The sequence below is a fragment of the Pseudomonas izuensis genome (assembly GCF_009861505.1).
In the GTDB taxonomy this organism is placed as follows: Bacteria; Pseudomonadota; Gammaproteobacteria; order Pseudomonadales; family Pseudomonadaceae; genus Aquipseudomonas; species Aquipseudomonas izuensis.
This window is the reverse complement of sequence record NZ_WTFT01000020.1, coordinates 1-55,426: the sequence shown is the minus strand read 5'-3', so window position 1 is coordinate 55,426 and position 55,426 is coordinate 1. Positions and strand designations below refer to the sequence as shown.

Genomic DNA, 55,426 nt, shown 5'->3' with positions numbered 1-55,426 from the left:
AACAGCAGCAGGACAAACACCACGTCGATCAATGATACGAGGTTGATGTCCACGTTCTCCCGTTGCTTGCGGCGGAATTTCACGCTTTGCCCTCAGCCAGATCAACGTCACGATCGCCCTGCACCACTTCAACCAGCTTGATGGCTTCCTGTTCCATGCCCACGACGAGTTCATCGATGCGTCGTTGCAGAAACCGGTGAAAGAACACCGACGGGATACCCACGATCAGGCCAGAAGCCGTGGTAATCAAGGCCTTGGAAATGCCGCCGGCCAATACGGCGGCGTTGGTCGTCATACCTGTGCCCATGAACGAACTGAAGATATCGATCATGCCCAACACGGTGCCCAGCAGACCCAGCAACGGCGCCATGGCGGCGATGGTGCCCAGCGCGTTGATATAGCGCTCCAGCTCGTGGATCACCCGGGCGGCGGCCTCTTCGATGCATTCCTTCATGATCTCGCGACCATGTCTGGAGTTGGCCAGGCCCGCCGCCAGGATCTCGCCCAGCGGGGAGTTGGCGCGCAGTTCCTTGAGTTTTTCCTTATTGAGTTTTTTGTCCTTGATCCACACCCAGACCTGACCCAGCAAGTGTTCCGGGGTCACGCGGCTGGCCCGCAGGGTCCAGAGACGCTCGGCAACGATCGCCATTGCCGCGATGGAACTCAGGATGATCGGCAGCATCATCCAGCCGCCGGATTTGACCAATTCCCACACAGTGACAGTCCCCTCGAAAAAGTGCGCCACTCTAACATAGGGGTTGGACGCACCGAAGACCGTGATGTCGCATCCGGTCGGGCTTTCATGACCTGCGGTCATTTCGCGGAGCGCCAGAAACGCGGTTCTTGACGCATTGACCACGGCGGTTTGAAGTGCCCCAGTTGCAGACGGATGGCGCCCTGTTCGGCGCTGTCATGGATCGCCATGCCCCGGGCCCGATAGCGTGCAATAACGGTGGGATGGGGATGGCCGAAGGAATTGCCCTGGCCACGGGAGATCAGCACTGCCTTGGGTTGCAACGTGGCGAGCAACGCCGCTGAAGACGAACTGCGGCTGCCGTGGTGCGGCGATTGCAACCAGTCGGTGGCCACGGCCAACGGACTGTCGAGCAGCGCTCGTTCGGCCGCCGTGTCGATGTCGCCGGTCAGCAGCAATCGCTCGCCATTGGCTTCAATCTGCAGCACACAGGATTTTGGATTGCTTTCCCGGGCATCCGCCCATCGCCAGAGTTCAAAGTTCACACCGTCCCACGTCCATTGCCGGCTGGACTCGCAGTCCCCGGCTTGCAGTTCCGTCGGCAGCTCCCCGGGTTCGCCACTGATGACACGCTTCACCGGCAGTCCCTTGGCGACCGCCCGCGCGCCGCCAGCATGATCGGCGTGGGCGTGACTGATCAGCATCAGGTCAAGACCATCCACGCCCAGTTTGCGCAACGTCGGCAGTACCACACGCTCACCGAGATCGTTATCACCAACACGCGGCCCGGCGTCATAGAGCAGCGCGTGATGGCGAGTGCGCACCAGGATGGCCAGCCCCTGCCCCACATCCAGCTGCCAGATTTCGGCCATGCCTTCAGGCAGGGTGGGTCGGGGCGAAAAAACCAGCACCAGCAGCAAAGGCCAACCCAAGGGCCGTAGCGGCACGCCTTGGGGCAGCAAAAGCAGGAACGCGCCAAGTGCCCCCATGCTCCATGCCCACCAGGGAACCGCCACGGGCACCCACGCGGGAATTTGCCCGGCCATCACTGTCAGCATCTTGAAAAGCCAGTCGAGCATTCCGCCGGCGAGCCACAGCAGCCCTTCCCCCACATAAGGCACGGGCAGCAGCAGGGTCCCGAGCAAGGCAGGTGGCAGCACCAGCAGGCTGATCCAGGGCACCGCCAGCAGATTGACCAGCGGCCCGCTGAGACTGATCGGCAACCCCAGCACCAGCAACAACGGACCCAGGCCCACAGCGATCAGCCATTGGGCACGGGTCCAGGTTTGCCACCATCGCCAGGGCCCCAGGCGACCGCCGAAGGTAAAGATCAGCACCGCCACCGCTCCGAAGGACAACCAGAATCCTGGTTGCAGACTGGCCAGCGGGTCCAGTAGCAAAACGCCGTTGAGCGCCAGCAACAGCGGCCACCAGGCACCGAGGTGGCGAAATCGCAGACGCCACAACAGCACCAGGCCGATCATCAGGCAGGCACGGCGCACCGGCACCTCGAAACCGGCCAACAGTCCATAACCCAAGGCCGCCATGAATGCCAGACCGCAGGCCCAGGGCAGCCATGGCAGGCGGTTTGGCCACAGGCCATAACGGGCAAGCCCGGCAATCAGCAAATACACCAGCCCCGCCAGCAACCCGATGTGTTGCCCGGAAATCACCAACAGGTGCACGGTTCCGGTGTCCTGCAACACTTGCCAGTCTTCGCGACTGAGCCCGGCACCATCCCCCAGCACCAATGCCGTCAACGCGCCCGTTCGCCCCTGGGCATCCACGGTCTGCAACTTCTGACGGATACCGTCACGCCAGGCCCATCGTGCCTCGGAAAGTCGCTCGCCGTCCTTGACAGTCCCGGTCGCGCCGATACGACGCGCCAGCAGCCAGGCCTCGTGATCGAAGGCATGCGGATTGAGTAACCCTGCGGGACGCTTCAACTTGACCGCCAGTCGCCAGCGTTCACCGCTGTTCACCGGCGGCCCATCGTACCAGGCCAGGCGCATGAGCCGTGGCACTGTCCCGTGTCGTGACCGGGCGTCAGCCAATTCGAATCGCACGACGGCCTCGCCGTGCTGGGGCAATCCCGTTACCCGCCCTTCAATCCAACGCGTTTCTCCATCCAGGCTCGATGGCAGTCGATCATCCAGCGCCCATTGCGCCTGCGCACAGGCCCAGCTCAAACCGAACAGGAAAAACGCCACCGGATACGTCCTGAACGGCAGCAACATCAAACCTGCCACCGGCATCAACAGCCACAAACCGACCGGCGGCAACGCCGGTAAAAAACGCAGGGCCAGCAAACCCAGCGCCAACGCCACCATCCCTGTGCGCATATGCCCGTCCTTGAGAGTCCCGTCCCTAGGAATAGCCAGTCGAGCGCACGACCGTCGTTATCAATTGTCACAAAGTCTGAATGGGCGGTTCATAGAATCCAGACATACTTGCCGCCTGAACCGACCGAGAAGCCTTATGCCCCGGCGCTTATTCAAACGTTACATGCCAGATCCGACCAGCATCAGGGAACACAAGTCCTTACGCTTTCTCGGCACGCTGCTGCATGACCCGAACCTCTGGCACCTCAACCGCCATTCCGTCGCCCGTGCCATGGCGGTCGGTCTGTTCGCGGCGTTCCTGCCGATTCCGTTGCAGATGCTGGTTGCCGCCATCCTCGCGATCGTCGTGCGCGGCAACATGCCGATTGCCGTCAGCCTGGTCTGGCTGACCAACCCGATCACCATGCCTGCCGTGTTCTACTGCACCTACCAGACCGGCGCCTGGCTGATGGACGTTCCCGCCCGACACCTGCCCGACGAATTGACCTGGGAATGGATCAGCGGTGAGCTCTCGACTTTGTGGCAGCCGTTTTTGCTAGGGTCCGTAGTGACGGGATTGGTGCTGGGGGCGTTGGCCTATTGCCTGGTGATGATGTATTGGCGCTGGTGGGTGGCGCGGCAGTGGAAGCGGCGCAAGCAAAGCAGGATGTGAGAATGCAAAACGGCCTCCGATTGGGAGGCCGTTTTCTATGGTGAATGCACACCTGTGGGAGCAAAGCTTGCTCGCGATTGCGGTGTCTCAGGCAACATCATTGCTGACTGGTCTGCCGTCATCGCGAGCAAGCTTTGCTCCCACAGGGGAATGCAGCAATTGACGTTACGTACGCATCCCGCGCCCGCTCACCAGCAACCGCGCACAACCGAAATACAGAATCACGGTCGCCACCAGCATGAACGTAATCGCAATGCTGATGCGGATATCCGACACGCCAAGGATGCCGTAGCGGAACGCGTTGACCATGTGCAGCACCGGGTTGGCCAGGGACACGGTCTGCCAGAACGGCGGCAGCAGCGAGATCGAGTAAAACACCCCGCCCAGGTACGTCAATGGCGTCAGCACGAAGGTCGGGATGATCGAGATGTCGTCGAAATTGCGCGCAAACACCGCGTTGATGAAACCCAACAGCGAGAAGATCGTCGCCGTCAGCACCACCACCAGAATGGTCACGCCCAGGTGATGCACCTGCAAATGGGTAAAGAACAGCGACAGCAGCGTCACGATGATCCCGACCATCAGCCCGCGCAGCACGCCACCCAGGGTGTAGCCGATCAGGATGGTGTGCGGCGAGACCGGCGACACCATCAGTTCTTCGATGGAACGCTGGAACTTGCTGCCGAAGAAACTCGACACCACGTTGCCGTAGGAGTTGGTGATCACCGACATCATGATCAGCCCCGGCACGATGTACTCCATATAGGTGAAACCACCCATATCACCGATCTGCCGACCGATCAGGTTACCGAAGATCACGAAATACAGGACCATGGTGATGGCCGGCGGCAGCAGTGTCTGCGGCCAGATCCGGGTAAAGCGCCGGACCTCTCGGTAAACGATGGTGTTGAGGGCTACAAGGTTGGGTTGCAGCTCGGAACTCATACCGCCACCTTCGACAGATTTTTCTCCACCAGGGACACGAACAACTCCTCAAGGCGATTGGTTTTGTTACGCAGGCTCAGCACTTCGATGTTCTGCTGGGCAAGCTGGGTGAACAGCGCGGTGATGCCCATGCTTTTGTCGACCTGCACTTCCAGGGTGTGACCATCGAGCAACCGTGATGGGTAGCCGATCAGTTGGGGTGGCGCACTCGGGCTGCTCTTCAAGTCCAGCAGGAAGGTCTCGACATGCAATTGGCTCAGGAGCTGCTTCATGCTGGTGTTTTCGACGATGGTGCCGTGGTCGATAATGCCGATGTTGCGGCACAACTGCTCAGCCTCCTCCAGATAATGGGTGGTGAGGATGATGGTGATGCCCTTCTTGTTCAGCTCGGTGAGGAAGGTCCACATCGAGCGACGCAGTTCGATGTCCACCCCGGCAGTCGGTTCGTCGAGGATCAACAGGCGCGGTTCGTGAACCAGCGCACGGGCGATCATCAACCGGCGCTTCATGCCGCCGGACAGCGAGCGCGACGGCACATCGCGCTTGTCCCACAAGCCGAGCTGGGTCAGATACTGCTCGGCGCGTTCCTTGGCGACTTTCGCGGGAATGCCGTAGTAACCGGCCTGGGTCACGACGATGTCGAAGGTCTTTTCGAACTGGTTGAAGTTGAATTCCTGGGGCACCACGCCGATGGAACGCTTGAGCGCCGCCGGGTTCTTGTCCAGGTCGTGACCGAAGATATTCACCGTGCCGCTGGTCTTGTTCACCAGGGTCGAGAGGATGCCGATGGTCGTGGATTTGCCGGCGCCGTTCGGGCCGAGCAAGGCGAAAAAGTCACCTTCGGCGACGTCCAGATCGATACCACTCAAGGCCTGGAAACCGTTGCCGTAGGTTTTGGTTAGCTGCCGGATGGACAGAGCGGAACTCATATCGGATTTACGCACCAAGAAGGAAAGAAAGGGATAAGTAACGGTGGGCGGCAATCAACGCAACCGCAACGCATTAGCACAATGGTGCTTGTCGCCGCCACACAAGTACAGTCAAGTGTGTCGATAGTGAGTATTAAGTCAACGCGGTCATGACCGCTTTGCGATAGGCCGGACGCTGTTTCAACCTTGCGTACCAGGCCTCCAGATGCGGCTGCGGTGCACGCTCGATCGGCATCTCGAACCAGGCATAAATAAAACTGCCCAGGGGAATGTCACCCATGCCGATCTGCTCACCGGACAGGTAGGGCTTGGCGGCCAGCGCCTGATCGGCCATTGCCAGCAGTGTGTCGCATTCCTTGATCGCCGCCTTGATGGCGGGCCAGTCCTGCTGATCTGCGGGGGTACGCAAGACGCCCCAGAACACGGTGCGGAAGGGACCGGCAAAACTGGAGGTGGCCCAGTCCATCCACTTGTCGGCAGTGGCCCGCGTCTGCAAATCCGCCGGGTACCACGGGGTATCCGCTGCATGCCTGGCCAACAGGTAACGAACGATGGCATTGGATTCCCACAACACGAAACCGTCGTCTTCGATCACCGGAACGCGGCCATTGGGGTTCATGGCGCGGTACTCGGGCGTATCGACGACACCAAAAGCGCCGCCCGCATCGATGGCTTCATAGGCCAGGCCAAGTTCTTCGGCGGCCCACAATGGTTTTCTGACATTCGACGAATTTTTCCGACCCCAGATCTTCAGCATGACCGCCTCTCGATTGATGAATTCGCAGGCAGCATACGCCGGATCAGGCGCGACTCAAATCGCTCTGCATGTCCCCCAGCAGTGGTTGCGTTTGCTCGCCGAACAGATGCGGATAGCACTTGCGCAGATGCTCGAAGAAGAACGCTTCCGGCACGTCGGTGAACTGGCCGTGGTCGATCAGGTACTCCATCAGCTTCTCGCCGTCGCGATTGAAGGGGTGGAAGACACTGTCGTTTATTCCGTCGAACTCCAGCGGTGCCACATTGAATAAATCGCATAACCCTTGATTGAACGCCGGCGTGGCCTTGACCCAGCGCCCGTTCAAATACAGCTCGGTATAACCGTGCATGGCGAACACGTCGCTCTTGAGCAACTCGAGCAGGCGCGGTGTCGATAAATGATTGCGCACATCCGCCAGACCAATACGCGCGGGAATCCCGCAATGCCGCGCTGCGCCTGCCAACAGCGTGGCCTTGGGCACGCAATAACTCTCCCCGGTCGCCAGCGCGTAACTGCCGCGCAGGGTCTGTGGATCGAGGCTGAAGGTGTACGGGTTGTAGCGCACCGCCTCGCGCACTGCGTAATAGAGATGGATCGCCTGCTCAATCGGGTCGCGACGGGCACCACGGTGTTTTTCGGCGAACTCCACCACCGAGGGATGGTCACTATCGATGAAACGGCCGGGGCTCAGGTACTCGTGCATGTGGGCAATCTCCTGGGGAAGCCCCGAGTCTAGCGAGAGGTTCAGCACAGAGATAACGACGTTTCGGCCAAATATGGACGCTTTGTCGCCCGTTCTGTGGACGATTTTTCACGGTTTGTCGCTCATCCGGGCCTACAAAATCATCCATGGTTTCCCACGTTTTCAATCGCCTCGCCCCGACCACCCTGTTTCACGGATGCCGTCTAAGCTCTGTGGGTTGGTTCGCCCTGGTTTCACGGAGGATTAAATATGCTGCTGTTGTGGATACTGGTTCTGGTTGTCGGGATAGCTTATTTAGCCCACCGTCGTGTCGCGCCGCTGCCTGCCTTGGGCATCGTGGCTGTCTACTTGCTGGCAATGGGCGCATTCAGTCGCGCACCGGGCTGGCTGCTGCTGATTTTCTGGGTGCTGATCGCCGCCGTGGCCGCACCGCTGTTATTGCCTGATCTGCGCCGCAAATTCTTCAGCGCGCCGATGTTCAACTGGTTCCAGAAAACCCTGCCGCCCATGTCGCAAACCGAACGCGACGCCATTGAAGCCGGCACCGTGTGGTGGGATGGAGAACTGTTCAGCGGGCGTCCGGACTGGAACAAGCTGCTGTCCTACCCGAAGGCGCAATTGAGCGAAGAAGAACAAGCGTTCATTGACGGCCCGACCGAAGCACTCTGCGCCATGGTCAGCGACTGGCAACTCGGTCAAACCATGGACCTGCCGGCCGAGGCCTGGACCTACATCAAGGACAATGGCTTCTTCGCCCTGATCATTCCCAAGGAGTTTGGCGGCAAGGGTTTCTCGGCCTATGCCCACTCGCAAGTGGCGATGAAACTGGCGAGCCACAGTGGTGATCTCGCCTCCACCGTGATGGTCCCCAACTCCCTCGGTCCGGCCGAACTGCTGCTCCACTACGGCACCGACGAACAGCGCAATCATTACCTGCCACGCCTGGCGCGCGGCGACGACATTCCGTGTTTTGCCCTGACCGGGCCACTGGCCGGTTCCGACGCTGGCGGCATGCCCGACACCGGGGTGATCTGCAAGGGTGAATGGGAAGGCCAGGAAACCCTGGGCCTGCGCCTGAACTGGGAAAAGCGCTACATCACCCTTGGCCCGGTGGCCACCCTGCTCGGCCTGGCGTTCAAGGCCTACGACCCCGATCATCTGTTGGGTGAGAAAGAAGACCTGGGCATCAGCCTGGCACTGGTTCCAACCGACACTGCCGGTGTGGAAATCGGTCGTCGGCACTTGCCTCTGGGTGCTGCCTTCATGAATGGCCCGAACTCCGGCAAGGACGTGTTCGTACCGCTGGAGTTCCTGATCGGCGGCCAGGAAATGCTCGGCAAGGGCTGGATGATGCTGATGAATTGCCTTTCGGTGGGGCGCTCGATCTCCCTGCCGGCGGTGGGCACCGGCATGGCCAAATTCACCAGCCTGGTGACGGGGCAGTACGCGCAGATTCGCGAGCAGTTCAATGTGCCGATTGCGGCGTTCGAAGGCATTCAGGAAGCCATGGCCCGCATCGGCGGCAACGCCTGGATGATGGACGCCGCGCGCATGCTGACCGCCAATGCGGTGGACCTGGGTGAGAAACCGTCGGTACTGTCGGCGATTCTCAAGTACCAACTCACCGAACGCGGTCGCGAGTGCATCAGCCATGCGATGGATGTGCATGGTGGCAAGGCGATCATCATGGGGCCGAAAAACTATCTCGGACGCATGTGGCAAGGCGCGCCCATCTGCATCACCGTAGAAGGCGCGAACATTCTCTCGCGTAATCTGATGATCTTCGGCCAAGGTGCCATTCGTTGCCATCCCTTCGTGCTCAAGGAAATGGCGCTGGCCACCCGAGAGGACAAGGATCAGGCACTGACCGAGTTCGACGACCTGCTGCTCAAGCACATCGGTTTTGCCGTGGGCAACGCCGCCAGCACGCTGGTGCTCAACCTCGGTGTCGGTCATCTGGAACACGTGCCGGGTGACAAGCTCAGCCAGGGTTACTTCCGCGCCCTCAACCGCCAGGCTGCCGCCTTCGCACTGCTGGCCGATCTCAGCATGATGTTGCTGGGTGGTGAACTGAAACGTCGCGAACGTCTCTCGGCGCGGCTCGGCGATGTATTGAGCAATCTGTACCTGGCCAGCGCCGCGCTCAAACGCTACAACGACCTCGATGCGCCGGAGCACATGCAGCCGCTGTTTTGCTGGGCCATGGAGGAAAGTCTCGGCCAGGCCGAACGGGCCATGGATGAACTGCTGAACAATTTCCCGAACAAAGTGCTGGCGTGCCTGTTGCGGGTAATCGTGTTCCCGTTCGGTCGCCGCCACAAAGGGCCGTCGGACAAACTCGGTGCCGCGGTCGCAGGGGTGATCGGTCGCGCCAAGGGTGATCCGACCCTCGAAGAAGTGCTTTGGGGTTGCTACCGCCCGCAATCGAACGAAGATCCGGTCGGCGCCCTGCAACACGCCTGCAATCTGTTGAACGCTGCACAACCCTTGCAAAAGAAACTGCACGTGGCGCTCAAGAGCGGTCAGGTCAAACCGGTCGCCGGCGAGCATGTCATCGATGCCGCCCTGGAAGCCGGGGTGCTGCAACCGGTGGAAGCACACACCCTGCGTGAGGCCGAAGCAGCGCGGCGCAAGGTGATCGATGTCGATGATTTCGATAAAGAGGAAATAGCGCTGACCGAGGAGAAGGTCCGCTGATCCAGCCAAACTTGTGTGGCATGTAAAAAAGGGCGCAGGAGCTTTATACTCCCGCGCCCGTTTTGCTCTTGAGGACTTATCTCGTGTCCAACATCGTTGCCGATCATCTCGTTTTGCTCGACCACCTGCGCAGCATCCTGGTCGCCGTGGGTGAGGCCGAGCAGGTTCCCGACGAAAGCCATGCCTTGTTCCTGGAGCGTTTTGACGAACTGCTTGCCCTGCTGCCGGTCGACCCGATCGAAAGCCAATACCTGGGCCAGGACATCCTGTGCCAGGTGATCACCCGCTACCCGCAAATCGCCCACCTGGTCCCGCGCGACCTGCTGTGGTACTTCGCCGGCGACTGCCTGCACTACATGCCCGATGATGAAATCGACCTGTACCAGGCACTGGAAGAACGTCGCTTCGAAGCCGAACAGAACGACGAACCGTTTGACTGGAATCAGGAAAAACAGCTGCTGGCTTTGTCGAATCAGGACAGCAAGCACTGATCCACGGTCAGAAACACAAAAGGCCCGCCTGGTGAACATGCGGGCCTTTTTTGTGGGTTGCCGACTTGCCCGCGAAGAGGCCGGTCAAAACAACCCATCACTTTCAGGCAATTCATACTCCGAAACCGCAATATTCGAAGGGCTCGACTTGCCTGGCCGCCCCAACGTTGGTTCCTTCTCCAGACACTCCACCAGGTAATCGATCAACACCCGTAACTTGGGTGGCAGGTATCGGGTTGGCGAATGCAGCAACCAGGCACCCCCGTGGTAGGACGCCAGAAAGGTCCAGTCCGGCAGCACTTGCACCATCAATCCCTTCTCCAGGGCACGCCGCGCCGTGAAATACGGCAGGCTGCCAATGCCGATGTGCTGCAATACGGCACCGAAACGCACGCCCGTATGATTGGCGGCATATCGCCCACGTACACCAACAGTCACTGATTTGTTGCCCTTCTTGAACTTCCAGCGCGCATCGCTCGGCGTTTCACCCAGGTAGATGCAACTGTGGTTGAGCAAGTCATGGGGATGAGTCGGCGTTCCGTGCTCAGCCAGATACTGTGGTGTCGCGCAAAGCAAATGGTCGATAGTCAGCAATTGCCGTCCCACCAGCCCCGCTGGCGGGCGATCGGTGATACGAATCGCCAGGTCGACGTGATCGTCGATCAGATCCACCTGACGATCCTCGAGCAACATCTCCACATCCACTTTGGGGTAACGGCGCAGAAACTCCGGCATATGCGGGTGAATCACGATTCGGCCAACCGCTTTCGGGACGCTGATACGCACCACGCCCTCGGGTTCCTCGGTGAACTGACCACTGATTTCCATCACCGACCGGGCTGCGCTGACCATGTCCTGACAACGCTTGAACACTTCCTCGCCACCATCGCTCAGGCGCAGTTTGCGTGTGGTTCGTTGCAGCAGACGTATCGCCAGCGCCTTCTCCAGCCGAGAAATGCTGCGACTGACCGCCGAAGGCGAAGAGCCCAGTTGACGGGCCGCTTCGGAAAAACTGCCGGTCTCGACGACTTTGACGAAAATCGCCATTTCACCCAGCAGCGGTAGCGGAAGATTTATGCTCACAACGCAACAGTCCTTTGATGTTTGACCGGATTATCACGCACTAGCACGCTCCATATAATAAAAATTAGAAACATTTATGTGAGCCTGCAATATGACGCTGCGCCTCTTTTTCCACAGCGATGACCTCAAGGCCAATGTGGAAATCCTCGAATGCACGCCCCACGAGCACGAATTCGCCGTGGTGTTGCGTGCAACGCTTTTTCACCCCCAGGGTGGCGGGCAACCCTGTGACACCGGCTGGATCGGCGAAAGCCGGGTACTGCGTGTGGTGCAGGACCCGGACCGGATCGTCCACTTCGTCGACCGCCCGGTAGAACCCGGCATGACGCAGATTCGCGTCGACGAAGAACGGCGCCGGTTCAATACGCGCATGCATTCCGCCGGTCACCTGATCGGTCACTTTGTCCAGGCCATGGGCTGGATGCCGATCAAGGCACAGCATTGGCCGGGCGAAGCAAGAGTGCAGTTCAAACCAGCGGACTGCGCACAGGAAGTTGATGTGCAAACGCTGCAGCACGGCCTCGCACAGTGGATCGCCCATGACCTGCCGCGCCTGACCTCGTCGCGCGAAGGTGCCCGGGAAATCGGTTTCGGTGAGCTGCCCGCCTACGGTTGCGGCGGCACCCATGTACGTAGCCTGAAGGATTTGGGCGCGGTCACGATCGAATCCCTTTCGCACAAGAAAGGGACGCTGTCCGTCCACTACCGCGTGGACTGAGCTTTCCGGCGATGCCGCTGCCGGCATCGCCCGATACAGCAGGAGCCCGCATTCGCAGGCTGCGTTAACGCTTCTCTGGATGGACCCAAGACATGATGCTCGACGCCGAATGTCTCGATGAGACGTGCATAAAAAAGCTGGTCAACGAAGAAATTCTCGCCGTCCGCATCAAGGGCTGGCTGGCCCCGCCGCTGGCGATCGAGATCGGCGACAAGATCCTCGCGCCGGGTTTTGAAGGCTATATCAACGCGCCGAGCATCGGTCGCATCGGCATGGCGTTTTATGAAGCGGAAAACCAGCCACTGCTGATCGAGGATTACTTCGAACGCGCTAGCCGCAACATCGCGGAGCTGCGTAACCGCTGTGCGCCTTACTCATCCCCGGTCGATACCTTGCGCTGCATGCTCGATGAGTCCTGGCCAGCGGGTGCGCATCTGGAAAACCTCTATGGCCGCAAGATGTATGTCGGACTGTCCCGGGTGGTGAAACCCGGCGTGTGTTTTCTCGCCCATCACGACATTTTCGCCAAGGACGCCCCGGACAGCTTTCAAGCCAGGAGCCTGGAAGCGCAAATTGCCTGCAACGTCTACCTGAACATGCCCACCGAAGGCGGTGTTCTGCAGATGTGGGACCACGACATATCCCCGGAACAATTCGACGAAATGCGCGGCGACAGTTACGGCATCGATCCGGCCCTGCTGGGTGCTCCGACCCTGGAGATTCGCCCCGAACCGGGCGATTTCATCATGTTCAATTCGCGCCGTATGCACTCGGTGACGCCGGGTGTGGCCGATCCACGCTTGAGCCTTTCATTCTTTGTCGGCTATCGCGGCAACGCGTCACCCCTTACTTTCTGGAGTTGAAATGCAGTTTTCGAATTACCTGGGCGAGTTTCTGGCGCTGGCGACGATCCATTTCCTGGCCGTCGTCGCCCCCGGTCCGGATTTCGCCGTAACCATCCGCCAGAGTGTGCGTTTTGGCCGCTGGGTGGGTATCTGCACGGCGCTGGGCATTGGTGCCGGCATTTCCGTGCATGTGCTGTACACACTGCTTGGCGTCGGGGCGTTGATGCACGCAACGCCCTGGTTACTGACCGTGGCCAAGGTTATCGGTGGTGCCTATATTCTGTACCTGGGCATCAGCCTGTTGCGCAGCAAGCCCAAATCCGTGCTTGAAGGCGAAAAAGATGCGGATGAGCCGGTCATTGAACAAACACTACTAAAGGCATTCAGTACGGGTTTTCTGACCAACGCCACCAATCCCAAGGCCACCCTGTTTTTCCTGGCGATTTTCACCACCCTCATCAGCACCACTACACCGCTGGAAATTCAGGCGCTGTACGGTATCTGGATGTGCTTTGTGAACGCATCGTGGTTTGTGATCGTTGCCCTGTTCTTTTCAAGCAGCAAGGTGAGGTTGCTGTTCCTGCGCATGGGGCACTGGTTCGAACGCACCATGGGCGTGATTCTTATCCTGTTTGCAGGGCGGTTGATCCTGTCGATGTAACATCGCCGGAAATGCAAAGAGCCCGCTCAGTCTGACTGGCGGGCTCTTTTTGTGCTGGATACAAATCACGCGCAAACAAAAACGCCGCTCGATTGAGCGGCGTTTTCGTTAAATATGGAGCGGGAAACGAGACTCGAACTCGCGACCCCGACCTTGGCAAGGTCGTGCTCTACCAACTGAGCTATTCCCGCAAATGGCGTCCCCTAGGGGACTCGAACCCCTGTTACCGCCGTGAAAGGGCGGTGTCCTAGGCCACTAGACGAAGGGGACACGCTACCCGGAACACATGGTGTGTGTTTCGGTGTCCAGAACCGTATCCGAAGACTTGGTTCTGGTTTCACTCAGCCCTGCCCGAAAGCAACGCTGTTTAAAATTGGAGCGGGAAACGAGACTCGAACTCGCGACCCCGACCTTGGCAAGGTCGTGCTCTACCAACTGAGCTATTCCCGCATTGGCGTCCCCTAGGGGACTCGAACCCCTGTTACCGCCGTGAAAGGGCGGTGTCCTAGGCCACTAGACGAAGGGGACACACTACAACATTCACTCCCTGCTTCGTTTCGCTGTGTGCTTTACGCTGCAAGTGGCGCGCATTCTATGGATGGATTGAGAGGTCGTCAACCCCCTGTATTAAATTTTTTTAAATCAATGACTTGGCCCTGCTTTTCGGCGCCAATCCGGATTTTCCGCTGCCCGGTGTTTGGCGCCTATATTCTGACACCCGCCAAGACGCTATAGTCCATGATGAGTGATGGCAATCTGCTCCGTGAGTGCCAGCATTTATAAAGCAGGGCTGCAGCCGATACAGGTTAAGCCTTGTCGAACCAACTCGTCGAGCGGCCCTAGGCGCTTAAATGCCAAGCCACTACACTCGCACGCGAACCCTATAAGAGGTCTTACCGGTGACACCACTCATGATCACCCTGCTCGTTGTAGCCGGGATCGCATTATTGATCGCCATTGGCTACATCAACCATGTGGTGGAAAACAATAAGCTGGAAAGGGCCCGTACCAAGGTTGAACTCAACGACCGCCTGCGTCGTTGCGGCGAGATCACCGAAACCTTCCCCGGTCAGTTGATGACACCGGCACTCAAGCTGCTGCTCACCCGCCTGGAATTGAATGTCTGCCAGCGCCTGCTGAATCTGGAAAAGACCAGCTCCAACCTCAAGGCGCGGATTACCGAGCTTGAGGCTCTGGTAGCCCAAGGCGAATCGATCCCGGTCAACAACCCGCCGGCACCGATCCAGACAGAGGCCAAGGCCAAGGACGTGCGCTTCCTGCTTGAAGCCCTGCATGGCCAGATCACCCGCGCGGCACAGGACGGCTTCCTGCCGCCCAATGAAGCCAAGCGCTGGATCCGCGAGGTCCGCCATATTCTGGTGCTGTTGCACATCGAATTCTTCAACAACCTTGGCCAGCATTCCCTGCAACAGAACCAGCCGGGCCAGGCGCGCCTGGCGTTCGAACGTGGTGTGCAATACCTGCGCAAGCAGCAGGAGCCACAAATCTATGCCGAACAACTGGAATACCTGGAAAAACTCCTGGCCCGTGCGAACGCACAAGTCATGGATCGCATCGCCCCGGTAGAAGGGGAAGTGAACCAATTGACGGAGGGCCTCAAAGACGTCGAGGCCGATGCGGACTGGAAGAAGAAAGTGATCTACGACTGATCATCGAACAAATGCAAAAAAGCCACCGAGACCGGTGGCTTTTTTTTTGCCCTGTGTAGGAGCGAGCTTGCTCGCGATGGACGTCAGAGCGCCGCCGCGTTCATCCTGGCTGACCTCGTCATCGTTCACGTCCATCGCGAGCAGGCTCGCTCCTACAGGGTCCGGCGGTGCAGCGATTAAAGCCTGAAATGCCCCACCATCCCCTTCAACTCAACCCCCAACTGCGCCAACTCGATACTCGACGCCGCATTCCCCTGCATCGCCAGCGAAGATTGATCCGCGCTGGCACGAATACTCGTGACACTGCGGTTGATTTCCTCGGCTACCGAACTCTGCTCCTCGGCAGCGGCGGCGATCTGCTGGTTCATCTGCTGAATCAACGACACCGCCGCCGCAATACTGCCCAGCGCACTTTCGGTTTGAAGCGCATCACTGACCGCCAGTTTCACCAGGTCGCCACTGCTCTGAATCTGCTGCACCGACGTCTGCGCCGCCGAGCGCAAGGCGCTGACCAATCGCTCGATTTCCTCGGTCGATTGCTGGGTCCGTTTGGCCAGTGCGCGCACTTCATCGGCGACCACCGCAAACCCCCTGCCCTGCTCGCCGGCCCGTGCGGCCTCGATGGCCGCATTGAGTGCCAGCAGGTTGGTTTGTTCGGCCACGCTTTTGATAACGCTGAGCACGGTACCGATGTTCTGGATTTCCGCGCTCAGGCTCTCGATGCTCGAACTGGCCGAGGTCGCCGAATTCGCCAGTTGTTCGATCCGAGCCATGCTCTGACGCACCACGACCTGACCGCTTTCGACCTTGCCGTCCGCCGTTTGCGCCGCCACGGCGGCTTCTTCCGCGTTACGCGCCACGTCGTGCACGGTGGCGGTCATCTGGTTCATTGCGGTCGCGACCTGTTCGGTTTCTTCCTTCTGGCTGCTGACTTCAAGATTGGTCTGCTCAGTCACCGCCGACAGCGATTGCGCTGAAGTGGCCAATTGTTCGATACCCGCCTGCAAACCGCTGACGATGTGGCTCAGCCCCGCCCCCATCTGTTGCATCGCCTGCATCAACTGGCCGATTTCGTCCCGACGGGTCACTTCGATCGTTCCACTCAAATCCCCTGAAGCAATCTGCTGTGCCACACGAATCACACTGCGCAGCGGCCCAACGATCAACCGGGTAATCACCCAAGCCGCAATCAAGCCGACCAGCAACGCCAGCGCGGAAGAGCCGATGATCAGCAGCGAGTTCTTTTTCAGCTCAGTCTGCATCGAATGGTCTTCGGCGACATAGGCTTGATCGACCCGCTCCACCACCTGGGCCGCGCGTTGATGCAGTTGCTGATAGACGGTCTTTTCCTGCTCCAGCAGGCCGGTGTACTCGGCGAGTTTGTCGCTGAAACTGGCGATATGGCCGATCACTTCATTGAGTACGGTCTGGTACCCCTCATCCTTGACCGTGGTTTTCAGTTGTTCGGCCTGGGTCAACGCCTGGCTGGCTTGCTCGATCTTGCCTTGCCCCGCGCTGTCATCACCCTTGCGGCTTTGGTCCAGGCGCACGCGCGCTTCGTTCATGGCTTGCAGCATCAACCGGGACACCTGACTGACCTGACTGGCCTGTTCGATGAATTGCGCACCGTCCTTGCCCTCTGAACTTTTCAGGGTGTAGGTACCGTCATCGGCCAGCCCGGCCTGCAGCACGTCGAGGTTATTGGCCACGCTGGAGACCGACCAACTGGCCATTTCCAGCGCCAGGTCCTTGGCCTGACTGAGCGAGACAAACTCGTCGAACGCCTTGCGGTAGGCGCCCAGGGACTGCTCGACATCATTCATCACCGGCACGTTCGCAGTAGATTCAGTCTTGAGCTGGTTGGCCAGGGCGATCAAGCCATCAACGCCTTCGTGCAGGGCGTCAGCGGTTTTCGGATTGCCGTGCAAGGCATATTCCTGCTCCAGCAGGCGTACCTTCAGCAAACCGCTGTTGAGCGACGACATCTGCTTGAGCCCGTCGAAACGCTGACTGATGGTTTGCAGGGACCAGACGCCGATGGCCGCCACCAGGGCGGTCAACAACAGCACCAGCACAAACCCGATACCCAGTTTTTTTGCCATACCGAGGTTGGCAAAACGTCCTTGCACGGCCGAAATCATTGCACTTAGTCCCCTGCCATAGTCTGTAGACGGAGATTCGCAACGGGCCTGTGGCAACACAAGTCTCTGGCGTCGGAATAATGGCAAAAAGCTACGCCTGCGTCGTTTTCAGAACGCTTGAGGTCGATCCGGAGCGGTGGCCTGAAAAAATGCCCGGGTTCGCGGATCACCAGCACAGGCCACATTGATGCGCTGCCAGTCAGTGGCCGCGCCGGTGGGGCTAAAGGCCGTCGTCGATGACAGCAAGACGCCGAAGCGTCGGGCCTGCACCCGTACTTGAGCGTCGTCCTGCATCCGCGACCGCGCCCAGATGAACAGGCCTCCTACAGGCTTGCCAAACACCTCCCACCCGGCGTCTTCGAGCAGCTGCAATACCACCTGGCGTTCACTGTTCAAGCGCTGCCGCTGACGCTGCACCAATTGGCGATAGGCGCCGTTAGCCAACAGGCAGGCCACCACCGACTCGCAAAATCGCGAGGCGCCCATGCTGCTGATCATCTTGACTTCAGCCAATCGCACAATCATCTGGACACTGGCGACTACAAAACCGACCCGCAAGGAACTGCTGAGGGTTTTTGAATAGCTGCCTACATAGATCACTCCGTCATCCAGTGCGGCAAGGCGCTTGCCGGGGCCGCTGTGCAGGTCCGCATAAACATCGTCTTCGATCACCTGCACACCCCGTTCTTTCGCCATTTGCAGTACCCGCTGCGCCACCTCGGGCGTCAGGCTGCAGCCGGTCGGATTGTGATGGAAGCTGTTGATGAACAATCCGCGAGGATGGTGCTTGAGCATCAGCGCTTCCAACGCGGCCAGGTCCGGCCCGCATGGAGTTCGTGGAACCTCAAGCATGCTGATACCGTGCAGGTTGAGCAGATCGAACAACGCTGGGTAGCCGGGGCATTCCACCACCACGCAGTCTCCCGGTTTGAACAGCGTCCGCACGATCAGGTCCAGCCCCTGACTGGCCCCCGCCGTCGTCAGGATTCGACTGTCCTCGACGTTGATTTTCCGCTGTTTCAGCCACTTCAGTATCTGTTGACGCAAAGCGGGCAGGCCCAACGGCGAACTGTAGTTGAACAAACTGGCCATGTCAGTGCGACTGACCTCTCGGATTGCGTACGCCAGATCGTCCGTCTCGCGCCAGCTTTCGGGCAAGCCGCCCTCGCCCAATGCCAAATGGCACAAGGAAGTGTGCGTTTGCCGCGCCGAGCTCGAAACTGGAGAAGCCACGACGTAACCGGCGGCATGACGCGACTCCAGCACCCCTTTTACGACCAATCGCTCACAGGCTTCGACGACACAAGATTGACTGAGCAAATTGATGTGCGCAATTTTCCGCACGGAAAGCAAACGCGTGCCGGGGGCTACGTCATTGCAACGGATCCAGCAGGTTAACGCGTCAACGATTTGCTGCACGACTGGCACCAAGGCCCGTCGATCGATTCTCAATTCCATGAGCGAGCAACTCCTGTTGGTTTGCGCAAACCAGTAAATCACAGGAGTGTTGGCCGGGATGTGCGACAACGCCGTCAGGATCACCTGTTTCAATCATTTGAAACACACTGCATGACGCCTTCACGGAACCATGGAAAAGGCCCTATTCCAGGCAATGAAAAACCTGTGGGAGCGAGCCAGCTCGCGAAAGCGGTGTATCAGACAACATTGATGTTGCCCGACACTCCCTCTTCGCGAGCAGGCTCGCTCCCACAGGTTCGATTTTTACTGCGTATCAGCGCGTGGCTTCAGAACGCTGTAACTCCACCATCCACGGCCAACGAGTGCCCGGTGGTAAACGCTGCGCCATCGCTGCACAGGTACAGCACCGCGCTGGCGATTTCCTCGACCTTGCCGATACGGCCCACTGGGTGCATGGCATTGGCGAACTCGCCTTTCTTCGGGTCGGCTTCATAGGCGCGACGGAACATGTCGGTGTCGATCACCGCCGGGCATACCGCGTTGACCCGGATCTTTTTCTTGGCGTATTCAATGGCCGCCGATTTGGTCAGGCCGATCACCGCGTGTTTGGACGCGGCGTAGATGCTCATTTTCGGCGCGGCACCGAGACCGGCCACCGAAGCGGTGTTGACGATGGCGCCGCCCCCCTGGGCCAGCAGCAGCGGCAATTGGTACTTCATGCATAACCAGACGCCTTTGACGTTGACCCCCATGATCGCATCGAACTCGTCGACGGTGCCTTCGGCCAGCTTGCCCTTTTCAATCTCGATGCCGGCATTGTTGAAGGCATAGTCCAGACGGCCGTAAGTACTGACCACCTCCTCCATCAGATTTTTCACGTCGCTTTCCACGGTGACGTTGCAGCGCACGAAGGTCGCTTCGCCGCCCGCCGTCCGAATCAGCGCCACCGTCCCCTCGCCGCCTGCCGTATCCATGTCGGCCACCACCACCTTCAAGCCCTCGGCGGCGAACGCCTGGGCAGTTGCGCGACCAATACCGTTGGCGGCGCCCGTCACTACGGCGACCTGGCCGGAAAACGTCATGCTCATTGTTGTGTCCTCGAAGAGATGTTTGCGGGAGATCGGATTTTTTCAGTCTAGCCACGGCGAGCCCTGTCGCGGCAGCACTATCAAAAGGCCGGTTGAACCCCCATGAGTTGCAGTGATGGGACTGCCGTACCAACTATCACTGCACTGGATCAACCTGCATTCGCCGCATCAGCCCAACTTGCGGCATCGCCCGTGAAGGGCTATCAACAAGGCTTCATTCATCTTGAGTGCCTGTCATGACTTCCCAGAGCAACCGCCAGTTCCTGCTTGCCAAACGTCCCGTGGGCGCGGCTACCCGCGAGACTTTCACCTATCAGGAAGTACCGGTCGGCGAGCCGGCCGCGGGTCAGATCCTGGTCAAAAACGAATACCTCTCGCTGGACCCGGCCATGCGCGGCTGGATGAATGAAGGCAAGTCCTACATCCCGCCGGTGGGTCTGGGTGAAGTGATGCGCGCCCTGGGTGTCGGCAAGGTCGTAGCCTCGAACAACCCTGGGTTCGCGGTCGGGGACTACGTCAACGGGGCGCTGGGGGTGCAGGATTACTTCCTGGGTGAGCCACGAGGCTTCTACAAGGTCGATCCGAAACTGGCACCGCTGCCGCGTTACTTATCCGCGCTGGGCATGACCGGCATGACGGCTTACTTCGCCCTGCTCGATGTCGGTGCACCCAAGGCTGGCGAGACCGTGGTGCTGTCGGGCGCAGCCGGTGCGGTGGGCAGCATTGCCGGGCAGATTGCCAAGATCAAGGGCTGCCGCGTAGTCGGCATCGCTGGCGGCGCGGACAAGTGCCAATTCCTGATCGATGAATTGGGATTCGACGGCGCCATCGACTACAAGAACGAAGATGTGATCGCCGGTCTCAAGCGCGAATGCCCTAAAGGCGTCGATGTGTACTTCGATAACGTCGGCGGCGACATTCTCGACGCGGTGCTGAGCCGCCTGAACATGAAAGCGCGGGTGGTGATCTGTGGCGCCATCAGTCAGTACAACAACAAGGAAGCGGTCAAGGGTCCGGCCAACTATCTGGCGCTACTGGTCAACCGCGCGCGAATGGAAGGCTTTGTGGTGATGGACTACGCCGCGCAGTTTGCCGCCGCCGGGCAGGAAATGGCCGGCTGGATGGCCCAGGGTCAGCTCAAGAGCAAGGAAGACATCGTGGAAGGGCTGGAGACGTTCCCGGAGACGCTGATGAAGTTGTTCAGCGGGGAGAATTTCGGCAAGTTGGTGCTGAAGGTCTAACCCAATAACCAAAATCACCACCAAACAACTGTGGGAGCGAGCCTGCTCGCGAAAGCGGTGTATCAGTCAACATTGATGTCGGCTGACACTCCCTCTTCGCGAGCAGGCTCGCTCCCACAATGGGTTGTTCAGCGTTGGATCAGGCGAGTTCGGCCACCACGTCGGCCAACGCCTTTGCCGGATCCGCCGCCTGGCTGATCGGACGGCCGATCACCAGGTAGTCGGAACCGGCTTCCAGCGCCTGACGCGGGGTCAGAATACGGCGCTGGTCATCCTGGGCGCTGCCCGCCGGGCGAATACCCGGGGTCACCAGTTGCAGCGACGGGTGCGCCGATTTCAGGGCCTGGGCTTCCAGGGCCGAGCACACCAGGCCGTCCATCCCGGCTTTTTCCGCCAGAGCGGCCAGGCGCAGCACCTGTTCCTGCGGCTCGATATCCAGGCCGATACCCGCCAGATCCTCGCGCTCCATGCTGGTCAGCACGGTTACGCCGATCAGGAGGGGCTGCGGACCACTGCGTTTGTCCAGCACTTCACGGCACGCTGCCATCATGCGCAGGCCACCGGAGCAGTGCACGTTGACCATCCATACGCCCATTTCCGCTGCGGCCTTGACGGCCATGGCGGTGGTGTTGGGGATGTCGTGGAACTTGAGGTCCAGGAACACTTCGAAGCCCTTGTCACGCAAAGTGCCAACGATTTCCGATGCACAGCTGGTGAACAGTTCCTTACCGACTTTGACCCGGCACAGCTTCGGGTCCAACTGATCAGCCAGCTTCAGTGCGGCGTCACGGGTGGGGAAATCCAGGGCGACGATGATAGGAGTCTGGCAGGCGGACATGAGTGGGCTCTCAGGCAAGTCGAAATCGGCGCGCATTGTAGCGGAACCAGCGCCGCTGCGGGACCCGATGATCGGTAAATCGTCGAGATCGCTCAGGCAAGACTAGCCTTTGCGGCCATTGTGTCGAACTCGGTACATAGCTGACATGCCCACAACACCCTCGCCCGCTACCCTCGTCAGCCGCAATAAGCCCTTACAACAGCACTTCCCGCCCCCGGGCCGGACGCCTATGCTGGAAACACTCCCTCGCGGCCTATCTTTGTGGTTGGCAGCCAACCTGGCAGATGAACGCACGCATGCACAACACCCACGCACCTGTGAACGACGAGCAAAAAACGCCTGGCGACGACAAACGCTGGAGCATTCGCGCCCTGATCGTCGACGATGACGTCCCGATCCGCGAACTGATGATCGACTACCTGGCCCGGTTCAATATCCACGCCAGCGGCGTCACCGATGGCGCGGCTATGCGCCTGGCCATGCAGGCGGAGCATTTCGACGTAGTGGTGCTGGACCTGATGCTGCCCGGCGAAGACGGCCTGTCGTTGTGCCGCTGGCTGCGCGCCGAGTCGGACATCCCGATTCTGATGCTCACGGCCCGCTGCGAACCCACCGACCGGATCATCGGCCTGGAGCTGGGCGCCGACGATTACATGGCCAAGCCGTTCGAACCCCGGGAGCTGGTGGCGCGCATCCAGACCATCCTGCGCCGGGTACGCGATGATCGCACCGAACAACGGGCGAACATCCGTTTCGACAACTGGCGGCTCAACAGCGTGCTGCGCCAGTTGATTGCCGCCGATGGCCTCGTGGTGCCGCTGTCCAACGCCGAGTTCCGCCTGCTCTGGGTGTTCATCGAACGTCCGCGCCGGGTGCTGAGCCGCGAACAATTGCTGGACGCCGCCCGCGGCCGCTCGATCGAAGCCTTTGATCGCAGCATTGACCTGCTGGTGTCGCGCCTGCGGCAGAAACTCGGTGATGACCCGAAGGCACCGCAGCTGATCAAAACCGTGCGCGGCGAAGGTTACCTGTTCGACGCCCGGGACATCGGCTGATGCGCGGGCGCTTCGATACGCTGTTCGGCCGCCTGTTTGGCGTGCTGTTGCTGGCGATCATCCTCGCGCATTTGCTGGCCTTTGCCTGGTTTCACCATTACGGCCCACCGCCACCTCCGCCGCCCCCCGCGTTCTCCGAAGGCTTTGACGGCCAACTCCCGCCACCGGCCCCGCGTTTCGCCAATCGGCCACCCCGGCCGTGGTTCGGCGGGCCGTTGGTACCGCTGACGTTTCAATTGATCTCGCTGATCATCGCCGCCTGGTATGGCGCCAAATTACTGAGCCGGCCGATTCAGCGGCTGAGCGACGCGGCCGAACGCCTGAGTGAAAACCTCGACAGCCCGCCACTGGAGGAGTCCGGCCCACGGGAAGCGCGGCAAGCGGCGCATACCTTCAACAAAATGCAGCGACGCATCATCGAGCAAGTGAAACAACGTTCACGGATGCTCGGCGCGGTGTCCCACGACCTGCGCACGCCGCTGTCGCGGCTCAAGCTGCGGCTGGAGCAGATCGACGATGACAGGTTGCAGGGCCAGATGCGCCAGGACCTGGACGACATGATCAGCATGCTCGATGCCACCCTCACTTACCTGCACGAACAGCGCACCAGTGAGGCGCCGCAGTGGATGGATGTGCAGGCGTTGGTGGAGTCCCTGAGCGAAAACGCCCAGGACCAGGGCGCCGATGCTCAGGCCAGCGGCCACTGCGCGCCGCTGCAAGTTCAGCCGATGGCATTGCGCTCCTGCGTCAACAACCTGCTGGACAACGCCTTGCGTTATGCCGGCCAGGCGTTGATCTCCCTGGAAGATCATCGCGAACATCTGCTGATTCGGGTCATTGACCACGGACCGGGAATCGCCGCGGAGCAACGCGAAGCGGTGTTCGAACCGTTCTTTCGCCTGGAAGGTTCGCGCAATCGCAATTCCGGTGGCGTCGGCCTGGGCATGACCATCGCCCGCGAAGCGGCGGAACGGCTGGGTGGGCAGTTGAGCCTGGAAGAAACCCCGGGCGGTGGGCTTACAGCGGTCATTCGCCTGCCGCGTACCTGAACATCACCCCCCCTGTAGGAGCAAAGCTTGCTCGCGATTACGTCGGCACATTCAATAGAGATGTCGACTGAATGTCCGCCATCGCGAGCAAGCTTTGCTCCCACAGGGTTCCGGGTGAGCTGAAGACTCAGCGCTTGCGCAGAATCACGCTGCCAATCGAGTAACCGGCGCCAAACGAGCTGAGCACCGCCAGCGAACCGGCCGGCAGGTCGTCCTGATTCTTGTGAAACGCAATCACGGAACCGGCGGAACTGGTGTTGGCGTAGGTGTCGAGAATCACCGGAGCTTCCTGCTCTGTGGCATCGCGGCCCAGCAGTTTCTTGACGATCAGGTGGTTCATGCTGAGGTTGGCCTGGTGCAGCCAGAAGCGCTTCACATCGCTGATGTTGAGCTGGTTCTCTTCCAGATGCGCACCGATCAGCTCGGCAACCATCGGGCAGACTTCCTTGAACACCTTGCGACCTTCCTGGACAAACAGTTTGTCCCTGGCACCAACGCCCTCTTCCGCTGCGCGGTTGAGGAAGCCAAAGTTGTTGCGGATGTTGTTGGAGAACTTGGTCAGCAACTTGGTGCTGACAATGTCGAACTGATACTTGGACGTGGCCTGGTCGGCGCGCTCGATGATCACTGCAGTGGCCGCGTCACCGAAGATGAAGTGGCTGTCGCGGTCGCGGAAATTCAGGTGGCCAGTGCAGACTTCCGGGTTGACCATCAGGATCGCACGGGCCTGGCCCAGCTGGACGCTGTTGGCGGCGGTCTGGATACCGAAGGTGGCCGAAGAACACGCCACGTTCATGTCGAAACCGAAACCCTGGATGCCCAGCGCTTCCTGAACTTCAATAGCAATCGCCGGGTAGGCACGTTGCAGGTTGGAGCAGGCGACGATCACGCCGTCGATATCCGCCGCAGTCTTGCCCGCGCGTTGCAAGGCTTGTTCGGCAGCGCCGATGGCCATTTGGCAAAGCACCGACCATTCGTCGTTGGAACGCTCCGGCAAGCGTGGCGCCATGCGTTGCGGGTCAAGGATGCCGTCTTTGTCCATGACATAGCGGCTCTTGATACCGGAGGCTTTTTCGATGAACGCCGCACTGGATTCGGTCAACGCTTCGATTTCACCGCGAGCAATGGCATCGGCGTTGTCGGCGTTGAATTGCGCCACATACGTATTGAAAGACTGCACCAGCTCTTCGTTGGAGATGCTGTTGGCCGGAGTGTAAAGGCCGGTGCCGCTGATGACGACGTTATGCATGGTCGTGTCTCTAATCTGTTCAGGCAGAAAGCATTGGCACCGACGTACCAACACACAAAGGGTCTATTCCCATCCTGGGGACGCAAAACTGGCAACGTTATTCCGACACGCAACATGGCCGAAGGCTCTGGGTCGCGAAAACGGCGTTTATGGTCGCGAAGTTTGCCATAAACCTAATGATTTGGCGCCTTTTGCAAATGAATGCCCCACACCAAAGCCGCCTTACCCTGTGGGAGCAAAGCTTGCTCGCGATGGCGTCCTTGAAATCGCCATCGCGAGCAAGCTTTGCTCCCACAGGTGGTCAGTGTCAGGGCTCCACTTGCGTCCACTGCTTGCTCAAACGCTTGTCGGAGATCGGCACCTTGGTTCCCAGTTGCTGGGCGAACAGCGACACCCGGTACTCCTCCAGCCACCAGCGATAAAGCTCGAGTTGCGGATCGCGCTTGCCTTCCTGGGCGTGCTTGTTGGCGCGAGTCTGGTACTGAGTCCAGAGATTGGCCAATTCGCCACTCCATACCCGGTCCTTCTGCACCTGAGATCCGAGCTTTTCAAAACGCTGCTCGATGGCCTTGAGGTAACGTGGCAATTCCTTGAGCCATTGCATCGGTGTTTCGCGGACAAAGCCTGGATATACCAAATGGCTGAGCTGCTGCTTGATGTCGTTCAGGGCCACGGCTTGCGCCAGGTCGATCTTGCCCTTGAAGCGTTTTTGCAGGCCATGCCAGAGCTTGAGGATTTCCAGGGTCAGCTTCGCCACGCGTTCGGCGTGTTCGGTCCAGGCACCGCGCTTGCGCTCGGCCAGCGACGCCAGGCCGGCACCATCACGGGGCAACGGGTCTTCGCCGTCGAGAATGCAGCTGTCGAGGCTGGCCAGCAGAATGTCTTCCACCAGCGCGTCAACGCGCCCCATGTCGCGGTACAGCAGGCCCAGTTCGGTCAGCCCTGGCAGCTTGCCACGCAAAAACTTCGCCGGTTCCGCCAGTTGCTGCATCAGCAAGCGCTGCAGAGCGCGTCGGTGCTGGAACTCGGCTTCAGCCGGGGTGGAAAAACGTCCTTCCTTGACCGTGCCGCCCTCTTCCACCAGCGCCGGGTAGACCGTCATCGACAGCCCGGCAATCTTTTGCTGGGTTTTCTCGGCCACGGCGGCGAACACCTTCGGCTCCACCGGTTGCTGGCTTTTCGCGGTTTGCGGTACGGCCAGCGCCGCTTGGCTGGCTTCGGCAAAGCGCGCCGTCAGTTCGGCCAGATCTCGGCCTTCACCCAGGAACTTGCCCTGAGCGTCGACGATTTCCAGGTTCATGCGCAGATGGTTTTCCACCTGTTGCGCCGCTTCGGCCCAGGCTTCATCGCTGACACGGGCGCCGGTCATGCGCAGCAGCTCGCGACCCAAGGTCTGGGGCAACGACCCCTCGGCAAAGGTCATGCGCTGCAAGGCAGCCTTGACGAAGTCCGGCACCGGCACGAAGTTCTTGCGCAGTGCCTTGGGCAAGTTACGAACGAGCGCGATGCACTTGGCTTCGATGACACCCGGCACCAGCCATTCCAGACGTTCCGGCGGCAGCATCGGCAACAGCGGCGCCGGTACACGCAGGGTCACGCCGTCGCGCGGGTGGTTCGGTTCGAAGTGGTAACTCAGCGCCAACTCCAGATCGCCGATGTGCAGGGTGTCCGGATAGTGTTGGGCAGTGACTTCACTGGCCTCGCGGGCGAGCACGTCTTCTTCACGCATGATCAGCAGCTGCGGGTTTTTCTGGCTGTTGATCCGGTACCAACTGTCGAAGGTCGCGGTCTGGTGAATCTCCGCCGGTAGCCGCGCATCGTAGAAGGCGTACAGGGTTTCCTCATCAGCGAGGATGTCGCGACGACGAGCCTTGGCTTCCAGCTCATCGAGCTGCTCCAGCAACTGTTTGTTCGCTGTCAGGCACTTGGCCTTGGACTGGATTTCGCCACGCACCAGCGCTTCGCGGATGAACAGTTCACGGGACACCACCGGGTCTACCGGCCCGTAATGTACCGGGCGGCGACCGACCACGATCAACCCGAACAAGGTGATCTGCTCGAAGGCGACCACTTGGCCACGCTTCTTCTCCCAATGGGGCTCGAAGTGATTTTTCTTGATCAAGTGCCCGGCCAGCGGTTCGATCCAGTCGGCGTCGATCTTCGCCACCATGCGCGCGTAGAGCTTGGTGGTTTCCACCAGTTCGGCAGTCATCAGCCATTGCGGACGTTTCTTGCCGATCCCCGACGAGGGGTGAATCCAGAAGCGCCGCTGACGGGCGCCCAGGTAGTCGCCGTCTTCGGTCTTCTGACCGATCTGGCTGAGCAGCCCCACCAGCACCGCTTTGTGCAGTTTCGGGTAATCCGCCGGCTCTTTGTTGAGGCTCAGCTGCATGTCGCGGCAGATCAGGCTCAATTGGCGATGGGAGTCACGCCACTCGCGCAGGCGCAGGTAATTGAGAAAATTCTTGCGGCACCAGTTGCGCAGCGGGCTGGCGGTCAGCGCCTGGCGCTGCTCCTCGAAGCCGCGCCACAGATTGACCAGCCCGGCGAAGTCCGAGTCGGCGTCTTTCCATTGCGCATGGGCCTGATCCGCCGCTTGCTGGCGTTCCGGCGGGCGTTCGCGGGGGTCCTGGATCGACATGGCGCTGGCGACGATCAGCACTTCCTGCAAGCTGCCGAGCTTCGCCGCTTCCAGCAGCATGCGCCCCATGCGCGGGTCCACCGGCAGCCGTGCCAACTGACGACCGAGCGGGGTCAACTGGCTGTTGCGGTCCACCGCCGAGAGTTCTTGCAGCAGGTTGTAACCATCGCTGATGGCCTTGCCATCCGGCGGCTCGATGAACGGAAACGCAGTCACTTCGCCAAGGCGCAGGTGCAGCATCTGCAAGATAACGGCCGCGAGGTTGGTGCGCAGGATTTCCGGATCGGTAAATTCCGGGCGACCGAGGAAATCTTCTTCGCTGTACAGGCGCACGCAAATGCCCGGCTCGACCCGCCCGCAACGGCCCTTGCGCTGGTTGGCGCTGGCCTGGGAAATCGCTTCGATGGGCAGGCGCTGAACCTTGGCACGGTAGCTGTAGCGACTGATGCGCGCGGTGCCGCTGTCGATCACGTAGCGAATGCCCGGCACCGTGAGCGAGGTTTCCGCGACGTTAGTTGCCAGGACCACACGACGCCCCGGATGCGACTGGAAAATCCGCTGCTGCTCGGCCGGCGACAAGCGCGCGTACAGCGGCAGGATCTCGGTGTGCTTGAGCTGGGCCTTGCGCAACATGTCGGCGGCGTCGCGAATCTCGCGCTCGCCGGGCAGGAACACCAGCACGTCGCCGGGACTACGGCGTTCGCTGCGCTCATAGGCGGCAATTTCGTCGAGGGTGGCGAGAATCGCCTGATCCACGGTCAGGTCGTCTTCGACGCGGTTGCCCTCTTCGTCCTGCTCCAGGGTCAGCGGGCGATACCAGGTGTCCACCGGGAAGGTTCGGCCGGAGACCTCGACTATCGGTGCATCGTCGAAGTGCTTGGAGAAGCGCTCCAGGTCGATGGTCGCCGAGGTGATGATGACTTTCAGGTCCGGACGGCGCGGCAGCAGGGTTTTCAGATAACCGAGCAGGAAGTCGATGTTGAGGCTGCGTTCGTGGGCTTCGTCGACGATGATCGTGTCGTAGCGTTCCAGATACCGGTCGTTCTGGGTTTCCGCCAGCAAAATGCCGTCGGTCATCAGCTTGATCAGGGTATTGGAATCGCTCTGATCCTCGAACCGCACCTGATAGCCGACCAGCGCGCCCAGCGGCGTGCCCAGCTCTTCGGCCACCCGGCTCGCCACGCTGCGCGCGGCAATCCGGCGCGGCTGGGTGTGGCCGATCAGGCCATGCTGGCCGCGCCCGATTTCCAGGCAGATCTTCGGCAGCTGGGTGGTTTTACCCGAGCCGGTTTCGCCGGCGATGATCAGCACCTGATGCTTTTCCAGTGCCTTCTTGATTTCGTCGCGCTTGGCGGCAATCGGCAGGCTGTCGTCATAACGAATCACCGGCAGGCTGGCCTTGCGCGCCAGCACCTGGTCACAGGACGCCTGCATGCGCGCCACCCACTGGGCCAGTTTGGCCTCATCGGGTTTTTTGCGCAGCTCAAGCAACTGCCGCCGCAGCCGGTGGCGGTCGGCGAGCATGGCGTGATCGAGGTTTTTCAGCAGTTTGTCGATGGAGGGCGATTCGTCGGTCATCGGGTACGCAATTCAGTCGTCTAGTGGCGCAAGGGCGCGATTGTCGCAGATTTGGTGGTGTAAATGAGTGTTGCAACATTTTGGATTTCCAGTGCCCTGTGGTGGTTCGTAAACGAGTTATTCGTTATCGAGCCCTTTACGCCGATACGGGAACACATCGATCACCTTGCCGGCCCGAATCGCCTCTTGCAGGCTTTTCCAGTAATCGGCGTTGTACAACTCGCCATGCAACTGATCGAACAACCGGCGCTGCCCGGCATCGGCAAACAGGAACGGCGGAAACTCTTCGGGGAACACGTCCAGCGGTCCGATCGAGTACCACGGCTCCGAGGCCATTTCATCCTCGGGTGTACGTGGTGCCGGAATGTGACGGAAGTTGGCTTCGGTGAGGAAGCAGATCTCGTCGTAGTCGTAGAACACCACACGACCGTGACGGGTGACACCAAAATTCTTCAGCAGCATGTCGCCGGGAAAAATGTTCGCCGCCGCCAGTTGCTTGATCGCCAGACCGTAATCTTCCAACGCCTCGCGAACCTGCGCCTCGCTGGCATTTTCCAGGTACAGGTTCAATGGTGTCATCCGCCGTTCGGTCCAGCAGTGGCGGATCAGCACGGTGTCACCTTCGACCGACACCGTGGACGGCGCGACTTCCAGCAGTTCCTCCAGGCAGGCCGGATCGAATTTGCTCAGCGGGAAACGGAAGTCGGCGAACTCCTGGGTATCGGCCATGCGCCCTACGCGATCGACGCTTTTCACCAGCCGGTACTTTTCGATCACGGTGGCGCGGTCGACGTTTTTCGACGGCGAAAAACGGTCCTTGATGATTTTGAATACGGTGTTGAACCCCGGCAGGGTGAACACAGTCATCACCATGCCGCGCACGCCCGGTGCCATGATGAACTGATCGTCGGTATTGGCCAGGTGATTGATCAGCGCCCGGTAGAACTCGGACTTGCCGTGTTTGTAGAAACCGATCGAGGTGTACAGCTCGGCGATGTGCTTGCCCGGCAGGATGCGCCTGAGAAAGCCGATGAACTCCGCCGGCACCGGCACATCCACCATGAAATATGAACGGGTGAAGGAGAAAATAATCGATACGTCAGCTTCGTCGGTGATCAGCGCATCGATCTGAATGCCGCGACCTTCGCGGTGCAGCAGCGGGATCGCCAGCGGCCATTGCTCATCGGCGGTGTAGATACGCCCCACCAGATACGCGCCCTTGTTGCGGTAGAGCACCGAGGAAAACAGCTCGACGCTCAAATCCGGGTCCTTGCACACCCAGTCCGGCAGGTTCTCGCGCAGTTGCGCTTCGAGGCGGCGCAGGTCACCGGGCAGGTCGGCGTATTCCTCACTGAAGCGGTAGTCGGCAAAGATGCTCACCAGCATGCCCGACAATTGGCCTTGGGGTTTGTAGGTGCGGGTTTGCGCGGCCCGGGCCCGCCGCAGGCTCGGCCGGGTGGTGTGGATGAACATGCAGCCGTCGCTGATCAGGTCATGGCTGAACAGCCCGCAGAAAATCGAGTTGTACCAGGTCTCTGACAGTTCATCGTCGAAACGCAGGTCGATCAGGCTGATGTAGGCGTTTTTGACCAGTGGCCAACAGCTGACATCCAGCGTGTCGCTGTCGAATGCGATGCGCAGCCGCTCGACCGTTTCACTGACCTTTTCTTCATAGAGGTTGATCCGTGCCGCCGAGGCGACCTGCGTCTCCTGCCACAGTGCCTGCTCGAAGCGCGCCCGGGCGCCGTCAGTGATCTGGCGGAAATGCTCGCGGTAATCGTCAAAGCCATCGAGGATCAATCGGGCGATGTCGGCGGCTGGCCAATGCTGCGGCATAGTGAGACCTCTGCGGGAATTTGTGAGCCTTGAGCTTAGCCAGTGAAGCGGGTGCAGGAGAAGCGTAATTTTCCGGCGAATTAAACGCCCGGTTTTCGGTTGCCATCGATCACGCACTCAGCAACACTTTCGCCCCTCCCTCAAGGAAGGAACGCAATGTGAACCCCGTCGATATTTTCCGTTTACTGTCACTGGCGGCCATTTGGGGTGCGAGTTTTCTGTTCATGCGCATTATCGCCCCGGTGATTGGCAGCATCCCTACCGCTTTTTTCCGCGTATCGATTGCCACCGCCGGGTTGCTGGTGATTCTTGGCCTGATGCGCATCAGCTGGGATTTCAAAGGCAAACTCAAGACCGTGATGCTGCTCGGGGTGATCAACTCCGGCATCCCGGCGACCTTGTACTCCGTTGCAGCACAGGTGCTGCCCGCCGGTTACTCGTCGATTTTCAACGCCACCACGCCGCTGATGGGCGTGCTGATCGGCGGGCTGTTTTTCCATGAAAGACTCACCGCCGCGAAGCTCGGCGGAGTTTTTCTCGGGCTGTTCGGGGTCGGCGTGCTGACCCGCGCGGGCCCGGTGGCGTTCGATCTCGGGTTGTTGATGGGGGCTGTCGCCTGCCTGCTCGCTACCACATGCTACGGTTTTGCCGGATTCCTGGCCCGGCGCTGGCTCGATCAGGCCGGTGGTTTGGACAGCCGTTTGTCGGCACTGGGCAGCATGCTCGGCGCGACGTTGTTCCTGTTGCCGTTGTTCGGTTACAGCGTGATCAGCCAGCCACCGGCGAGCTGGGGCGGCTGGAACGTTTGGCTGTCGTTACTGGGCCTGGGGCTGGGTTGCACGGCGTTTGCCTACATTATTTACTTCCGGCTGCTGAGCTCGATTGGCCCGGTGAAATCGATGACTACGACCTTCCTGATTCCGCTGTTCGGGGTGTTGTGGGGGGCGATGTTTCTCGATGAGCCGCTGTCGATGGCGCACATTTATGGTGGGGTGTTGATTGCCGCGGCGTTGTGGTTGGTGTTGAAGCCAGCGGTGGTGAAGCGGGCTGAAGTATCAGCCCGATAGTTTTGCGGAGTTGCTGATGGCGCCTTCGCTGGCGAGCCAGCTCCTACAAGGGATTTCGTGGCCCTTGTAGGAGCTGGCTTGCCAGCGAAAGCGGTGGCTACGCGGTTTTACGGAACACGAACACCAGGCCAACGATGATCAACAGCATGCCCAGCATGCTCAACGTCGCCAGTCGATTACCGAAAAACAGGTAGTCCATTACTGCCGTCACCGCCGGCACCAGGTAAAACAGACTGGTGACATTCACCAGGTTGCCTCGGGCGATCAAGCGGTACAGCAACAGTGTCGCCAGTACCGACACTACCAGCCCCATCCACAACACCGGCACGATAAAACCGCTGTTGTGCTCGAAGTGAAACGGCTGGAACGGCACGAAGATCCCGCAGAGCAATAATCCCGCGAGGTATTGCACCGGCAGTGTGCCGAGGGGATTGTCGGTGATGCGTTTCTGCATGATGGAGCCGAACGTCATGCTCGCCAGCGCCAGCAAACCAAAGAGCATCCCGGCCAACGACATGCCGGCCAGGCCGATGCCCTGATAAACCACCATGATCAACCCGGCCAGACCGAGCGACAGACCAAACATCCGGCTGGCTGATCGCTGACGCTCCATGATCACCACCGTAAGAATCGGCTGCACGCCCATGATCGTTGCCATCACGCCCGGCGTGACTTTCAGGTCGAGGGCCAGCAAATAGAAAATCTGGTAAGCCCCCAACAGCACCATCCCGGTGGCCATCGCGTACAGCATCGGCTTTCCACCTTTGGGCAGCTTCAGCTTGAGCAACGGCACCAGCAACAGCAAACCGCACAGGGCGATGACAAAGCGCACCAACAGAAAGGCAAAGGGCGCCGCATGGGCCAGCCCCCATTTGGAGAAGATCGCCCCGCTGCTCCACAGCAGGACGAACAGGCTCGTGGAAGCCGCCGCGAGCGCGGACTTTTGAGAAAGGACAAACATGAGTACCACCTGTAGTCAGGCAAAGAGCCAATTCAGCCGAAGCTGAAATTCAGTAGTTTTTTTCAGGCGGGTGCAGGGCGTCAGCAGAGAAACGCTGATCAGCCCCAAACGCCAACGCCCGGTGGTGATACGACTGCGTACACCGGCGTGCTACTGACAGGTGGAGGGTAATGACTGATCTGCACAGGCTGCTGATTCCCGCACGGCACGACGCCAGCGTTGACCGCTGAATCGACTACCGCGTTGATGAGGGATGCAGGCATGGGCTGATCTTTTTTAGAAGGATGAAAAAGCGGGTTCGGGAACTCGCTGTGCGCCGACTATAACCAGCGCTCGACATGGATTGCAATAATTTGAACTATCTCTGTAGGAGCGAGCCCGCTCGCGATGGACGTAAACGATAACGCGCCCATCCTGGATCAACGCGGTGCCCATGAGACCATCGCGAGCGGGCTCGCTCCTACAGGGGGATTAACCAAATAGCCAATAGCCCAGCAACGTCAGCACGACCACCGCCAGCACCGGTCGCAACACTCGGTAGGCCTTGGGATTACGACGCTTCCACTGCTTGACCACGCCGCTGAACTTGTCGCTGGAGTTCTTGCTCCATGCATAAGCCTGATTGATCCCGCCAACGCGTTCGTCATCGAGGTTCTGCGGTGCAGTAGCGCGGCCCAGCAGGCCGCTGATCCAGCGGTTGATGCGGGTCATCAGGCGGTTGCTCAGCGGTCGTTCGATGTCGCAAAACAGGATGACCCGGGTCTTGTCGGTTTCGTTCTTGACCCAGTGCACGTAGGTTTCATCGAACATCACGTCTTCACCGTCACGCCAGGCGTAAACCTGACCGTCGACAAAGATGCGGCAGTCGTCGGAGTTGGGTGTCGACAGGCCCAGGTGATAACGCAGCGAGCCGGCGAATGGGTCGCGGTGCGGGTTGAGGTGGCTTCCGCCCGGCAGCAGCGCGAACATGGCGCCTTTGACGTTGGGTATGCCGCTGACCAGTGCCACGGTTTTCGGGCACAGGAGTTCGGCCGAGGGCAACGGTTTGTCGTACCACTTGAGGTAGAAACGTTTCCACCCCTTCTTGAAAAACGAGCCGAATCCAGCATCGTTGTTCTTCTCGGCGGCGCGAATGTAACCCTCATCGAACAGGTGCATGGCTTCGTCGCGAATGACTTCCCAATTGTCCTTGAGCACGTCCAGTTCAGGGAATTTACTGCGGTCGAGATAAGGTTTGGAAGGCACGCCGGAGAACAGGTACATCAACGCGTTATAGGGTGCGAACAGCGCCGAATGGTTGACGAATTGACGCAGTACCGGCAAACGCGCCTTGCCACGTAAATGCACATAGAGCGTACTGCCGAGAAACAGCAGCAACACCGACGCCTTCGCGGCAAAGGAAAAGGTCATCAACAACTCCTTGGTATAGAGACACTCTGCGCAACGCCATTACCCCGACGTGGCAGCCATCATGATAAACACTACCCACTTCGGGAAAAACCCGCCTGTTTAAACATTCAGTATTATGGATTGCGCAATAAAGTACTTCTTAACACACATCTCCTGAATGCTGGCTGACCTGAGTCAGCCAACCATCAGCGAAGGAAACCCGTGCCCTATCGGCAAAACGTTACTGCTGGTTCTCCTGCTCGGTAAACAGATCACTGAACAACATGCTCGACAGGTAACGCTCGCCGGAATCCGGCAGGATCACCACGATCGTCTTGCCCTGCATTTCCGGGGTTTCGGCCAACCTTACCGCCACCGCCATCGCCGCGCCGCAGGAAATACCGCACAGAATCCCTTCTTCCTGCATCAATCGCAGGGCCATGGCCTTGGATTCCTCGTCGCTGACCAATTCCACCCGGTCGACGATCGACAGGTCCAGGTTCTTCGGCACAAAACCGGCACCGATCCCCTGGATCTTGTGCGGGCTCGGCTTGATTTCCTCACCGGCCAGCGCCTGGGTGATCACCGGCGACACCGCTGGCTCCACCGCCACGGAGATGATCGGCTTGCCCTGGGTATTCTTGATATACCGTGAAACGCCGGTGATGGTTCCACCGGTTCCGACACCGGACACAAGGACATCAACAGCACCATCGGTGTCGTTCCAGATCTCGGGGCCGGTGGTTTTTTCATGGATGGCAGGGTTGGCCGGATTATCGAACTGCGCTGGCATGAAGTACCGGGATGCATCGCTGGCAACGATTTCAGCCGCTTTCTCGATCGCGCCCTTCATGCCCTTGGCCGGTTCGGTCAGCACCAGTTCCGCCCCCAGCGCTTTCAACACTTTTCGACGCTCGATACTCATGGATGAAGGCATGGTCAGCATCAATTTGTAGCCCCGCGCCGCCGCCACGAAGGCCAGGCCAATGCCGGTATTGCCGGAGGTCGGCTCGACGATGGTCATGCCAGGCTTGAGTTTGCCAGTGCTTTCGGCGTCCCAGATCATGTTCGCGCCAATCCGGCACTTGACCGAATAACCAGGGTTGCGCCCTTCGATCTTGGCCAGGATGGTCACACCGCGCGGCGCGATACGGTTGATCTGCACCAGCGGCGTATTACCGATGGAGTGGGCGTTGTCAGCGAAAATACGGCTCATGGCTGGGTCCTTGATACAGCATTCAATAAGCGCACAAAGGTATGCCTGTTGCCCCTGTGCGTCCAGTCAGGTCGAACGTCCGGTTATCGCCGCAGTCAATGGCTTTAGATCGCCAGAGAATTGCCATCATGAAACGTCGATACAGCTGGCCACTTTGGGCCTTCGCCGGCCTCGTTGTGCTGCTGATTGCCCTGCACTTCGCCCTGCCCTACATGGTGCGCGACTACCTCAATGACAAACTGGCGGACATGGGTGATTACCGCGGCCAGATCACCGACGTGGACCTGGCCCTGTGGCGTGGCGCCTACAAAATTAACGGCCTGAAAATCGTCAAGGTCGACGGCAAGGTGCCAGTGCCGTTCGTCAATGCGCCGTTGATCGACCTCTCCGTCAGCTGGCATTCCCTCTGGTACGACCACGCCGTGGTGGCCCAAGTACAGTTCATCAAGCCTGAAGTGAATTTCGTCGACGGCGGCGCCAACAAACAGAATTCCCAGACCGGTCAAGGCACAGACTGGCGCGCCCAGTTGGGAAAATTGCTGCCGATTACCTTGAACGAAGTGCGGATCGATGACGGCAAGATCAGCTTTCGCAATTTCAACTCCAAACCTCCCGTGAACATGAACGCCACGAAGGTCGACGCCAGCATTTACAACCTGACCAACGTGGTCGACACCAAAGGCAAGCGCGATGCCCGTTTCGAAGGCAAGGCGCTGCTACTGGGGCATGCGCCGCTGGAAACCACCGCGACCTTCGACCCACTGAGCAACTTTGAAGACTTCGAATTTCGTCTGCGGGCCAAAGACATCGAGCTCAAGCGTCTGAACGACTTCGCTTCGGCCTACGGCAAGTTCGATTTCAATGCCGGCCATGGCGATGTAGTCATCGAAGCGCAGGCCAAAAAAGCCAAATTGACCGGCTACATCAAACCGTTGCTGAGGGATGTCGACGTTTTCAATTGGCAGCAGGATGTGGAAAACAAGGACAAGGGGATTTTCCGTTCCATTTGGGAAGCCATCGTCGGCGGCTCTGAAACCGTGTTGAAAAACCAGGGCAAGAACCAGTTTGCTACCCGCGTCGAACTGAGCGGCAGCGTTCACCGGCAAGATATCAGCGCGTTCCAGGCGTTTTTGCAGATTTTGCGCAATGGATTCATCGAGGCATTCAATGCCCGCTATGAACGGCCGAAACCGGATGCCGGTTAACTTTTGCGCGTAACGGTATAGCGGCCATTCTCTTCGGCTGCCCTTAACGACTTTGATTGCTGTTGCAGGAAGTCCCAGCCAAGACAGGCCAGGGCCAACGAACGCGGCACGGCTTCTCGCCCACTGCTGTAGCGGCTGATACTTCGAGTACTCACCCCCAATGCCTCAGCGGCCTGATTGAGCGGCAATCCGGTGCGAGCGCGCCAGTCGATGAAAATCCGCGTGTTTTCGTCCGATGCGTTTTGCGCAAGCGCATCCAGATACAAGGTGTCGGCACCCATCTGGATATCCTGCTCAGGCCATTCCACACACCATCCGTCATCGCCCAGCACGGCACCGTCGAAAGCGCTCCCCAGCAAAGGTTGCAACCCCGGAAAAGCCTGCAGGTCACGGCTCAAATCGAGGGACAATTGTTGACCGTCGATGAACGTCAGCGCCAGACGGTAATCCTCCAGCACCCGCACCGCCGACAGCCGTGGTCGTTTCATGGGTAACATCGTTTCCAATCCTCCAGCAATTGAACTTGATTAGCCCTGATCCATTCCAGCGCTTCCGTGATAATCAGTGGCGGTGCCTTGCCCATCATCACCTCGACGGTCTCCAGGCTCAGCATGACATCCAGCCCGCCACCGGTCAGGTGGACGTGGGGTGGCGGATGGTCCTTTTCACGCAACTGAATGCGGTACGTATCTCGAAATCGGTATTTAGTAGACATGTATCGCAAGCTATCGCCAAAATGGCGATAGCTCAATGCTGGCCCACCGCCGAGACTGAGTCAAGATGTGACGCTCCATTCAGAGACTGAATAAGCCTTCTGCGTTCACAGTCGACCGGACACCGAGTTATAGTCGGGCTTGACCATTTATTGCGCACCGCCCTGCCTCACACAGGTCGGCATTACCGTTCGAGGATTTGCAGATGAAGTTCGAAGGCACCCAGGCCTACGTCGCCACCGATGACCTGAAGCTGGCGGTCAACGCCGCCATCACCCTGGAGCGACCACTGCTGGTCAAGGGTGAACCGGGCACCGGCAAGACCATGCTCGCCGAGCAACTGGCCGAATCCTTTGGCGCCAAGCTGATCACCTGGCACATCAAGTCCACCACCAAGGCCCATCAAGGCCTCTACGAGTACGACGCGGTCAGCCGTCTGCGTGACTCGCAGCTCGGCACGGAAAAGGTTCACGACGTTCGCAACTATCTGAAGAAGGGCAAGCTCTGGGAGGCTTTCGAGTCCGAAGAGCGAGTGATCCTGCTGATCGACGAAATCGACAAGGCCGACATCGAGTTCCCCAACGACCTGTTGCAAGAACTCGACAAGATGGAGTTCTACGTCTACGAGATCGACGAGACCATCAAGGCGAAAAAGCGCCCGATCATCATCATTACCTCCAACAACGAAAAAGAGCTGCCGGACGCCTTCCTGCGCCGCTGCTTCTTCCACTACATCGCCTTCCCTGATCGCAGCACGATGCAGCGGATCGTCGACGTGCACTACCCGGACATCAAGAAAGACCTGGTCAGCGAAGCGCTGGACGTGTTCTTCGACGTGCGCAAGGTGCCGGGCCTGAAGAAGAAACCCTCGACCTCCGAACTGGTGGATTGGCTGAAACTGCTGATGGCCGACAACATTGGCGAAGCGGTGCTGCGCGAACGCGATCCGACCAAGGCCATCCCGCCACTGGCCGGCGCCTTGGTGAAAAACGAACAGGACGTGCAACTGCTTGAGCGTCTGGCGTTCATGAGCCGTCGCGGCTCTCGCTAAGCACCGCTAACCAAGGGCCAACGCCATGCTGCTCAATCTGTTCAATGAAATGCGCGCCGCCAAGGTACCCGTCTCGGTGCGCGAGCTGCTGGACCTGATCAACGCGCTGAAACAGCGCGTGACCTTTGCCGACATGGACGAGTTCTATTACTTGTCCCGGGCGATCCTGGTGAAGGACGAACGGCATTTCGACAAGTTCGACCGGGCCTTCAGTGCCTACTTCAACGGTCTGGAAAAACTCGACGACCACTTGCAGGCACTGATCCCCGAAGATTGGCTGCGCAAGGAGTTCGAACGCTCCCTGACCGACGAAGAAAGGGCCGCTATCCAGTCCCTCGGTGGTCTGGACAAACTGATCGAAGAGTTCAAGAAACGCCTGGAAGAACAGAAGGAACGCCATGCCGGTGGCAACAAGTGGATCGGCACCGGTGGCACCAGCCCGTTCGGTTCCGGTGGTTTCAACCCGGAAGGCATCCGGGTCGGCGACGCCGGCAAGCGCCAGGGCCGGGCCGCCAAAGTCTGGGACCAGCGCGAGTACAAGAACCTCGATGACTCTGTGGAACTGGGCACGCGCAACATCAAGGTCGCCCTGCGCCGCCTGCGCAAGTTCGCCCGCCAGGGTGCGGCGGAAGAACTGGACATCGATGGCACCATCGACCACACCGCTAAAGATGCCGGGTTGCTGAACATCCAGATGCGCCCCGAGCGGCGCAACACGGTCAAGTTGTTGCTGTTGTTCGACATTGGCGGCTCGATGGACGCCCACGTGAAGATCTGCGAAGAACTGTTTTCGGCTTGCAAGACCGAGTTCAAGCACCTGGAGTACTTCTACTTCCACAACTTCATCTATGAGTCGGTATGGAAGAACAACATGCGCCGTACGTCCGAGCGCACCTCGACCATGGACCTGCTGCACAAGTACGGCGCCGACTATAAAGTGATCTTCATCGGTGACGCCGCCATGGCGCCCTACGAAATCACCCAGGCCGGTGGCAGTGTCGAGCACTGGAACGAAGAAGCCGGTTACGTGTGGATGCAGCGTTTCAGGGAGAAGTACAAGAAGCTCATCTGGATCAATCCGTATCCGAAAGACACCTGGGGCTACACCTCGTCGACCAATATTGTTCGGGATTTGATCGAGGACCAGATGTATCCGCTGACGTTGCGGGGGCTTGAAGAGGGGATGCGGTTTCTTTCCAAATAATCTCGATTGTCTGGACTGACGCCATCGCGGGCAAGTCGGGACGCCGCATCGCTTGCTCCCACAGGTTTCACACATAACCTGTGGGAGCAAGGCTTGCCCGCGATGCTTTTAGCGGCTCAAAAACCGGCGCAAATACTCGACCTGTTCACGATGCGCAATCTCCTGCACCACCGGCCGCAACCGCACCTGCGCCCCCGGCAGGCACTGCGCCAGCCTGGCCAGCGCCAACGGCGTCAACGCCCCCAACCGAGGATACCCGCCAATGGTCTGCCGATCATTGAGCAACACAATCGGCTGTCCGTCCGGTGGCACCTGCACCGCACCCAGCGGGATGCCTTCGGAAATCATCGGTTTCCCCTGGTACTGCAACGACGTGCCCAACAAGCGAATGCCCATCCGGTCAGCCCGGCTGTCGAGGCTCCACACACTGTTGAACGCGTCGAACAGGCTCTGTCCGCTGAACTCACCGATTTGTGCACCGAGCACCAGGTCCAAAGGTGCATCGAGGCTCAGGTCCGGTCGCTGTTCTGGCGATAATTCGCGCAGCAACATCACCGAATTTCCCGAATAGCTCAAGCACGCGCCTTTGCTCAGCGCACGGCCCATTCCATCCAGACCGCCAAGCTCTTCACGAACCACCGTCGCACGGCTGCCCAACACCTTCGGCGCATCGAAGCCACCCGGCGCAGCCAAATATGCGCGAGCGCCGAGCAACGGCTGGGTGAATTGCAACCGCTGACCTTTATTCAACCTGAAACTGCGCCAGGGCTTGAGTGGCTCGCCATCCACCTGCGCCCCCAGATCCGCTCCGGCCAGCGCCAGCAGGCAATCGTCTTGCGCCACCACCGTAAACCCGCCGAGGGTGATTTCGATCACCGCCGCATCAAGGTGGTTATCCAGCAGCCAGTTGGCCCAGGACATCGACCGCCAATCCAGCCCTCCACCCTGGGTCACGCCCAGATGTCGCACGCCGAAACGCCCGGCGTCCTGCAATAGGCACAGCGGCGTACTGGCTTCAATCGTCAAACGGCTCATGCCTGGGCCTCCAGTGGCGTGTCGTCACCGCCCAGGTTGATGAATTCGGCATGGTCGACTGCCTCGAAGCGTACGGTGTCACCCGGTTGCATCAGGCTGTAGCCGTCGCGGTTGCGGTCGAATAATTTGGCTGGCGTACGACCGATCAGGTTCCAGCCGCCCGGTGACACCACCGGATAGGCTGCCGTCTGCCGTTCGGCGATGCCGACACTGCCGGCGGCGACTTTCTTGCGGGGTGTGTTCAGACGCGGCGCGGCAAGCACCTCGTCCACCAGCCCCATGAAGGCGAACCCCGGTGCGAAGCCCAGGGCGAACACCTGATATTCACGCTCACTGTGACGACGGATCACCTCCTCCACCGCCAGTCCGCTGCGCTGCGACAACAGACGCAACTCCGGGCCGACGCTCAAGTCGTACCACACCGGCAGCACGTGACGGGTAGCGCCGGTCCGCGCGTTGGGCGACAGGTCGATGAACGCTTCGGCGATCAATTCCCGTGCCTGGGCCGGACTCAACGCGGTCAGGTCGTAATGCACCATTAACGTCGTGTAGGACGGCACCAGATCGATCAGGTGCCCGCCGAACGCCGCCCGCAGGTTTTCGCTGGCCGCCAGCATCCAGGGCATGTTGGCTTCGGCGATTTCATCGAACAGACGTACCATCAGGCAATCGAGCGCAACCACTTCCACCCGCAGTTTCATGACACGCTCTGCTCATTCAAGGCTTGGCGGATGCGTTGCACGGCGGCGACCGAACTGGCGTTGTCGCCGTGCACGCAAAGGGTGTTGGCCTGCAAATGCAAGGCACTGCCGTCGCTGGCGGTGAGCGGATCGCCACGGGCGATAATCAATGCCTGCTCGATGATTTTCTCCGGGTCGTGATGCACCGCTCCCGGCAAGCTTCGCGACACCAACATGCCGGCGCTGTCGTAGGCACGGTCGGCGAAGGCTTCGAACCACAGGGTCACGCCGTACTCATCGCCCATCTGCTGCGCGGCGCCGTTGTCCCGGGTGGCCATCAACATCAACGGCAAGCTGCGGTCATAAGTGGCCACGGCCTGCAGCACCGCACGCAGCTGTGCCGGGTTGGCCATCATGTCGTTGTACATGGCGCCATGGGGCTTGACGTAACTGACCCGGCCGCCCTGGGCCCGGCAGATGCCGTCGAGGGCGCCGATCTGGTAATGCAGGATGTCCTGGAGTTCCTGGGTGGCATAGGCCATGGAGCGGCGGCCGAACCCCACCAGGTCCTGATAGGCCGGATGAGCGCCAATCTGCACGCCGTGGCTGAGCGCCAGGCTGACGGTTTTGCGCATGATGCTCGGGTCGCCGGCATGGAATCCGCAGGCGATGTTGGCGCAATCAATGAAGGGCATGACTTCCGCGTCCAGACCCATGGTCCAGTTACCGAAACTCTCGCCGATGTCGCAGTTCAATAGCAGGCGGCTCACGATGAACACTCCTGTAGGTTTTATTCTTTTTAGCTGCGGGACATATCTGTAAGACATGCCCGCAGATTATCAGTTACTGCGCGTCGAGTTGCTTGCCGCGGGTTTCCGGCAGGCTCAGGGCCGCAAGGATTACCACGCCGTAGGACACCGCCGCAAAGGCACCGATACCCACGCTCAGCGGCACGGTCTGGCTGAGCAGGCCGATCAGCAGCGGAAACAACGCCGCCAGCGCCCGGCCGATGTTGTAGCAAAAACCCTGACCGGAACCGCGAATGCGCGTCGGGAACAACTCGGTCAGGAACGCGCCCATGCCGCTGAAAATCCCCGAAGCGAAGAAGCCCAGCGGAAAGCCCAGCCACAGCATCACGCCGTTGCTGACCGGCAGTTGGGTGTACAGCAAGACAATGGTGAACGAACCGACCGCGAACAGGATGAAGTTCTTTTTCCGGCCGAGAATGTCCGTCAGGTAGGCGCTGATGACGTAACCGACGTAGGAACCGACGATCACCATCGCCAGATAACCGCTAGTATTGAGTACGCTCAAACCGCGCTCGTTCTTCAGAAAGGTTGGCAACCACGACGTGATCGCGTAGTAGCCGCCCAGCGCACCGGTGGTCAGCAACGAAGCGCGAATCGTGGTGAACAGCATGCCGGGGGCAAAAATCTCGTAGAACTTCGAGGGGTTACTCGGAGCCTCCTTGGCTTTGGCTTCGCGATAGATTTCCGGATCTTTTACCAGGCGGCGAACAAAAATCACGAAAATCGCCGGCACGATGCCGAGAATGAACAGCGCGCGCCACGCGTCTTCCGGTGGCAGGACCGAGAACAGCAGCGCATACAGAATCGCGGTCAGCCCCCAACCCAACGCCCAGCCGGACTGCACCATGCCCACAGCCTTGCCGCGGTCCTGGGCGCGAATGACTTCGCCGATCAGCACCGCACCGGCCGTCCATTCGCCACCGAAACCGAAGCCCATCAGGGTGCGCGCCACCAACAGTTGCTCGTAGCTTTGGGCAAAACCGCAGACGAAGGTGAAGAAGGCAAACCACAGCACCGTCAGCTGCAAGGTGCGTACGCGACCGATGCGATCGGAGAGAATGCCCGCCACCCAGCCACCGATGGCCGAAGCGATCAGCGTACTGGTGTGAATCAGCCCGGCCTGGCCGGTGGTGATGCCCCACATGGCAATCAGGGTCGGCACCACGAAACTGAGCATCTGGGTGTCCATGCCGTCCAGGCCATAGCCGATCTTGCAGCTCCAGAAGGTGCGGCGTTCCTGCTGATTGATGTTGCGATACCAGTCGAAAGGCCCCGGGCGAGCCGTGGCTTTCGCAATCAAGGGGGTGTCGGGCGCACTCATGGCAAATCTCCGCGCTGATTTTATTGGTATTGTTCTGAGCCCCGACGACGCCTATCGTGGGAACCGGATGGCCTGATTCTTGGGCGCACCGACCTGCCGCGTCCAACTAATAAAAACCCGCCTTAGACATAAGAAATCTTTATCCCATGAACCTGAAGTTTCTCGAGACCTTCGTCTGGGTCGCCCGGCTCAAGAGTTTCCGCCTGACCGCCGACAAGCTCTTCACCACCCAGGCGTCGATTTCCAGCCGCATCGCCGTGCTCGAAGGCGAGCTCGGCGTGAAGCTGTTCCTGCGCGATTCGCGGGGGGTGAGCCTGACGCCGGAAGGCCTGAAAGTGCTCGACTACGCCGAGCAGATGATGGACACCATGCAAGCGCTCAAGCAGTCGATCGAAACCCGTTCCAGCAAGGCCGGGCGTGTGCGCATCGGGGTGATGGACACGGTGATCCACACCTGGCTCAGCCCGTTGGTGGCGCAGATGACCGATCACTACCCCTTGGTGGAAATCGAATTGGTGGCCGATACGTCGCTCAATCTCTGCGATCAGCTGCAAAAGGGCTTTCTCGACGTCATCCTGCAAACCGATCTGTTGCGCCAGGAAAGCGTGCGCAGCCTGGAACTGGCCAGCCATCCCATGGGCTGGATCGTCGCCAGCAACTCGCTGTACAACCGTGAGTTTTCAGGCGTCGCCGATCTGGCCAATGAGCGGATCATCACCTACTCGAAAAACTCCCATCCGCATCAGGAAGTGCTTGCCCTGATGCAGGCCAACGGCGTCATGGCGCCAAGGCTGAACTGCGTGAATTCGGTGTCGGCGATTACCCGGTTGTTGCGCGATGGTTTCGGCATCGGCGCCTTGCCACCGGTACTGGTGGCCGAGGAACTGGCGCGCGGGGAATTGACCTTGCTGGCCATCGATCAACGTCCGCCGAATTTGCAGGTGGTGGTGTCGTGGCGAGTGGGCGTGGAGTGGGTCGAGGAGATTGTTGCGTTGTGCCAGCAGGTGCTGGAGGAATATGCGCGCAGAGTTGGCGAAAACTACATCGTACTGAATCGTTGACGCCCCTGTAGGAGCTGGCTTGCCAGCGAACCAGGCGATGCGGCGTGCCTGACACACCGCCTTCGCTGGCAAGCCAGCTCCTACAAAGGGTGTTCTTACAGCCCGCGCAAATCCCGCTCTTCGATCGGCCGGCTCTGGCGCAGGCGCTTGCCGCCGAGCACGACCCAGTCGATCAGGCGGAACAGGCATTCCAGGCCAAACGACAACAGTAACGCGCCGCTCATGCCCCAGATCATCGCTTGCGGCGTCAACAGGATCTGGTAGCTGTAGCCATTCCAGGTTTCCTGGCGAATGTCCGGATCGGCCGCCAGCACCACTTGCAGGAAACGGATGTACCACGGGCCCTGCATCGCCTGGAACTGCTTGTCCAGCGCCAGCTGACGGGTCAGCAGGTTGCTCAGGCTGTCGGCGTCACTGCGAAAGATCGGGTCTTCGCTGGCGCGGTAATGGGCCACGAGTGCCTGCATATCACCCTTGAAGAACTGATTGGCCGTGCCTTGAAAACCACTCAAGCCGGCCTGCGCTTCAATCAGATGCGCTTCGACCCGCTTCGCGTAATCGTTGATGAACCCCGGCACCTGGACACCGATCAACAGGCCCGCCGCGAACAACACCAGCCGTAGATAACTGAGCAACATGGGGAGCAGATCCTTATTCGGTCACGCCCTGGCTGACGCATTCACCGCGTCGCCACAGGCTCCATTGGCCCGGTTCGTAGCGGGTCCAGGTTTCATTTTCGGTCAAGGGTTCGGTGGCGATGACCGTAACCACGTCGTTGGGCGTGGTTTCGGCCTGGAAATCGACGATCACATCGACATCTTTCAAGCGCGCCGGGCCGAAGGGTGCGCGACGGGTGATTTGCGCCAGCTTGGTCGAGCAATAGCAGAACAGCCAGTCGCCGTCGCTGAGCAGGCAATTGAACACGCCTTTGCTGCGGTACTCGGCGCAGGCGGCCACCAGGTCCGGCAACAGGTCTTCGACCTCGACCGGCTCGGGGAACGCGGCACGTACGCGATTGAGCAAGTCGCAGAACGCCGCTTCGCTGTCGGTATCGCCCACGGGACGGTAGAAGCTGGCAGTGGGCTGGAAGTCCGCCAACTGGCCGTTATGGGCAAAACACCAGTTGCGGCCCCACAACTCACGGACGAACGGATGGGTGTTGGACAAACAGACCTTGCCGACGTTGGCCTGGCGAATGTGCCCGATCACCACTTCGCTCTTGATCGGGTAGCGCTGCACCAGGTTCGCGACTTCCGACTCGCAACTCGCCGCCGGGTCCTGGAACAAGCGCAAACCCCGGCCTTCGTAAAAAGCGATGCCCCAACCATCCCGGTGCGGACCGGTGCGCCCGCCGCGCTGCATCAGCCCGGTGAAGCTGAACACGATATCGGTTGGGACATTGGCGCTCATGCCCAATAACTCACACATGCTCGGACTCTCGCTTCAAGCCAGGGGCAAAAGTTACAAACGCGGTTCGACCCGCATACGCTGGGGGTTGCTTGGCACCGGTGGACGACCATAACGATCATCCCCTGCCCCCCCGAACGGATGCACCTCTTCCGGCTCATCGGCGAGGGCCGCGGCTTTGGCAGCGGCAGCCTGCTCCTTGCGCGCCCTGGAGGCGCGTTCGATCGGGAAGCGGATCACCACGAACACCAGGTAAATGCCGAAAGCGATCATGCCGTACATGAAGAGGTCGGAAATCGCCCGCCACGCGTTGTTGCCGACCTTGAACAACAGGTCCAGGGCGGTAATGGCAATGGCCGGGGCGACCTTTTCCTTCACCGGGTCAATAATGGTCGGGCTGAAGAGCAGCACCGCTACCAGCAACCGCAGCGGCTCGCGCAGCCAACGCCACATCCAGCGGGTGATGCGCATCCACACCAACAGGCAGCCCAAAGCGGCAAAGGCGTAGAGGCCCCAAGCGATCAGATAGTCGTTCTCGGTCATGGTGTCCATGGCAAGGCAGGCAAAGAGGCGCTTATGATAACGGCTTTTCGCACATCAGGCTTGCCCCAAGCGCAATCCATGTGGGAGCGAGCCTGCTCGCGAAAGCGGTGGGCCAGTCAACATTGACAGTGAATGTGCTGGCCTCTTCGCGAGCAGGCTCGCTCCTACAGGTGGCAGCTCCTATTTCGTACTTTGATTGAGAGTCCTTCATGCCCCTATCCGCCAACGCTTCCGACGCCCCGATCGCCCGCAGGGACGAGGGTACTGACCCGTATGCCTGGCTGCAGGAACGCGACACCGATGCGGTGCTCGACTACCTGAAGGCTGAAAACCGCTATCAAGACACACAAACCGCCGATCAGGCCGGGTTGCGTGAGACCTTGTTCGAGGAGATCAAGGGCCGGATTCTCGAAACCGACCTGTCCCTGCCCTCCCCCTGGGGACCGTACCTGTATTACACCCGCACCACGGCGGGTGACGAATACGCCCGGCACTACCGCTGCCCGCGCCCGGTCGACGACAGCCTGACCCTCGATGAAAGCCGGGAACAACTGCTGCTGGACCCGAACGTGTTGGCCAACGGCGGCTTCTTCTCTCTCGGCGCATTCAGCATCAGCCCGGACCACCAGCGCCTGGCCTACAGCATCGATTCCTCGGGCGATGAGATCTACACGCTGTTCGTGAAGGAATTGTCCGACGGTCGCGTCAGCGAACTGGAGTTCCAGGACTGCGACGGCAGCATGACGTGGGCCAATGACAGCCTGACCCTGTTTTTCGGCGAGCTGGACGACACCCATCGCCCGCACAAGCTATTCCGCTATCGCCTGGACGGCACGGCGGCCGAACAAGTGTTCCATGAGCCGGACGGTCGCTTTTTCATGCATTGCTACCGCTCCAGTTCCGAGCAGCAATTGCTGCTGTCCCTGGGCAGCAAGACCACCAGTGAAGTCTGGGTGCTGGACGCCAACCAGCCGCAGCAGGCCTTTACCTGCATCGCGCCACGGGTCGAAGACCATGAGTACGACGTCGACCACGGCGCGCTCGACGGCCAATGGACCTGGTTCATCCGCACCAACCGCGACGGCATTAACTTCGCCCTGTACACCGCAATCGATACTGGCGTAGCCCCCATCGAATCGACCTGGCAAAACCTGATTCCACATAGCGACTCGGTGATGATCGACGGCATGAGCCTGAATGCCGGTGCCATGACCTTGAGCCTGCGTGAAGGTGGCTTGCCGATCATTGAAGTCTACCCACGGGACTTGCCGAGCTACCGGGTGCAACTGCCAGACGCGGCTTATAGCCTGCATGTGCAGAACAGCCTGGAATTCGTCAGCGAACGGATTCGCCTGCGCTACGAAGCCCTGAACCGTCCGGCGCAGATCCGCCAGCTGGAGCTGGTCAATGGCGAGCAGAAAGTGCTCAAGGAAACCCCGGTTCTCGGCCCGTTCGACGCCGATGCCTACGTCAGCCAGCGCCTGTGGGCCACAGCGCCCGACGGTACGAAAATTCCCATCAGCCTTGTCGTCAAACGCGAAGCACTCGGCCAGCCGACGCCCCTTTATTTGTACGGCTACGGCGCCTATGGCGAAAGCCTCGACCCGTGGTTCTCCCACGCGCGCCTGAGTCTGCTCGATCGCGGCATGGCGTTTGCCATCGCCCACGTGCGCGGTGGTGGTGAACTGGGTGAAGCCTGGTATCGCGCCGGCAAGCAGGAGCACAAGCAAAACACGTTCAGCGACTTCATCGCCTGTGCCGAGCACTTGATCGCCAACGGGTTCACCACCGCGCCACAATTGGCAATCAGCGGTGGCAGTGCCGGTGGCTTGTTGATCGGGGCGGTGCTCAATCAACGGCCGGAACTGTTCGGTGCCGCGATAGCCGAAGTGCCGTTCGTCGATGTGCTCAACACCATGCTCGACCCGGAGCTGCCATTGACCGTCACCGAATACGACGAGTGGGGCAACCCGCAGGAGCCGGACGTCTATGATCGGATCAAGGCCTACGCCCCGTACGAAAACGTCTGCGCACAGGCGTATCCGGCGACCCTGGTGATTGCCGGCTATAACGACAGCCGCGTCCAGTATTGGGAAGCGGCCAAATGGGTGGCCAAATTACGCGCGACCAAAACCGACACCAATCCCCTGCTGCTCAAGACCGAACTGGGCGCCGGACACGGCGGGATGAGCGGTCGATACCAGGGATTGCGTGACGTAGCGCTCGAATATGCATTTTTGTTCAAGGTTTTGGGTGTTGCCTGAGGAACTCGGCCTGACGTGCCGGTCTTAAATCCGTACCTCAACGCCGAAAACAACACTGCCCCCGTGGGAGCAAAGCTTGCTCGCGATGAGGCCGCAACATTCAACATCAATGTTGACTGACATGCCGCCATCGCGAGCAAGCTTTGCTCCTACAGGGCAATGTCAAACCCGGAAAACAGACACAACAATAAAGACCGCACGACATGTCAGAACCGACCTTTTTGAACAACGAAATTCGCGACTGGCTGATGGATTGCGGCCTGTTCAACCAGCTGCTGCCGGTGGACTTCGCCGCGGCCTCGGGCTATTTCAGTATCAGCACCATCGCCCAGGGTGAAGAGATTTTCCATGAGGGCGATGCCGGCAGCTTCATGTGCATCATTCACACCGGCCAGGTGGCTGTGCAAAAGACCACCAGCGATGGGCAGCAAGTGACCATTGCCACGTTGCGCAGTGGCCGCTCGTTCGGCGAAATGGCTGTACTCGACGGAGAGCGTCGCTCGGCCAGTTGCGTGGCGGCGAGTAACTGTCAGTTGCTCAACCTGGGCAAGGATTCCCTGGAAAAGATGCTCAACGATGCACCGAAAATCGCCGCCAAGATCATCCGCGCCCTCGCCGTTTCCCTGTCCAAGCGCCTGCGCATGGCCGATGGGCAACTGCTTGCGCAGCAGGTTTAACCGCCGGGCGACTTGACCTTCGGCGGATTCTGCTCGATCCCCGGCACCGGCTGATCCTTGGTCGGCGGGCTCGGCATCTCGATAGGGACCAACGGCGGACCGCTGCTGCCGGGGCCGACCTTGGGCACCGGCGCGGGGGAGATTTGCGGGTAGGGCGTGGGCGTTGCGGTGCCAGGGGAACCGGGCGTCGGCGCTGGACTGACGGGCGTGATTTGCATCTGCTGGGCCTGCACTGCAGTAATCGAAAGCGCGGCCAGGGTAATGACCGTTAGAATGGTGCGCTTCATCAATGGCTCCGTTGGCCTTGTTGTCATTTGCAGGCTACTCCCAACGGCGTCCGTTTGCCTTCCCCTCTGCTGCCATTTTTTCCTCAAGTGAGCCCCATGAAACGTTTCGTCCTGCTCGACACCACCCCTATTCCCGAGAACGGCGGTGCCCTGTGCCTGTTCGAGTACGGCGAAGATTTCGTCATCAAGATCCAGGGCGGTGACGGCGGACAACTGATGAATACACGCATGCACGGCTCCGAGGACGCCCTGGCCGAGATCCCTTGCCGCAAGGTCGCCGGGCGCCCGAATTCGCGGGTGTTGATCGGTGGCCTGGGCATGGGCTTCACCCTCGCCTCGGCGCTCAAGCACCTGGGCAAGACGGCTGAAGTGGTGGTCGCCGAACTGGTGCCGGGTGTGGTGGAATGGAATCGCGGGCCGTTGGGCGAGAAGGCCGGAAACCCGTTGCTTGACCCACGCACCGTCATCCGCATGGAAGATGTGGCCAAAGTGCTGCAAGCCGAACCACAAGGTTTCGATGCGATCATGCTCGACGTCGATAACGGACCCGAAGGCCTGACCCAGAAGGCCAACAGCTGGCTCTACTCCGCCGGCGGCCTGAGCGCCTGCGCCAAGGCCCTGCGACCCAAAGGTGTATTGGCGGTGTGGTCAGCCAGCGCCGACCGGCAGTTTTCCGACAAACTGAAAAAAGCCGGATTCAAGGCCGAGGAAGTGCAGGTCTTCGCCCACGGCAACAAGGGCACACGCCACACCATCTGGATTGCCGAGAAGCTCAAGGGCTGAGCTAAACTCCACCTATACCGTCATTAGTCTTTCTACAAAGGTGAACCCATGAGTTCGTCCACCCCAACCAACACCTCGAAGCTGGACCGCATCCTCGCCGACAACCAGCGTGACAAGGAAATGGGCTACCGCGACAAGGCCCTGAAAATGTACCCGCACGTGTGTGGCCGCTGCGCCCGTGAGTTTTCCGGCAAGCGCTTGAGCGAACTGACCGTGCACCACCGCGACCACAACCACGACAACAACCCGCAGGACGGTTCGAACTGGGAGCTGTTGTGCCTGTACTGCCACGATAACGAACACTCGCGATATACCGACCAGCAGTATTTCGGTGAAGGTTCGCTGAGCACGCCGAAGATTGCCAAGGCGACGCATAATCCGTTTGCGGCATTGGCCGGATTGATGAAGAAAGACGAATAATCTTCAGCGCCCCGACTGGCCCCTTCGCGAGCAGGCTCGCTCCCACAGTGGTTTTGTGTACACCACATATTCCATGTGGGAGCGTGCCTGCTCGCGAAAGCGTTGGCTCAGCCACCACCAATCTCAAACTGAACACCCCTCCCCCAATCCCCGTATAATCGCGCTTTTTTCCCGAAAGGCACCCCGCTCGTGGCAGACAAACGGTACAGCTGCATTGGTTTGTATAACCCCAAATCACCGGAGAACGTCGGTTCGGTGATGCGCGCCGCTGGTTGCTATGGCGTGGCATCGGTTTTCTACACCGGCAAGCGCTATGAGCGCGCCGCCGATTTCGTCACCGATACCAAGCGCGTCCATTACGACATCCCGCTGATCGGCATCGACGACCTGAAGAAAATCCTGCCGCTGAACTGTGTTCCGGTCGCCGTGGAGCTGGTCGACGGCGCCCGCCCGTTGCCCGAATACACCCACCCGGACCGCGCGCTGTACATCTTCGGCCCGGAAGACGGCTCACTGGATAAAGAGATTCGTGACTGGTGCGAAGACGTGGTCTACATCCCGACCACCGGCTGCATGAACCTGGCCGCCACGGTCAACGTCGTGCTGTACGACCGCATGGCCAAGGGCCTCAATACCCGTTCGGGGCCGAAATTCCGCTGAGTTGCCGAACATCCGATGGAACAAGCTGGCCGTCGCGGCAGTCAGCTTAACTATCCATGACCGAACAGCCCTTCCCGCCTGGAGACGTACCATGAGCGAACTCAAACGCGTAGAACGCATCGAATCCACCCCGTTCCAGACCCCTACCGACCACAACGTTCAAGGTTGGGAGCGCATCGGTTCCCTGGCCGGTGGCGTGGTGATGGTGGGCAAGGGCCTGCGTCGTGGCGGCCTCTTCGGCTTGATCCAGGTGGCCATCGGCGGCGTGGCCCTGGCCCGCGGCATCACCGGTCATAGCTCGGCGAAAAGCCTGCTGGAAAAAAGCCGCCAGGACATGGATAACGTGCGGGCGAAAATCCAGCGAGCCAGTGAAGACTTGAAACAATTGAAGGCCAATGCCGAGGCGGCGACCAAAACCGCGACAGTGACGGGTAATGATTCGTTGAAGTCGCCGAAAGCCGGGGTCTGATCCCGGGATTTCACTGGGGCTGATGGCCTCATCGCGAGCAAGCTTTGCTCCCACAGGATTTGTGAGCGACACAAAACCTGTGGGAGCAAAGCTTGCTCGCGATAGCGGTATTACTGAATCAACTCGGTATCAAGGACCCTGGAAGAATCGCCAATAACGCTTTCCGAAAGCTGGACAAACTCCTTGGTATCCACGCTTTCCAGCCGCATCGCTGCCCGCAGCACATCATCCAGTGAACGCTTGTTGCGGGTCTTCAGGCGAATCTCGCGATCCAGCTCCTGCAACAGCACCACCGCTTTTGAAATCTGTGCCGGGTTGATCTGCTCGCCGCGCAAGGTGGTGACGGCCTGACCGTCCTTCGCCAAGCGCCCCTGCAAACTCTGATAACGCTCGTCACTCATGCCACCGGCGCGGCGCACCAGTTCGATGGCGTAGTACTCGGCAAAACCTTCGCTGATCCAGTCACTGCGCTGACCGTCGTTGATCCGTCCGAACAGCTGCGCCAACTCTCGCACCAGCGCACTGCTGCCATTTTCGCTGACCAGTGGCAAGCGACTGTTCAAGTAGATCGACTCGTGCGCGGCGAGACTGCCGCGCCACATCGGATCGCTGGCGCCGACAATCAACAGCTTGGTGGGATGGCGAGGGAACACGGCTTGTACTTGTGGCCAGACAAACGTCAGCAGGGTCAATACATCCATACGCCGCATGCCCTGCCCCTGGGGCGAGGCCACAGTGACTTCGGTTTCTCCCAGACGGGTGCGACGGCTGCCAAGATGACCGGCGAGCATCCAGCCGGTAGGCCGGTCGAACAATCGGGAGACGTTATCGATGCGGAACTTGTTCTTGCCGATTCGCGGCCAGGCGGTTTCGACGCTTTTCCAGCCGTTGGGCAGCTCGAATTCCAGGCGTGACACCAGTTCGATGCCGTCCTGCTGATCGAGTTTGGCCGCAGGCACCAGATCGTCACCGCGCAGCAATGCCCAGGTCGGGGTCATGCGGGTGTCGAAGCTGCCGCTCTTGCGGCCGTGGCTGATCCGTACACGGTAGGTCAGGCTGGCCTTGTCTGCGGCCGGGTGCCAGACACCGCGGGTCTGTGTACCCGGTGTCAGCTGCCACTGGCCGTCGGCCTTGAAATCGCTGTAATGACTGCCGTCGCCCAGGTCGAAATCCAGGCTGCGCACCGCCGATCCTTGCGCGAGTGTGAGGCGCACTTCAGCCTGGTCACTTTGTGGCAACAGGCGCACGTGGTAATCCAGATCGACCTTCTTCGCCGCCCACACGGGTGAGCTCAGGGTCAGAAGCCCAACGACCAGCGCCCGCCGCCATCCCACAGCCATACACACTCCTTGTTGAAACTTAACCCGCGCGGAAAATCAGATGGTCTTCCCAATCCTCTTCGGCCACGCTGCCTTCGGCGAGCATGCGCCCGGACTGGGAAATGCGCTCGTGATGCACCGCATCGCGATCCCCGCATACCAGGTGATGCCACAACGGCAAATCCTTGCCCTCGCTGACCAGGCGATAGCCGCAGGTCGGCGGCAGCCATTTGAATTCGTCGGCCTTGCCCGGTGTGAGCTGGATGCAGTCCGGCACCGAGTCGCGACGGTTCGGGTAATCGCTGCACTGACAGGTTTTCAGGTCCAGCAGTTTGCAAGCGATACGCGTGTAATAGACGCTGTTGTCGTCTTCATCTTCAAGTTTTTGCAGACAGCACAGGCCGCAACCGTCGCACAGCGATTCCCACTCCTCTTGATCGAGTTGATCGAGGGTTTTGCGTATCCAGAACGGTTCGACTTTGGCGGCCATGGCTCAAGCATCAACATCAGGTGGTGAAAAGGCCGCCAGTCTAGTGCCCGCAGCTCTGCGGGCCAAGCATTGGCGACTGCCGGTAGATCGGGGGCTTGTCAGTTTTTGCGTCGACAAGTAGCTTTGCCAGTCGCAAGGAGCCAGACCTGCCTGCCATTAACGCTCGACCGCGTTGCATTACGGTGATCCGCCACGGCTCTCGAGGAACCTTATCGCCCAGCTCAACTGTGCCCGCAGGTTTCAGACGTCCCTCACTTTCAAACGTAGCAAGGAATCTCTTGATGAGTGCAAACCCACGCGTTGCCGATTACGCCATCCACCCTCAATTCACCGACCGCTGGTCACCTCGCGCCTTCACCGGTGAAACCATCCCCGAAGAAACCCTGCTGAGTTTCTTCGAAGCCGCACGCTGGGCACCTTCGGCCTACAATTCGCAACCCTGGCGCTTTCTTTACGCGCGTCGCGACACGCCGAACTGGGAGCGTTACCTGGGCCTGCTGAACGAGTTCAACCGCAGCTGGGCGCAACACGCCTCGGCCCTGGTGATCGTGATCTCGAAGACTACCTTTACGGCGCCCGGCGCCAGCGAAGAAACCCCGGCCCTGTGGCACACCTTCGACACCGGTTCGGCCTGGGGCCACCTGGCCCTGCAAGCGAGCATCAGCGGCTGGCACACCCACGGCATGGCCGGTTTCGATCAGGAACTGACCCGCAAGGAGCTCAACGTTCCCGAGGGCTATGCACTGCACGCTGCCGTCGCGATTGGCAAACTGGGTGACAAAGCGACCCTGGCCGAGTATCTGCAAGCCCGCGAAGAACCAAGCCCGCGCCGTCCGCTGAGCGAGCTGGCTGCCGAGGGCGATTTCACCCTCTAAGCCACAACATAGATACCCTGTAGGAGCGAGCCTGCTCGCGATGGTGTGTCAGGTTCATTAATGTCAACTGACCAACCATCGCGAGCAGGCCCACTCCTAATGGGGGTCGTGGGGGTTCCGGGGGCTTTTCTCTTTTCCCGACGGCAAATTTTCATGGCGTCGGGGGGTTCCCCCGGGGCGTTTCGCTTCTCCCCGTGG

General features: G+C 60.0%; 54 protein-coding genes, 4 tRNA genes and 1 pseudogene (1 of these 59 cut by a window edge). 22 read left to right on the top strand and 37 right to left on the bottom strand.

Annotated features, from left to right (window positions below; translation table 11 throughout):
- The 3 genes from GPL81_RS18380 to GPL81_RS18370 form a co-directional block, all read right to left on the bottom strand.
- Positions 1–83, bottom strand: partial view of an ExbD/TolR family protein gene (locus tag GPL81_RS18380; RefSeq protein ID WP_160107857.1) — the start only. It extends 346 nt beyond the left edge of the window; 83 of the gene's 429 nt are visible here — the first part of the coding sequence; it begins with the start codon at positions 81–83; the stop codon falls past the left edge of the window.
- On the bottom strand, positions 80–715 hold the full coding sequence (locus tag GPL81_RS18375; protein ID WP_172901686.1) for a MotA/TolQ/ExbB proton channel family protein: 636 nt from the start codon (positions 713–715) through the stop codon (positions 80–82). Before GPL81_RS18375 ends, GPL81_RS18380 begins: the two co-directional genes overlap by 4 nt.
- A gap of 98 nt (positions 716–813) precedes the next feature.
- Complete coding sequence (locus tag GPL81_RS18370; protein WP_160107856.1) at positions 814–3,036, bottom strand: DNA internalization-related competence protein ComEC/Rec2; 2,223 nt, start codon at positions 3,034–3,036, stop codon at positions 814–816.
- 136 nt (positions 3,037–3,172) lie between these two features.
- Here GPL81_RS18370 and GPL81_RS18365 point away from each other — a divergent pair, with 136 nt between their 5' ends.
- Positions 3,173–3,688, top strand: a complete 516-nt coding sequence (locus GPL81_RS18365; RefSeq protein WP_096512934.1) for a DUF2062 domain-containing protein — start codon at positions 3,173–3,175, stop codon at positions 3,686–3,688.
- Between the two features lie 165 nt (positions 3,689–3,853).
- Here GPL81_RS18365 and GPL81_RS18360 read toward each other — a convergent pair whose 3' ends face one another.
- From GPL81_RS18360 to GPL81_RS18345, 4 genes are all read right to left on the bottom strand, one after another.
- Positions 3,854–4,633 carry an ABC transporter permease gene (locus tag GPL81_RS18360; RefSeq protein WP_096512935.1) on the bottom strand — a complete coding sequence of 260 codons (780 nt, stop codon included), beginning with the start codon at positions 4,631–4,633 and terminating at the stop codon, positions 3,854–3,856.
- The gene (locus GPL81_RS18355; RefSeq protein WP_096512936.1) at positions 4,630–5,562 is read right to left on the bottom strand and encodes an ABC transporter ATP-binding protein; all 933 of its coding nucleotides are present in this window, start codon (positions 5,560–5,562) and stop codon (positions 4,630–4,632) included. Before GPL81_RS18355 ends, GPL81_RS18360 begins: the two co-directional genes overlap by 4 nt.
- A 133-nt stretch (positions 5,563–5,695) precedes the next feature.
- Positions 5,696–6,319, bottom strand: a complete 624-nt coding sequence (locus GPL81_RS18350; protein ID WP_160107855.1) for a glutathione S-transferase family protein — start codon at positions 6,317–6,319, stop codon at positions 5,696–5,698.
- A 43-nt stretch (positions 6,320–6,362) separates the two neighbouring features.
- Positions 6,363–7,022: a transglutaminase-like domain-containing protein gene (locus tag GPL81_RS18345; protein WP_160107854.1), complete on the bottom strand. Its 660-nt coding sequence runs from the start codon at positions 7,020–7,022 to the stop codon at positions 6,363–6,365.
- Between the two features lie 249 nt (positions 7,023–7,271).
- Between GPL81_RS18345 and GPL81_RS18340 the strand changes: the two genes are divergently transcribed.
- Both GPL81_RS18340 and GPL81_RS18335 read left to right on the top strand, forming a co-directional pair.
- Positions 7,272–9,719, top strand: a complete 2,448-nt coding sequence (locus tag GPL81_RS18340; RefSeq protein ID WP_160107853.1) for an acyl-CoA dehydrogenase — start codon at positions 7,272–7,274, stop codon at positions 9,717–9,719.
- A gap of 83 nt (positions 9,720–9,802) precedes the next feature.
- On the top strand, positions 9,803–10,210 hold the full coding sequence (locus tag GPL81_RS18335; RefSeq protein ID WP_007972361.1) for a PA2817 family protein: 408 nt from the start codon (positions 9,803–9,805) through the stop codon (positions 10,208–10,210).
- Positions 10,211–10,294: 84 nt separating this feature from the next.
- Here GPL81_RS18335 and GPL81_RS18330 read toward each other — a convergent pair whose 3' ends face one another.
- Positions 10,295–11,293: a LysR family transcriptional regulator gene (locus GPL81_RS18330; protein WP_160107852.1), complete on the bottom strand. Its 999-nt coding sequence runs from the start codon at positions 11,291–11,293 to the stop codon at positions 10,295–10,297.
- A gap of 91 nt (positions 11,294–11,384) precedes the next feature.
- On the opposite strand from GPL81_RS18330, the gene GPL81_RS18325 reads away from it, so the two are divergent.
- The 3 genes from GPL81_RS18325 (at position 11,385) to GPL81_RS18315 (ending at position 13,517) form a co-directional block, all read left to right on the top strand.
- On the top strand, positions 11,385–12,011 hold the full coding sequence (locus GPL81_RS18325) for an alanyl-tRNA editing protein (protein ID WP_160107851.1): 627 nt from the start codon (positions 11,385–11,387) through the stop codon (positions 12,009–12,011).
- A 92-nt stretch (positions 12,012–12,103) separates the two neighbouring features.
- Positions 12,104–12,874: a 2OG-Fe(II) oxygenase gene (locus GPL81_RS18320; protein WP_160107850.1), complete on the top strand. Its 771-nt coding sequence runs from the start codon at positions 12,104–12,106 to the stop codon at positions 12,872–12,874.
- Position 12,875: 1 nt separating this feature from the next.
- The gene (locus GPL81_RS18315) at positions 12,876–13,517 is read left to right on the top strand and encodes a LysE family translocator (RefSeq protein ID WP_160107849.1); all 642 of its coding nucleotides are present in this window, start codon (positions 12,876–12,878) and stop codon (positions 13,515–13,517) included.
- A gap of 115 nt (positions 13,518–13,632) precedes the next feature.
- On the opposite strand, the gene GPL81_RS18310 is transcribed toward GPL81_RS18315, so the two are convergent.
- The 4 genes from GPL81_RS18310 to GPL81_RS18295 form a co-directional block, all read right to left on the bottom strand.
- Positions 13,633–13,708, bottom strand: a tRNA-Gly gene (locus tag GPL81_RS18310).
- A 3-nt stretch (positions 13,709–13,711) separates the two neighbouring features.
- Positions 13,712–13,787, bottom strand: a tRNA-Glu gene (locus GPL81_RS18305).
- A gap of 104 nt (positions 13,788–13,891) precedes the next feature.
- Positions 13,892–13,967 (bottom strand) — tRNA-Gly (locus tag GPL81_RS18300).
- A gap of 2 nt (positions 13,968–13,969) precedes the next feature.
- Positions 13,970–14,045: transfer RNA gene (locus GPL81_RS18295), tRNA-Glu, on the bottom strand.
- Positions 14,046–14,428: 383 nt separating this feature from the next.
- Between GPL81_RS18295 and GPL81_RS18290 the strand changes: the two genes are divergently transcribed.
- Positions 14,429–15,187: a hypothetical protein gene (locus GPL81_RS18290; RefSeq protein ID WP_172901626.1), complete on the top strand. Its 759-nt coding sequence runs from the start codon at positions 14,429–14,431 to the stop codon at positions 15,185–15,187.
- On the opposite strand, the gene GPL81_RS31730 is transcribed toward GPL81_RS18290, so the two are convergent.
- From GPL81_RS31730 to GPL81_RS18275, 5 genes and pseudogenes are all read right to left on the bottom strand, one after another.
- Positions 15,188–15,322 carry a hypothetical protein gene (locus tag GPL81_RS31730; RefSeq protein ID WP_281355064.1) on the bottom strand — a complete coding sequence of 45 codons (135 nt, stop codon included), beginning with the start codon at positions 15,320–15,322 and terminating at the stop codon, positions 15,188–15,190.
- Positions 15,323–15,363: 41 nt separating this feature from the next.
- The gene (locus tag GPL81_RS32010; RefSeq protein ID WP_425502588.1) at positions 15,364–16,068 is read right to left on the bottom strand and encodes a methyl-accepting chemotaxis protein; all 705 of its coding nucleotides are present in this window, start codon (positions 16,066–16,068) and stop codon (positions 15,364–15,366) included.
- 204 nt (positions 16,069–16,272) lie between these two features.
- Positions 16,273–16,449, bottom strand: a pseudogene (locus GPL81_RS32005) (HAMP domain-containing protein); the annotation flags it as partial.
- 987 nt (positions 16,450–17,436) lie between these two features.
- Positions 17,437–18,786 (bottom strand): aminotransferase-like domain-containing protein, encoded by a 1,350-nt coding sequence (locus GPL81_RS18280; RefSeq protein ID WP_160107847.1) that lies wholly within the window; start codon positions 18,784–18,786, stop codon positions 17,437–17,439.
- 287 nt (positions 18,787–19,073) lie between these two features.
- Complete coding sequence (locus GPL81_RS18275; RefSeq protein ID WP_160107846.1) at positions 19,074–19,835, bottom strand: SDR family oxidoreductase; 762 nt, start codon at positions 19,833–19,835, stop codon at positions 19,074–19,076.
- 236 nt (positions 19,836–20,071) lie between these two features.
- Here GPL81_RS18275 and GPL81_RS18270 point away from each other — a divergent pair, with 236 nt between their 5' ends.
- On the top strand, positions 20,072–21,076 hold the full coding sequence (locus GPL81_RS18270; RefSeq protein WP_160107845.1) for an NADP-dependent oxidoreductase: 1,005 nt from the start codon (positions 20,072–20,074) through the stop codon (positions 21,074–21,076).
- Positions 21,077–21,215: 139 nt separating this feature from the next.
- Here GPL81_RS18270 and pyrF read toward each other — a convergent pair whose 3' ends face one another.
- Positions 21,216–21,914, bottom strand: coding sequence for an orotidine-5'-phosphate decarboxylase (gene pyrF / locus GPL81_RS18265; RefSeq protein ID WP_175389663.1), 699 nt, complete (start codon positions 21,912–21,914; stop codon positions 21,216–21,218).
- Positions 21,915–22,210: 296 nt separating this feature from the next.
- Between pyrF and GPL81_RS18260 the strand changes: the two genes are divergently transcribed.
- Both GPL81_RS18260 and GPL81_RS18255 read left to right on the top strand, forming a co-directional pair.
- Positions 22,211–22,969 (top strand): response regulator, encoded by a 759-nt coding sequence (locus tag GPL81_RS18260; protein ID WP_160107843.1) that lies wholly within the window; start codon positions 22,211–22,213, stop codon positions 22,967–22,969.
- Positions 22,969–24,018, top strand: coding sequence for a sensor histidine kinase (locus GPL81_RS18255; RefSeq protein ID WP_160107842.1), 1,050 nt, complete (start codon positions 22,969–22,971; stop codon positions 24,016–24,018). Before GPL81_RS18260 ends, GPL81_RS18255 begins: the two co-directional genes overlap by 1 nt.
- A 127-nt stretch (positions 24,019–24,145) precedes the next feature.
- Here GPL81_RS18255 and GPL81_RS18250 read toward each other — a convergent pair whose 3' ends face one another.
- The 3 genes from GPL81_RS18250 to aceK form a co-directional block, all read right to left on the bottom strand.
- Positions 24,146–25,267, bottom strand: a complete 1,122-nt coding sequence (locus tag GPL81_RS18250) for a beta-ketoacyl-ACP synthase III (RefSeq protein ID WP_096512952.1) — start codon at positions 25,265–25,267, stop codon at positions 24,146–24,148.
- Between the two features lie 307 nt (positions 25,268–25,574).
- Positions 25,575–29,486 (bottom strand): ATP-dependent RNA helicase HrpA, encoded by a 3,912-nt coding sequence (gene hrpA, locus GPL81_RS18245; RefSeq protein WP_160107841.1) that lies wholly within the window; start codon positions 29,484–29,486, stop codon positions 25,575–25,577.
- A gap of 117 nt (positions 29,487–29,603) precedes the next feature.
- Positions 29,604–31,322, bottom strand: coding sequence for a bifunctional isocitrate dehydrogenase kinase/phosphatase (gene aceK, locus GPL81_RS18240; RefSeq protein ID WP_160107840.1), 1,719 nt, complete (start codon positions 31,320–31,322; stop codon positions 29,604–29,606).
- 158 nt (positions 31,323–31,480) lie between these two features.
- Here aceK and GPL81_RS18235 point away from each other — a divergent pair, with 158 nt between their 5' ends.
- On the top strand, positions 31,481–32,389 hold the full coding sequence (locus GPL81_RS18235; RefSeq protein WP_160107839.1) for a DMT family transporter: 909 nt from the start codon (positions 31,481–31,483) through the stop codon (positions 32,387–32,389).
- 97 nt (positions 32,390–32,486) lie between these two features.
- Here the strand turns inward: GPL81_RS18235 and GPL81_RS18230 are convergent, their stop codons facing one another.
- From GPL81_RS18230 to cysK, 4 genes are all read right to left on the bottom strand, one after another.
- Positions 32,487–33,350, bottom strand: a complete 864-nt coding sequence (locus tag GPL81_RS18230; protein WP_160107838.1) for a DMT family transporter — start codon at positions 33,348–33,350, stop codon at positions 32,487–32,489.
- A 98-nt stretch (positions 33,351–33,448) separates the two neighbouring features.
- Positions 33,449–33,613 carry a hypothetical protein gene (locus tag GPL81_RS31120; RefSeq protein WP_178122609.1) on the bottom strand — a complete coding sequence of 55 codons (165 nt, stop codon included), beginning with the start codon at positions 33,611–33,613 and terminating at the stop codon, positions 33,449–33,451.
- A 208-nt stretch (positions 33,614–33,821) separates the two neighbouring features.
- The gene (locus tag GPL81_RS18225) at positions 33,822–34,760 is read right to left on the bottom strand and encodes an aspartyl/asparaginyl beta-hydroxylase domain-containing protein (protein ID WP_096512957.1); all 939 of its coding nucleotides are present in this window, start codon (positions 34,758–34,760) and stop codon (positions 33,822–33,824) included.
- A gap of 220 nt (positions 34,761–34,980) precedes the next feature.
- A complete protein-coding gene (cysK, locus tag GPL81_RS18220) occupies positions 34,981–35,955 on the bottom strand; it encodes a cysteine synthase A (RefSeq protein WP_160107837.1) in 975 nt (324 codons plus the stop codon).
- Between the two features lie 128 nt (positions 35,956–36,083).
- Between cysK and GPL81_RS18215 the strand changes: the two genes are divergently transcribed.
- Positions 36,084–37,160, top strand: a complete 1,077-nt coding sequence (locus GPL81_RS18215) for a DUF748 domain-containing protein (protein WP_160107836.1) — start codon at positions 36,084–36,086, stop codon at positions 37,158–37,160.
- Here the strand turns inward: GPL81_RS18215 and GPL81_RS18210 are convergent.
- Together GPL81_RS18210 and GPL81_RS18205 are read right to left on the bottom strand one after the other, a co-directional pair.
- The gene (locus GPL81_RS18210) at positions 37,157–37,657 is read right to left on the bottom strand and encodes a DUF2442 domain-containing protein (protein ID WP_160107835.1); all 501 of its coding nucleotides are present in this window, start codon (positions 37,655–37,657) and stop codon (positions 37,157–37,159) included. The two genes, GPL81_RS18215 and GPL81_RS18210, sit on opposite strands and share 4 nt — an antisense overlap.
- The gene (locus GPL81_RS18205) at positions 37,645–37,875 is read right to left on the bottom strand and encodes a DUF4160 domain-containing protein (protein ID WP_178122610.1); all 231 of its coding nucleotides are present in this window, start codon (positions 37,873–37,875) and stop codon (positions 37,645–37,647) included. The genes GPL81_RS18210 and GPL81_RS18205 overlap by 13 nt, the downstream gene beginning before the upstream one ends.
- 203 nt (positions 37,876–38,078) lie before the next feature.
- On the opposite strand from GPL81_RS18205, the gene GPL81_RS18200 reads away from it, so the two are divergent.
- Positions 38,079–38,924: an AAA family ATPase gene (locus GPL81_RS18200; protein WP_096512962.1), complete on the top strand. Its 846-nt coding sequence runs from the start codon at positions 38,079–38,081 to the stop codon at positions 38,922–38,924.
- A 25-nt stretch (positions 38,925–38,949) separates the two neighbouring features.
- A complete protein-coding gene (locus GPL81_RS18195; RefSeq protein WP_160107833.1) occupies positions 38,950–40,128 on the top strand; it encodes a vWA domain-containing protein in 1,179 nt (392 codons plus the stop codon).
- Positions 40,129–40,236: 108 nt separating this feature from the next.
- On the opposite strand, the gene GPL81_RS18190 is transcribed toward GPL81_RS18195, so the two are convergent.
- The 4 genes from GPL81_RS18190 to GPL81_RS18175 form a co-directional block, all read right to left on the bottom strand.
- Complete coding sequence (locus GPL81_RS18190) at positions 40,237–41,163, bottom strand: 5-oxoprolinase subunit C family protein (protein ID WP_160107832.1); 927 nt, start codon at positions 41,161–41,163, stop codon at positions 40,237–40,239.
- The gene (gene pxpB / locus GPL81_RS18185; protein WP_160107831.1) at positions 41,160–41,864 is read right to left on the bottom strand and encodes a 5-oxoprolinase subunit PxpB; all 705 of its coding nucleotides are present in this window, start codon (positions 41,862–41,864) and stop codon (positions 41,160–41,162) included. The genes GPL81_RS18190 and pxpB overlap by 4 nt, the downstream gene beginning before the upstream one ends.
- On the bottom strand, positions 41,861–42,613 hold the full coding sequence (locus GPL81_RS18180) for a 5-oxoprolinase subunit PxpA (protein ID WP_160107830.1): 753 nt from the start codon (positions 42,611–42,613) through the stop codon (positions 41,861–41,863). The genes pxpB and GPL81_RS18180 overlap by 4 nt, the downstream gene beginning before the upstream one ends.
- Before the next feature lie 73 nt (positions 42,614–42,686).
- Positions 42,687–43,973 (bottom strand): MFS transporter, encoded by a 1,287-nt coding sequence (locus tag GPL81_RS18175; RefSeq protein ID WP_160107829.1) that lies wholly within the window; start codon positions 43,971–43,973, stop codon positions 42,687–42,689.
- A gap of 146 nt (positions 43,974–44,119) precedes the next feature.
- Here GPL81_RS18175 and GPL81_RS18170 point away from each other — a divergent pair, with 146 nt between their 5' ends.
- Positions 44,120–45,034 carry a LysR family transcriptional regulator gene (locus tag GPL81_RS18170; protein WP_160107828.1) on the top strand — a complete coding sequence of 305 codons (915 nt, stop codon included), beginning with the start codon at positions 44,120–44,122 and terminating at the stop codon, positions 45,032–45,034.
- 95 nt (positions 45,035–45,129) lie between these two features.
- On the opposite strand, the gene GPL81_RS18165 is transcribed toward GPL81_RS18170, so the two are convergent.
- From GPL81_RS18165 to GPL81_RS18155, 3 genes are read right to left on the bottom strand one after another with little or no spacing between them, the layout of a single operon-like run.
- On the bottom strand, positions 45,130–45,672 hold the full coding sequence (locus GPL81_RS18165; protein WP_096512969.1) for a DUF2937 family protein: 543 nt from the start codon (positions 45,670–45,672) through the stop codon (positions 45,130–45,132).
- A gap of 13 nt (positions 45,673–45,685) precedes the next feature.
- Positions 45,686–46,462 (bottom strand): class II glutamine amidotransferase, encoded by a 777-nt coding sequence (locus GPL81_RS18160; protein WP_160107827.1) that lies wholly within the window; start codon positions 46,460–46,462, stop codon positions 45,686–45,688.
- A gap of 33 nt (positions 46,463–46,495) precedes the next feature.
- Positions 46,496–46,993: an MFS transporter gene (locus GPL81_RS18155; protein WP_096512971.1), complete on the bottom strand. Its 498-nt coding sequence runs from the start codon at positions 46,991–46,993 to the stop codon at positions 46,496–46,498.
- A 200-nt stretch (positions 46,994–47,193) separates the two neighbouring features.
- Here GPL81_RS18155 and GPL81_RS18150 point away from each other — a divergent pair, with 200 nt between their 5' ends.
- Complete coding sequence (locus GPL81_RS18150; protein ID WP_160107826.1) at positions 47,194–49,248, top strand: S9 family peptidase; 2,055 nt, start codon at positions 47,194–47,196, stop codon at positions 49,246–49,248.
- 203 nt (positions 49,249–49,451) lie between these two features.
- Positions 49,452–49,925, top strand: a complete 474-nt coding sequence (locus GPL81_RS18145) for a cyclic nucleotide-binding domain-containing protein (protein ID WP_160107825.1) — start codon at positions 49,452–49,454, stop codon at positions 49,923–49,925.
- On the opposite strand, the gene GPL81_RS18140 is transcribed toward GPL81_RS18145, so the two are convergent.
- Entirely contained in the window at positions 49,922–50,212 is a 291-nt protein-coding gene (locus tag GPL81_RS18140) for a hypothetical protein (RefSeq protein WP_160107824.1), read from the bottom strand. The two genes, GPL81_RS18145 and GPL81_RS18140, sit on opposite strands and share 4 nt — an antisense overlap.
- 96 nt (positions 50,213–50,308) lie before the next feature.
- Between GPL81_RS18140 and GPL81_RS18135 the strand changes: the two genes are divergently transcribed.
- The 4 genes from GPL81_RS18135 to GPL81_RS18120 all read left to right on the top strand — a co-directional run bounded on the left by GPL81_RS18135 (position 50,309) and on the right by GPL81_RS18120 (position 52,544).
- Positions 50,309–50,995: a spermidine synthase gene (locus GPL81_RS18135; RefSeq protein WP_007898703.1), complete on the top strand. Its 687-nt coding sequence runs from the start codon at positions 50,309–50,311 to the stop codon at positions 50,993–50,995.
- Positions 50,996–51,043: 48 nt separating this feature from the next.
- The gene (locus GPL81_RS18130) at positions 51,044–51,415 is read left to right on the top strand and encodes a YajD family HNH nuclease (protein WP_110966870.1); all 372 of its coding nucleotides are present in this window, start codon (positions 51,044–51,046) and stop codon (positions 51,413–51,415) included.
- A gap of 189 nt (positions 51,416–51,604) precedes the next feature.
- Positions 51,605–52,075 carry an RNA methyltransferase gene (locus GPL81_RS18125; RefSeq protein ID WP_046816778.1) on the top strand — a complete coding sequence of 157 codons (471 nt, stop codon included), beginning with the start codon at positions 51,605–51,607 and terminating at the stop codon, positions 52,073–52,075.
- A 91-nt stretch (positions 52,076–52,166) separates the two neighbouring features.
- Positions 52,167–52,544 (top strand): YgaP family membrane protein, encoded by a 378-nt coding sequence (locus tag GPL81_RS18120; RefSeq protein ID WP_096512975.1) that lies wholly within the window; start codon positions 52,167–52,169, stop codon positions 52,542–52,544.
- Between the two features lie 110 nt (positions 52,545–52,654).
- On the opposite strand, the gene GPL81_RS18115 is transcribed toward GPL81_RS18120, so the two are convergent.
- Together GPL81_RS18115 and GPL81_RS18110 are read right to left on the bottom strand one after the other, a co-directional pair.
- A complete protein-coding gene (locus GPL81_RS18115) occupies positions 52,655–53,884 on the bottom strand; it encodes a hypothetical protein (protein ID WP_160107823.1) in 1,230 nt (409 codons plus the stop codon).
- Between the two features lie 19 nt (positions 53,885–53,903).
- A complete protein-coding gene (locus GPL81_RS18110; RefSeq protein ID WP_160107822.1) occupies positions 53,904–54,353 on the bottom strand; it encodes a YcgN family cysteine cluster protein in 450 nt (149 codons plus the stop codon).
- Positions 54,354–54,634: 281 nt separating this feature from the next.
- Between GPL81_RS18110 and GPL81_RS18105 the strand changes: the two genes are divergently transcribed.
- A complete protein-coding gene (locus GPL81_RS18105) occupies positions 54,635–55,228 on the top strand; it encodes a nitroreductase family protein (protein WP_096512977.1) in 594 nt (197 codons plus the stop codon).
- The last annotated feature ends 198 nt before the right edge of the window (positions 55,229–55,426 follow it).

Excerpts from the sequence above, each read along its gene's own strand:
- GPL81_RS18190 (WP_160107832.1), bottom strand. The coding sequence starts at position 41,163 with ATGAGCCGTTTGACGATTGAAGCCAGTACGCCGCTGTGCCTATTGCAG.
- GPL81_RS18210 (WP_160107835.1), bottom strand. The coding sequence starts at position 37,657 with ATGTTACCCATGAAACGACCACGGCTGTCGGCGGTGCGGGTGCTGGAG.
- GPL81_RS18320 (WP_160107850.1), top strand. The coding sequence starts at position 12,104 with ATGATGCTCGACGCCGAATGTCTCGATGAGACGTGCATAAAAAAGCTG.
- GPL81_RS18165 (WP_096512969.1), bottom strand. The coding sequence starts at position 45,672 with ATGTTGCTCAGTTATCTACGGCTGGTGTTGTTCGCGGCGGGCCTGTTG.
- GPL81_RS18105 (WP_096512977.1), top strand. The coding sequence starts at position 54,635 with ATGAGTGCAAACCCACGCGTTGCCGATTACGCCATCCACCCTCAATTC.
- cysK (WP_160107837.1), bottom strand. The coding sequence starts at position 35,955 with ATGAGCCGTATTTTCGCTGACAACGCCCACTCCATCGGTAATACGCCG.
- GPL81_RS18120 (WP_096512975.1), top strand. The coding sequence starts at position 52,167 with ATGAGCGAACTCAAACGCGTAGAACGCATCGAATCCACCCCGTTCCAG.
- GPL81_RS18350 (WP_160107855.1), bottom strand. The coding sequence starts at position 6,319 with ATGCTGAAGATCTGGGGTCGGAAAAATTCGTCGAATGTCAGAAAACCA.
- GPL81_RS18145 (WP_160107825.1), top strand. The coding sequence starts at position 49,452 with ATGTCAGAACCGACCTTTTTGAACAACGAAATTCGCGACTGGCTGATG.
- GPL81_RS18155 (WP_096512971.1), bottom strand. The coding sequence starts at position 46,993 with ATGGACACCATGACCGAGAACGACTATCTGATCGCTTGGGGCCTCTAC.
- GPL81_RS18170 (WP_160107828.1), top strand. The coding sequence starts at position 44,120 with ATGAACCTGAAGTTTCTCGAGACCTTCGTCTGGGTCGCCCGGCTCAAG.
- GPL81_RS18175 (WP_160107829.1), bottom strand. The coding sequence starts at position 43,973 with ATGAGTGCGCCCGACACCCCCTTGATTGCGAAAGCCACGGCTCGCCCG.
- GPL81_RS18355 (WP_096512936.1), bottom strand. The coding sequence starts at position 5,562 with ATGAGTTCCGCTCTGTCCATCCGGCAGCTAACCAAAACCTACGGCAAC.
- GPL81_RS18325 (WP_160107851.1), top strand. The coding sequence starts at position 11,385 with ATGACGCTGCGCCTCTTTTTCCACAGCGATGACCTCAAGGCCAATGTG.
- GPL81_RS18200 (WP_096512962.1), top strand. The coding sequence starts at position 38,079 with ATGAAGTTCGAAGGCACCCAGGCCTACGTCGCCACCGATGACCTGAAG.
- GPL81_RS18370 (WP_160107856.1), bottom strand. The coding sequence starts at position 3,036 with ATGCGCACAGGGATGGTGGCGTTGGCGCTGGGTTTGCTGGCCCTGCGT.
- GPL81_RS18260 (WP_160107843.1), top strand. The coding sequence starts at position 22,211 with ATGCACAACACCCACGCACCTGTGAACGACGAGCAAAAAACGCCTGGC.
- aceK (WP_160107840.1), bottom strand. The coding sequence starts at position 31,322 with ATGCCGCAGCATTGGCCAGCCGCCGACATCGCCCGATTGATCCTCGAT.
- GPL81_RS18215 (WP_160107836.1), top strand. The coding sequence starts at position 36,084 with ATGAAACGTCGATACAGCTGGCCACTTTGGGCCTTCGCCGGCCTCGTT.
- GPL81_RS18140 (WP_160107824.1), bottom strand. The coding sequence starts at position 50,212 with ATGAAGCGCACCATTCTAACGGTCATTACCCTGGCCGCGCTTTCGATT.
- GPL81_RS18250 (WP_096512952.1), bottom strand. The coding sequence starts at position 25,267 with ATGCATAACGTCGTCATCAGCGGCACCGGCCTTTACACTCCGGCCAAC.
- hrpA (WP_160107841.1), bottom strand. The coding sequence starts at position 29,486 with ATGACCGACGAATCGCCCTCCATCGACAAACTGCTGAAAAACCTCGAT.
- GPL81_RS18110 (WP_160107822.1), bottom strand. The coding sequence starts at position 54,353 with ATGGCCGCCAAAGTCGAACCGTTCTGGATACGCAAAACCCTCGATCAA.
- GPL81_RS18280 (WP_160107847.1), bottom strand. The coding sequence starts at position 18,786 with ATGGAATTGAGAATCGATCGACGGGCCTTGGTGCCAGTCGTGCAGCAA.
- GPL81_RS18195 (WP_160107833.1), top strand. The coding sequence starts at position 38,950 with ATGCTGCTCAATCTGTTCAATGAAATGCGCGCCGCCAAGGTACCCGTC.
- GPL81_RS31120 (WP_178122609.1), bottom strand. The coding sequence starts at position 33,613 with ATGCCTGCATCCCTCATCAACGCGGTAGTCGATTCAGCGGTCAACGCT.
- GPL81_RS18115 (WP_160107823.1), bottom strand. The coding sequence starts at position 53,884 with ATGGCTGTGGGATGGCGGCGGGCGCTGGTCGTTGGGCTTCTGACCCTG.
- GPL81_RS18360 (WP_096512935.1), bottom strand. The coding sequence starts at position 4,633 with ATGAGTTCCGAGCTGCAACCCAACCTTGTAGCCCTCAACACCATCGTT.
- GPL81_RS18270 (WP_160107845.1), top strand. The coding sequence starts at position 20,072 with ATGACTTCCCAGAGCAACCGCCAGTTCCTGCTTGCCAAACGTCCCGTG.
- GPL81_RS18135 (WP_007898703.1), top strand. The coding sequence starts at position 50,309 with ATGAAACGTTTCGTCCTGCTCGACACCACCCCTATTCCCGAGAACGGC.
- GPL81_RS18290 (WP_172901626.1), top strand. The coding sequence starts at position 14,429 with ATGATCACCCTGCTCGTTGTAGCCGGGATCGCATTATTGATCGCCATT.
- GPL81_RS18340 (WP_160107853.1), top strand. The coding sequence starts at position 7,272 with ATGCTGCTGTTGTGGATACTGGTTCTGGTTGTCGGGATAGCTTATTTA.
- GPL81_RS18205 (WP_178122610.1), bottom strand. The coding sequence starts at position 37,875 with ATGTCTACTAAATACCGATTTCGAGATACGTACCGCATTCAGTTGCGT.
- GPL81_RS18160 (WP_160107827.1), bottom strand. The coding sequence starts at position 46,462 with ATGTGTGAGTTATTGGGCATGAGCGCCAATGTCCCAACCGATATCGTG.
- pyrF (WP_175389663.1), bottom strand. The coding sequence starts at position 21,914 with ATGTCCGCCTGCCAGACTCCTATCATCGTCGCCCTGGATTTCCCCACC.
- GPL81_RS18275 (WP_160107846.1), bottom strand. The coding sequence starts at position 19,835 with ATGAGCATGACGTTTTCCGGCCAGGTCGCCGTAGTGACGGGCGCCGCC.
- GPL81_RS18255 (WP_160107842.1), top strand. The coding sequence starts at position 22,969 with ATGCGCGGGCGCTTCGATACGCTGTTCGGCCGCCTGTTTGGCGTGCTG.
- GPL81_RS18150 (WP_160107826.1), top strand. The coding sequence starts at position 47,194 with ATGCCCCTATCCGCCAACGCTTCCGACGCCCCGATCGCCCGCAGGGAC.
- GPL81_RS18230 (WP_160107838.1), bottom strand. The coding sequence starts at position 33,350 with ATGTTTGTCCTTTCTCAAAAGTCCGCGCTCGCGGCGGCTTCCACGAGC.
- GPL81_RS18315 (WP_160107849.1), top strand. The coding sequence starts at position 12,876 with ATGCAGTTTTCGAATTACCTGGGCGAGTTTCTGGCGCTGGCGACGATC.
- pxpB (WP_160107831.1), bottom strand. The coding sequence starts at position 41,864 with ATGAAACTGCGGGTGGAAGTGGTTGCGCTCGATTGCCTGATGGTACGT.
- GPL81_RS32010 (WP_425502588.1), bottom strand. The coding sequence starts at position 16,068 with ATGACCGCCACCGTGCACGACGTGGCGCGTAACGCGGAAGAAGCCGCC.
- GPL81_RS18225 (WP_096512957.1), bottom strand. The coding sequence starts at position 34,760 with ATGACCTTTTCCTTTGCCGCGAAGGCGTCGGTGTTGCTGCTGTTTCTC.
- GPL81_RS18365 (WP_096512934.1), top strand. The coding sequence starts at position 3,173 with ATGCCCCGGCGCTTATTCAAACGTTACATGCCAGATCCGACCAGCATC.
- GPL81_RS18345 (WP_160107854.1), bottom strand. The coding sequence starts at position 7,022 with ATGCACGAGTACCTGAGCCCCGGCCGTTTCATCGATAGTGACCATCCC.
- GPL81_RS31730 (WP_281355064.1), bottom strand. The coding sequence starts at position 15,322 with ATGGACGTGAACGATGACGAGGTCAGCCAGGATGAACGCGGCGGCGCT.
- GPL81_RS18130 (WP_110966870.1), top strand. The coding sequence starts at position 51,044 with ATGAGTTCGTCCACCCCAACCAACACCTCGAAGCTGGACCGCATCCTC.